The 54,402-nt window shown below is 62.1% G+C and carries 58 protein-coding genes (2 of these 58 running past the window's edge); 21 read left to right on the top strand and 37 right to left on the bottom strand.

Annotation, left to right across the window (positions count from 1 at the left end; all coding sequences use genetic code 11):
• Together HMPREF2785_RS05995 and HMPREF2785_RS06000 are read left to right on the top strand one after the other, a co-directional pair.
• Positions 1–539 carry the 3' end of a DUF349 domain-containing protein gene (locus HMPREF2785_RS05995; RefSeq protein ID WP_070614522.1) on the top strand. 826 nt of this gene lie to the left of the window's left edge, so the window shows 539 of its 1,365 coding nt (coding positions 827–1,365); its start codon lies beyond the left edge, outside the window; its stop codon occupies positions 537–539.
• Complete coding sequence (locus HMPREF2785_RS06000; protein WP_070614523.1) at positions 539–1,609, top strand: GNAT family N-acetyltransferase; 1,071 nt, start codon at positions 539–541, stop codon at positions 1,607–1,609. The genes HMPREF2785_RS05995 and HMPREF2785_RS06000 overlap by 1 nt, the downstream gene beginning before the upstream one ends.
• On the opposite strand, the gene HMPREF2785_RS06005 is transcribed toward HMPREF2785_RS06000, so the two are convergent.
• Complete coding sequence (locus tag HMPREF2785_RS06005) at positions 1,606–2,226, bottom strand: Rv2732c family membrane protein (RefSeq protein ID WP_070422327.1); 621 nt, start codon at positions 2,224–2,226, stop codon at positions 1,606–1,608. The genes HMPREF2785_RS06000 and HMPREF2785_RS06005 overlap by 4 nt on opposite strands.
• Positions 2,227–2,243: 17 nt before the next feature.
• Positions 2,244–3,773 (bottom strand): tRNA (N6-isopentenyl adenosine(37)-C2)-methylthiotransferase MiaB, encoded by a 1,530-nt coding sequence (gene miaB / locus HMPREF2785_RS06010; RefSeq protein WP_070614524.1) that lies wholly within the window; start codon positions 3,771–3,773, stop codon positions 2,244–2,246.
• Between the two features lie 129 nt (positions 3,774–3,902).
• On the opposite strand from miaB, the gene gluA reads away from it, so the two are divergent.
• The 4 genes from gluA (at position 3,903) to HMPREF2785_RS06030 (ending at position 7,260) form a co-directional block, all read left to right on the top strand.
• Positions 3,903–4,631 (top strand): glutamate ABC transporter ATP-binding protein GluA, encoded by a 729-nt coding sequence (gluA, locus tag HMPREF2785_RS06015; protein ID WP_167615586.1) that lies wholly within the window; start codon positions 3,903–3,905, stop codon positions 4,629–4,631.
• Between the two features lie 31 nt (positions 4,632–4,662).
• Entirely contained in the window at positions 4,663–5,535 is an 873-nt protein-coding gene (locus HMPREF2785_RS06020) for a glutamate ABC transporter substrate-binding protein (protein ID WP_070614526.1), read from the top strand.
• A gap of 85 nt (positions 5,536–5,620) precedes the next feature.
• A complete protein-coding gene (locus HMPREF2785_RS06025; protein ID WP_070614527.1) occupies positions 5,621–6,307 on the top strand; it encodes an amino acid ABC transporter permease in 687 nt (228 codons plus the stop codon).
• Complete coding sequence (locus HMPREF2785_RS06030) at positions 6,307–7,260, top strand: amino acid ABC transporter permease (protein WP_070569957.1); 954 nt, start codon at positions 6,307–6,309, stop codon at positions 7,258–7,260. Before HMPREF2785_RS06025 ends, HMPREF2785_RS06030 begins: the two co-directional genes overlap by 1 nt.
• Positions 7,261–7,287: 27 nt before the next feature.
• Here HMPREF2785_RS06030 and recX read toward each other — a convergent pair whose 3' ends face one another.
• The 3 genes from recX to HMPREF2785_RS06045 form a co-directional block, all read right to left on the bottom strand.
• Complete coding sequence (recX, locus tag HMPREF2785_RS06035) at positions 7,288–7,875, bottom strand: recombination regulator RecX (protein ID WP_070614528.1); 588 nt, start codon at positions 7,873–7,875, stop codon at positions 7,288–7,290.
• Positions 7,876–7,878: 3 nt separating this feature from the next.
• Positions 7,879–9,000 (bottom strand): recombinase RecA, encoded by a 1,122-nt coding sequence (recA, locus tag HMPREF2785_RS06040; RefSeq protein ID WP_070422320.1) that lies wholly within the window; start codon positions 8,998–9,000, stop codon positions 7,879–7,881.
• Positions 9,001–9,202: 202 nt separating this feature from the next.
• Entirely contained in the window at positions 9,203–9,418 is a 216-nt protein-coding gene (locus HMPREF2785_RS06045) for a DUF3046 domain-containing protein (protein ID WP_070422319.1), read from the bottom strand.
• A 58-nt stretch (positions 9,419–9,476) separates the two neighbouring features.
• Here HMPREF2785_RS06045 and HMPREF2785_RS06050 point away from each other — a divergent pair, with 58 nt between their 5' ends.
• Genes HMPREF2785_RS06050 through HMPREF2785_RS06060 form a run of 3 tightly spaced genes read left to right on the top strand, consistent with a single transcriptional unit; the run spans position 9,477 to position 11,340 of the window.
• Positions 9,477–10,043, top strand: coding sequence for a biotin transporter BioY (locus tag HMPREF2785_RS06050; protein ID WP_070422318.1), 567 nt, complete (start codon positions 9,477–9,479; stop codon positions 10,041–10,043).
• Between the two features lie 5 nt (positions 10,044–10,048).
• Complete coding sequence (locus HMPREF2785_RS06055) at positions 10,049–10,738, top strand: energy-coupling factor ABC transporter ATP-binding protein (protein WP_070483837.1); 690 nt, start codon at positions 10,049–10,051, stop codon at positions 10,736–10,738.
• Positions 10,735–11,340 (top strand): energy-coupling factor transporter transmembrane component T family protein, encoded by a 606-nt coding sequence (locus HMPREF2785_RS06060; protein ID WP_070451024.1) that lies wholly within the window; start codon positions 10,735–10,737, stop codon positions 11,338–11,340. Before HMPREF2785_RS06055 ends, HMPREF2785_RS06060 begins: the two co-directional genes overlap by 4 nt.
• A gap of 55 nt (positions 11,341–11,395) precedes the next feature.
• Here the strand turns inward: HMPREF2785_RS06060 and HMPREF2785_RS06065 are convergent, their stop codons facing one another.
• The 4 genes from HMPREF2785_RS06065 to pgsA all read right to left on the bottom strand — a co-directional run bounded on the left by HMPREF2785_RS06065 (position 11,396) and on the right by pgsA (position 13,741).
• The gene (locus HMPREF2785_RS06065) at positions 11,396–12,220 is read right to left on the bottom strand and encodes a PspA/IM30 family protein (RefSeq protein ID WP_070451023.1); all 825 of its coding nucleotides are present in this window, start codon (positions 12,218–12,220) and stop codon (positions 11,396–11,398) included.
• Positions 12,221–12,294: 74 nt separating this feature from the next.
• Positions 12,295–12,642, bottom strand: coding sequence for a helix-turn-helix domain-containing protein (locus HMPREF2785_RS06070; protein ID WP_070422314.1), 348 nt, complete (start codon positions 12,640–12,642; stop codon positions 12,295–12,297).
• Between the two features lie 23 nt (positions 12,643–12,665).
• Positions 12,666–13,205: a CinA family protein gene (locus tag HMPREF2785_RS06075; RefSeq protein ID WP_070614529.1), complete on the bottom strand. Its 540-nt coding sequence runs from the start codon at positions 13,203–13,205 to the stop codon at positions 12,666–12,668.
• Positions 13,202–13,741, bottom strand: coding sequence for a CDP-diacylglycerol--glycerol-3-phosphate 3-phosphatidyltransferase (gene pgsA, locus HMPREF2785_RS06080; protein WP_083279421.1), 540 nt, complete (start codon positions 13,739–13,741; stop codon positions 13,202–13,204). Before pgsA ends, HMPREF2785_RS06075 begins: the two co-directional genes overlap by 4 nt.
• Positions 13,742–13,790: 49 nt before the next feature.
• Here pgsA and HMPREF2785_RS06085 point away from each other — a divergent pair, with 49 nt between their 5' ends.
• On the top strand, positions 13,791–14,075 hold the full coding sequence (locus HMPREF2785_RS06085; protein ID WP_070422311.1) for a YciI family protein: 285 nt from the start codon (positions 13,791–13,793) through the stop codon (positions 14,073–14,075).
• Here HMPREF2785_RS06085 and HMPREF2785_RS06090 read toward each other — a convergent pair.
• Complete coding sequence (locus tag HMPREF2785_RS06090) at positions 14,072–15,247, bottom strand: TerC family protein (protein ID WP_070614530.1); 1,176 nt, start codon at positions 15,245–15,247, stop codon at positions 14,072–14,074. The two genes, HMPREF2785_RS06085 and HMPREF2785_RS06090, sit on opposite strands and share 4 nt — an antisense overlap.
• A 261-nt stretch (positions 15,248–15,508) precedes the next feature.
• Here HMPREF2785_RS06090 and HMPREF2785_RS06095 point away from each other — a divergent pair, with 261 nt between their 5' ends.
• Complete coding sequence (locus tag HMPREF2785_RS06095; RefSeq protein WP_070614531.1) at positions 15,509–16,558, top strand: HNH endonuclease signature motif containing protein; 1,050 nt, start codon at positions 15,509–15,511, stop codon at positions 16,556–16,558.
• A 59-nt stretch (positions 16,559–16,617) separates the two neighbouring features.
• On the opposite strand, the gene HMPREF2785_RS06100 is transcribed toward HMPREF2785_RS06095, so the two are convergent.
• The 7 genes from HMPREF2785_RS06100 to dapB all read right to left on the bottom strand — a co-directional run bounded on the left by HMPREF2785_RS06100 (position 16,618) and on the right by dapB (position 25,224).
• The gene (locus HMPREF2785_RS06100; RefSeq protein WP_070614532.1) at positions 16,618–19,614 is read right to left on the bottom strand and encodes an FtsK/SpoIIIE family DNA translocase; all 2,997 of its coding nucleotides are present in this window, start codon (positions 19,612–19,614) and stop codon (positions 16,618–16,620) included.
• A 67-nt stretch (positions 19,615–19,681) separates the two neighbouring features.
• Positions 19,682–20,308: a TIGR03085 family metal-binding protein gene (locus HMPREF2785_RS06105; RefSeq protein ID WP_083292016.1), complete on the bottom strand. Its 627-nt coding sequence runs from the start codon at positions 20,306–20,308 to the stop codon at positions 19,682–19,684.
• A 24-nt stretch (positions 20,309–20,332) separates the two neighbouring features.
• Complete coding sequence (locus HMPREF2785_RS06110; protein ID WP_070614533.1) at positions 20,333–20,758, bottom strand: hypothetical protein; 426 nt, start codon at positions 20,756–20,758, stop codon at positions 20,333–20,335.
• Positions 20,759–20,827: 69 nt separating this feature from the next.
• On the bottom strand, positions 20,828–22,906 hold the full coding sequence (locus HMPREF2785_RS06115; protein ID WP_070422305.1) for a ribonuclease J: 2,079 nt from the start codon (positions 22,904–22,906) through the stop codon (positions 20,828–20,830).
• Positions 22,907–22,908: 2 nt separating this feature from the next.
• Positions 22,909–23,817, bottom strand: coding sequence for a 4-hydroxy-tetrahydrodipicolinate synthase (gene dapA, locus HMPREF2785_RS06120; protein WP_070614534.1), 909 nt, complete (start codon positions 23,815–23,817; stop codon positions 22,909–22,911).
• A gap of 36 nt (positions 23,818–23,853) precedes the next feature.
• Positions 23,854–24,480, bottom strand: coding sequence for an FAD-dependent thymidylate synthase (locus tag HMPREF2785_RS06125; RefSeq protein WP_070614535.1), 627 nt, complete (start codon positions 24,478–24,480; stop codon positions 23,854–23,856).
• Positions 24,481–25,224, bottom strand: coding sequence for a 4-hydroxy-tetrahydrodipicolinate reductase (gene dapB, locus HMPREF2785_RS06130; protein ID WP_070614536.1), 744 nt, complete (start codon positions 25,222–25,224; stop codon positions 24,481–24,483).
• 55 nt (positions 25,225–25,279) lie between these two features.
• On the opposite strand from dapB, the gene HMPREF2785_RS06135 reads away from it, so the two are divergent.
• The 4 genes from HMPREF2785_RS06135 to HMPREF2785_RS06150 are packed head-to-tail and all read left to right on the top strand — an operon-like array spanning position 25,280 to position 28,748.
• Positions 25,280–25,930, top strand: a complete 651-nt coding sequence (locus HMPREF2785_RS06135; protein ID WP_070614537.1) for an AMIN-like domain-containing (lipo)protein — start codon at positions 25,280–25,282, stop codon at positions 25,928–25,930.
• The gene (locus HMPREF2785_RS06140) at positions 25,930–26,181 is read left to right on the top strand and encodes a hypothetical protein (protein WP_070422300.1); all 252 of its coding nucleotides are present in this window, start codon (positions 25,930–25,932) and stop codon (positions 26,179–26,181) included. The genes HMPREF2785_RS06135 and HMPREF2785_RS06140 overlap by 1 nt, the downstream gene beginning before the upstream one ends.
• Before the next feature lie 19 nt (positions 26,182–26,200).
• Positions 26,201–27,172 carry an oxygenase MpaB family protein gene (locus HMPREF2785_RS06145; protein WP_070614538.1) on the top strand — a complete coding sequence of 324 codons (972 nt, stop codon included), beginning with the start codon at positions 26,201–26,203 and terminating at the stop codon, positions 27,170–27,172.
• A gap of 10 nt (positions 27,173–27,182) precedes the next feature.
• Complete coding sequence (locus HMPREF2785_RS06150; RefSeq protein WP_141750650.1) at positions 27,183–28,748, top strand: succinic semialdehyde dehydrogenase; 1,566 nt, start codon at positions 27,183–27,185, stop codon at positions 28,746–28,748.
• Positions 28,749–28,803: 55 nt separating this feature from the next.
• Here the strand turns inward: HMPREF2785_RS06150 and HMPREF2785_RS06155 are convergent, their stop codons facing one another.
• The 4 genes from HMPREF2785_RS06155 to HMPREF2785_RS06170 form a co-directional block, all read right to left on the bottom strand.
• The gene (locus HMPREF2785_RS06155; RefSeq protein WP_070614663.1) at positions 28,804–31,128 is read right to left on the bottom strand and encodes a polyribonucleotide nucleotidyltransferase; all 2,325 of its coding nucleotides are present in this window, start codon (positions 31,126–31,128) and stop codon (positions 28,804–28,806) included.
• A 96-nt stretch (positions 31,129–31,224) separates the two neighbouring features.
• On the bottom strand, positions 31,225–31,494 hold the full coding sequence (gene rpsO / locus HMPREF2785_RS06160) for a 30S ribosomal protein S15 (protein ID WP_070422298.1): 270 nt from the start codon (positions 31,492–31,494) through the stop codon (positions 31,225–31,227).
• A gap of 102 nt (positions 31,495–31,596) precedes the next feature.
• Complete coding sequence (locus HMPREF2785_RS06165) at positions 31,597–32,559, bottom strand: nucleoside hydrolase (protein WP_070483862.1); 963 nt, start codon at positions 32,557–32,559, stop codon at positions 31,597–31,599.
• Positions 32,556–33,527: a bifunctional riboflavin kinase/FAD synthetase gene (locus tag HMPREF2785_RS06170; protein WP_070451068.1), complete on the bottom strand. Its 972-nt coding sequence runs from the start codon at positions 33,525–33,527 to the stop codon at positions 32,556–32,558. The genes HMPREF2785_RS06165 and HMPREF2785_RS06170 overlap by 4 nt, the downstream gene beginning before the upstream one ends.
• Positions 33,528–33,557: 30 nt before the next feature.
• On the opposite strand from HMPREF2785_RS06170, the gene truB reads away from it, so the two are divergent.
• Positions 33,558–34,451, top strand: a complete 894-nt coding sequence (gene truB / locus HMPREF2785_RS06175; protein WP_070483866.1) for a tRNA pseudouridine(55) synthase TruB — start codon at positions 33,558–33,560, stop codon at positions 34,449–34,451.
• A gap of 3 nt (positions 34,452–34,454) precedes the next feature.
• Here truB and HMPREF2785_RS06180 read toward each other — a convergent pair whose 3' ends face one another.
• The 9 genes from HMPREF2785_RS06180 to rimP all read right to left on the bottom strand — a co-directional run bounded on the left by HMPREF2785_RS06180 (position 34,455) and on the right by rimP (position 43,769).
• Positions 34,455–35,108 (bottom strand): 4'-phosphopantetheinyl transferase family protein, encoded by a 654-nt coding sequence (locus HMPREF2785_RS06180; RefSeq protein ID WP_070614539.1) that lies wholly within the window; start codon positions 35,106–35,108, stop codon positions 34,455–34,457.
• A gap of 2 nt (positions 35,109–35,110) precedes the next feature.
• Positions 35,111–35,908 carry a metallophosphoesterase family protein gene (locus HMPREF2785_RS06185; protein ID WP_070422294.1) on the bottom strand — a complete coding sequence of 266 codons (798 nt, stop codon included), beginning with the start codon at positions 35,906–35,908 and terminating at the stop codon, positions 35,111–35,113.
• On the bottom strand, positions 35,905–37,239 hold the full coding sequence (locus HMPREF2785_RS06190) for an MATE family efflux transporter (RefSeq protein WP_070614540.1): 1,335 nt from the start codon (positions 37,237–37,239) through the stop codon (positions 35,905–35,907). Before HMPREF2785_RS06190 ends, HMPREF2785_RS06185 begins: the two co-directional genes overlap by 4 nt.
• The gene (locus HMPREF2785_RS06195) at positions 37,236–38,240 is read right to left on the bottom strand and encodes a DHH family phosphoesterase (protein WP_246818857.1); all 1,005 of its coding nucleotides are present in this window, start codon (positions 38,238–38,240) and stop codon (positions 37,236–37,238) included. The genes HMPREF2785_RS06190 and HMPREF2785_RS06195 overlap by 4 nt, the downstream gene beginning before the upstream one ends.
• Positions 38,227–38,667: a 30S ribosome-binding factor RbfA gene (gene rbfA / locus HMPREF2785_RS06200; protein ID WP_070422292.1), complete on the bottom strand. Its 441-nt coding sequence runs from the start codon at positions 38,665–38,667 to the stop codon at positions 38,227–38,229. The genes HMPREF2785_RS06195 and rbfA overlap by 14 nt, the downstream gene beginning before the upstream one ends.
• A gap of 95 nt (positions 38,668–38,762) precedes the next feature.
• Positions 38,763–41,588: a translation initiation factor IF-2 gene (gene infB, locus HMPREF2785_RS06205; protein ID WP_070614541.1), complete on the bottom strand. Its 2,826-nt coding sequence runs from the start codon at positions 41,586–41,588 to the stop codon at positions 38,763–38,765.
• A 124-nt stretch (positions 41,589–41,712) separates the two neighbouring features.
• A complete protein-coding gene (locus HMPREF2785_RS06210; protein WP_141750651.1) occupies positions 41,713–42,027 on the bottom strand; it encodes a YlxR family protein in 315 nt (104 codons plus the stop codon).
• Between the two features lie 180 nt (positions 42,028–42,207).
• The gene (gene nusA, locus HMPREF2785_RS06215; RefSeq protein WP_070422289.1) at positions 42,208–43,221 is read right to left on the bottom strand and encodes a transcription termination factor NusA; all 1,014 of its coding nucleotides are present in this window, start codon (positions 43,219–43,221) and stop codon (positions 42,208–42,210) included.
• Positions 43,218–43,769, bottom strand: coding sequence for a ribosome maturation factor RimP (gene rimP / locus HMPREF2785_RS06220; RefSeq protein ID WP_070614542.1), 552 nt, complete (start codon positions 43,767–43,769; stop codon positions 43,218–43,220). Before rimP ends, nusA begins: the two co-directional genes overlap by 4 nt.
• 30 nt (positions 43,770–43,799) lie before the next feature.
• On the opposite strand from rimP, the gene HMPREF2785_RS06225 reads away from it, so the two are divergent.
• Positions 43,800–44,594, top strand: a complete 795-nt coding sequence (locus tag HMPREF2785_RS06225) for a DUF4439 domain-containing protein (RefSeq protein ID WP_246821176.1) — start codon at positions 43,800–43,802, stop codon at positions 44,592–44,594.
• 22 nt (positions 44,595–44,616) lie between these two features.
• Here HMPREF2785_RS06225 and HMPREF2785_RS06230 read toward each other — a convergent pair whose 3' ends face one another.
• Positions 44,617–46,404: a proline--tRNA ligase gene (locus HMPREF2785_RS06230; protein ID WP_070614669.1), complete on the bottom strand. Its 1,788-nt coding sequence runs from the start codon at positions 46,402–46,404 to the stop codon at positions 44,617–44,619.
• A gap of 31 nt (positions 46,405–46,435) precedes the next feature.
• On the opposite strand from HMPREF2785_RS06230, the gene HMPREF2785_RS06235 reads away from it, so the two are divergent.
• Positions 46,436–47,101, top strand: a complete 666-nt coding sequence (locus HMPREF2785_RS06235) for a YaaA family protein (protein ID WP_070614543.1) — start codon at positions 46,436–46,438, stop codon at positions 47,099–47,101.
• A gap of 3 nt (positions 47,102–47,104) precedes the next feature.
• Here the strand turns inward: HMPREF2785_RS06235 and HMPREF2785_RS06240 are convergent, their stop codons facing one another.
• Positions 47,105–48,022 carry a hypothetical protein gene (locus HMPREF2785_RS06240; protein WP_141750652.1) on the bottom strand — a complete coding sequence of 306 codons (918 nt, stop codon included), beginning with the start codon at positions 48,020–48,022 and terminating at the stop codon, positions 47,105–47,107.
• Positions 48,023–48,217: 195 nt separating this feature from the next.
• Here HMPREF2785_RS06240 and HMPREF2785_RS06245 point away from each other — a divergent pair, with 195 nt between their 5' ends.
• Positions 48,218–48,940: a DUF1648 domain-containing protein gene (locus HMPREF2785_RS06245; RefSeq protein WP_070614671.1), complete on the top strand. Its 723-nt coding sequence runs from the start codon at positions 48,218–48,220 to the stop codon at positions 48,938–48,940.
• 3 nt (positions 48,941–48,943) lie between these two features.
• On the opposite strand, the gene gltS is transcribed toward HMPREF2785_RS06245, so the two are convergent.
• The gene (gene gltS, locus HMPREF2785_RS06250) at positions 48,944–50,164 is read right to left on the bottom strand and encodes a sodium/glutamate symporter (protein WP_070422284.1); all 1,221 of its coding nucleotides are present in this window, start codon (positions 50,162–50,164) and stop codon (positions 48,944–48,946) included.
• A 109-nt stretch (positions 50,165–50,273) separates the two neighbouring features.
• On the opposite strand from gltS, the gene HMPREF2785_RS06255 reads away from it, so the two are divergent.
• Positions 50,274–51,002 carry an NAD-dependent deacylase gene (locus HMPREF2785_RS06255; protein WP_070422283.1) on the top strand — a complete coding sequence of 243 codons (729 nt, stop codon included), beginning with the start codon at positions 50,274–50,276 and terminating at the stop codon, positions 51,000–51,002.
• On the opposite strand, the gene HMPREF2785_RS06260 is transcribed toward HMPREF2785_RS06255, so the two are convergent.
• From HMPREF2785_RS06260 to cobA, 4 genes are read right to left on the bottom strand one after another with little or no spacing between them, the layout of a single operon-like run.
• Positions 50,999–51,253, bottom strand: a complete 255-nt coding sequence (locus HMPREF2785_RS06260; RefSeq protein ID WP_070422282.1) for a Txe/YoeB family addiction module toxin — start codon at positions 51,251–51,253, stop codon at positions 50,999–51,001. The genes HMPREF2785_RS06255 and HMPREF2785_RS06260 overlap by 4 nt on opposite strands.
• On the bottom strand, positions 51,253–51,504 hold the full coding sequence (locus HMPREF2785_RS06265; RefSeq protein ID WP_070614545.1) for a type II toxin-antitoxin system Phd/YefM family antitoxin: 252 nt from the start codon (positions 51,502–51,504) through the stop codon (positions 51,253–51,255). Before HMPREF2785_RS06265 ends, HMPREF2785_RS06260 begins: the two co-directional genes overlap by 1 nt.
• 41 nt (positions 51,505–51,545) lie before the next feature.
• The gene (locus tag HMPREF2785_RS06270) at positions 51,546–52,496 is read right to left on the bottom strand and encodes a class I SAM-dependent methyltransferase (RefSeq protein WP_070614546.1); all 951 of its coding nucleotides are present in this window, start codon (positions 52,494–52,496) and stop codon (positions 51,546–51,548) included.
• Positions 52,480–53,220, bottom strand: coding sequence for a uroporphyrinogen-III C-methyltransferase (cobA, locus tag HMPREF2785_RS06275; RefSeq protein ID WP_070614547.1), 741 nt, complete (start codon positions 53,218–53,220; stop codon positions 52,480–52,482). The genes HMPREF2785_RS06270 and cobA overlap by 17 nt, the downstream gene beginning before the upstream one ends.
• A gap of 24 nt (positions 53,221–53,244) precedes the next feature.
• On the opposite strand from cobA, the gene HMPREF2785_RS06280 reads away from it, so the two are divergent.
• Positions 53,245–54,402, top strand: the 5' portion of a protein-coding gene (locus tag HMPREF2785_RS06280; RefSeq protein WP_070614548.1) for a protein adenylyltransferase SelO family protein. 48 nt of this gene lie beyond the right edge of the window; the window shows 1,158 of its 1,206 coding nt (coding positions 1–1,158); it begins with the start codon at positions 53,245–53,247; its stop codon lies beyond the right edge, outside the window.

Here is a 54,402-nt window from a genome sequence, read left to right on the forward strand (position 1 = left end):
GCGACCTGATGACGGAATGGAAAGCCGCCGGCCGCGCCCCACGCGAGGTAGACGACAAGCTCTGGGAGCGCTTCCGCGCCGCCCAGGACCACTTCTTCGAAGCCCGCAACGCCGTCAACGCCGAGCGCGACCGCGAATTCGAGGCCAACGCGGAGGCCAAGGACGCGCTGATTGCCGAATACGACGCGCAGATCGACCCCGCAAAGGGCCTCGGCGCCGCAAAGGCGAAACTGCGCGAACTGCAGGACAAGTGGGACGAGATCGGCTTCGTACCACGCGGTCGCGTCCGCGAATACGAGGACAAGATCGCCCGCATCGAACAGCGTGTTTCCGACGCCGAAGACTCCCGCTGGCGCAAGACCAACCCCGCCCAGCAGGAGAAGGTCAACCAGTTCCAGGTTAAGGCCGACGACTTCGAGCGCCAAGCCCAGGAGGCCGAGGCCAAGGGCAACGCCGCCAAGGCAGCAACGCTGCGTGAGCAGGCGAAGCAGTGGCAGGAGTTCGCCGACGTTGCCGCGAAGGCTGTGAACGAGGGCTAGTGCTCACACCACAGCAGTACGTCCCCCGGCCCAACTCATCGGAGGCAGTGGTCGGGGGTTACGCATTTTCCGCAACGCTCGCCATCCAAGACATCACCGGTCTTGCCACCTCTGGCGTGTCCGCATCGCACATTGCGAAGCGCCTCGAGCCGTCCGCCGAATCCGAAGCAATCCTCTTCGCGCTCACCTCCCAACAGGCTCCCCGCCCGGTGACCGATCTGGGCTACCGCGAACTCTTCGACGACGACCTCGGCCACACCGACGCCTGGCTCTTCATCTCCCTGCCTTTGCTCGAAGACCGTCGCGTGATCGAAGCGAACTTCACCTTCGACGCCGAGATCGCGCCCATGCCCGGCGAAGATGAACCGCCCGAACCGTGGGCCGCAGCGCTGTTGCTTCTCGACGACCTCTCCGCCCGCCTCGAACGCCCCATCCGCCAACTCTGGGTCACCCACCTGCCCGACGCTCCGGCATCCCCCGCGTTGACCGAAGCCGGCTACACGGCGGCCTTCCGGGAAGACCAGGCCACCTTCAAGATCACCGCACTAGAAGCGCTGCCCGATTCTGGGGCCGCCGAGTTTGCAGTCATCGAAGGCCCGGGGTTCTTTTCCAAGCGCAAGGCCGGCGCGAACGAAGTGGAACAGTTCTCCAGCCTGCTCACCGCGGCATCGCGCGACTACCCTCGCGGCGAGCTCGTGATGGACACGATCAATTGGGACCTTGAGCGCATCCGCGACGCCGGCGCGAGGCTGCAAGACCGAGGCGGCTCGCAACTGACCGGGCTGGCCTACGTCGACGGCGTCATCGTCGGGCTCTGCGAAGTCGTGCGCTTCCACGCCGACGACCCGAAGGTCTGCGAACTCGGTCTTGTCTACGTCCTGCCAGAGCACCGCGGCCGTGGCATCGGCAAATCCCTGCTGCGCGCTTCACTCGAGCGAGCACACGCAACCTGGGAAGACTTGGAGACGGTGTACTGCTCCTACCCCGCCGACTCCGCGCCAGCAGCCGCCATAATGAAAGGGGTCGGCGCGGAAGTGGTTTCCGCGACGACAGGGTGGCAAAAGGTCTAAATCTTGCGGTGGCGTTCGGCGGCACGGGCGCGGCGGTCGTCCACAAGCAACGGGTTCTCCTCGTGCGCGTTCGCCTGATGCGTCGCCGACTGCTGCAGCAACGCCACGTCGTCGCGCTGCTGCACCTTCGCGCGCTCGTCGGCCACCTTCACCTGTGCCTCAGAGCGAGACAGGATCAGCGGGAACAGCGTGAACACCGCAACGAACACAGCCAACATGGCCAGGTAGTAGCCGATGTCGCGTGAGGTTTCCGGAGCACTTTGGTTGCGCAACCAAATGCCGAGGATGGAAAACACGGCAGAGACCGTTGTGACCATCCAGGCAGGCAGGGTGACGGCGAATCGTCGCAAAGCAACTGCGAGCGATGTCAAAACCCCAACACCGATGAAGGAAAACCACACAAACAAGTACTCCGCCACCGAAGTGCGCGCATCGCGCGACGCCTGGGTCAGCCCCAAAACCTGCCAACCGGCCACCCCACCTGCAAACGGCAACACCAACGCCACGAGGTACACCACCGCACACGCGGCGAGCACCCACCGTTTCGCCCCCATCGTGATCTGCGAAGCGGCGGACTTCTCCGCGCGAGCCAACGTCTGCGAATCCTGCTGCGTCATAGCAGCCACTGTAGCCCCTAGCAGCCGCAGGACGAATCGCCGGTGGGCTGCTTGGGCGGTTGACCGATCGTCGGTAAGCCAAGCCCCACGCCGACAGGTGCAGTCGTCGGCACCTGGCCCGCCGCCGAATTGTCGCCGGCCTTCGTACGACGGTGATCACGCACCCCAGAATCTGCGATAAGGAAGTGCGGCTTGGACTCAGTGATGGTGACAGTGACGTAATCGCCCGGGCGGATCTCGCCATCAATGTCACCCTCAACCGCGAAGTGCACCAGGCGGCCATCGCGAGCGCGACCCGACATGCGGTGCGTGCGATCATTCTTGCGTCCACCACCCGCTTGCACGAGCAACTCCTGCTCCGTGCCAATCAGCTTCTCGTTCTCCTCAGCACTAATACGATCCTGCAAGGCAAGCAGGCGCTCGAAACGATCCTGCACCACAGCCTTCGGGATCTGCTGCTCCATCTCCGCAGCCGGCGTGCCCGGACGCGGCGAATACTGGAACGTAAACGCAGAGGTAAAACGAGCCTTCTCCACCACATCGAGCGTCGCCTGGAAATCCTCCTCAGTCTCACCCGGGAACCCGACAATGATGTCAGTGGTGATGGAAGCGTGCGGAAGCTTCTCACGCACCTCCTCCAAAATCCCAAGGAACTTCTTCGACCGGTAGGAACGGCGCATGTCCTTGAGCACCTTGTCGGAGCCCGACTGCAACGGCATATGCAGCTGCGGGCACACGTTCGGAGTCTCCACCATCGCGTCAATCACATCCGAGGTGAACTCCGCCGGGTGCGGCGACGTAAAACGCACACGCTCCAAGCCCTCGATGTCGCCACAGGCACGCAAGAGCTTGGAGAACGCAGAACGGTCGCGCTCCATGTCCTCGTCGACAAAGTTCACGCCATACGCATTCACATTCTGACCAAGCAGCGTCACCTCGGACACACCCTGATCGACGAGCGCCTGCACCTCCGCCAAAATATCGCCCGGGCGGCGATCCTGCTCCTTACCACGCAACGACGGCACGATGCAGAACGTACACGTGTTATTGCAGCCCACCGACACAGACACCCAACCGGCGTAGGCAGACTCGCGCTTCGCCGGCAGGACAGACGGAAACACCTCGAGCGACTCAACAATCTCTACCTGGGCTTCGTCCTCCACCCGTGCGCGATCGAGCAACGCCGGCAATGCGGAGATGTTGTGCGTGCCAAAGACGGCGTCGACCCACGGTGCCTTCTCAATCACCGTGTCGCGATCCTTCTGCGCCAAACACCCGCCGACCGCAATCTGCATGCCCGGATGATTCGCCTTCGTGTTCTTCAACTGTCCGAGCGAGCCATACAGGCGCTGATCCGCGTTTTCACGCACCGCACAGGTATTGAAGACCACCAGGTCGGGCTCAGTCCCCTCGTCCGCCGCCACATATCCGGCATCCTCGAGCAAGCCCGAAAGACGCTCAGAATCGTGCACGTTCATCTGACAGCCGAACGTACGCACCTCATAGGTGCGGGAAGTGGTGTTTTCAGAGGTATTTGCCGTAGTCACGGCGAGACAGTCTAACCAGGCGCAGCGCCGAGACCTAACTGGTAATTACAAATACTTTCCCAATTCCTATCACGCGCGTCACGTTTATGGCCTACTGTGCGCTGTATGACACAGGAGATTGCCGAACCCATGATTCGCATGGTGGGTGTGGAAAAGTACTTCGACGACTTCCACGCACTACAAAACATCAACCTTGAAGTCCCCCGCGGACAAGTAGTCGTAGTGCTGGGACCGTCCGGATCGGGAAAATCCACCCTGTGTCGGACGATCAACCGCCTCGAAACCATCGAGGAAGGCACGATCGAAATTGACGGCCGCAGCCTCCCGGCTGAAGGGAAGCAACTGGCCCAACTCCGTTCAGACGTCGGCATGGTGTTTCAGCAGTTCAATCTGTTTCCCCACCTGACCATTCTGGATAACGTCACTTTGGGCCCCATGAAGGTCCGCAAGGTGAAAAAGGCTGAAGCCACCGCACGGGCTCGCGAATTGCTCGACCGTGTCGGCATCGGCAACCAGGCAGAGAAATACCCGGCACAGCTCTCCGGCGGCCAACAGCAGCGCGTCGCTATCGCACGCGCCCTTGCCATGGAGCCGAAAGTCATGCTTTTCGACGAGCCCACCTCCGCCCTCGACCCCGAAATGGTCGGCGAGGTCCTCGACGTCATGGCTGAACTCGCCGAAAGCGGCATGACCATGGTCGTGGTCACCCACGAAATGGGCTTCGCCCGCAAAGTTGCCGACCGCATCTTGTTCATGGCCGACGGCGAGATCGTCGAAGACACCGACCCAGAGTCATTCTTCACCAACCCGCAGTCCAGCCGTGCACAAGACTTCCTCGGCAAGATCCTGCCCCATTAACCCACCCACGTTTCTTACAAGGAGAACCACCATGAAGCGCACCGCACGTTTCGCATCAACCACCGCCGCAGTCCTACTCGCAGCCACCACACTCGTCGCCTGCGGTGGCGACTCCGCTGGCGACGCCGAAGGCCTCCTCGCACAGATCGAGGCCGGCAACGTCACCCTCGGCACCAAATACGACCAGCCCGGTCTTGGCCTGCGCGAAGCAGACGGCTCTATGACCGGCCTCGACGTCGATGTCGCCACCTATGTGGTCAACCACATCGCCGACGAAAATGGCTGGGAGCACCCAGAAATTACGTGGCGCGAAACTCCATCCGCACAGCGCGAAACCGTGCTGCAAAACGGTGAAGTCGCAGCAATCGCCGCGACCTACTCCATCAATAAGTCACGCTCCGAAGCAGTCGACTTCGGAGGCCCCTACCTGCTGACCCACCAGGCCCTGCTCGTCCGTTCCGACGACGCCGAGATCACCGGCCTCGAAGCCCTCGACGGCCGCATCCTCTGCTCCGTCACCGGCTCCACCCCGGCACAGAAGGTCAAGGACACCCTGCCGGGCGTCCAGCTCCAGGAATACGACACCTACTCCTCCTGCGTCGAAGCCCTGCGCAACGGCAACGTCGACGCCCTCACCACCGACGCAACCATCCTCGGCGGCTACTCCGCACAGTCCCCGGGCGACTTCAAGGTCGTCGAGCTGAAGAAGGACGGCGAGCAGTTCACCAACGAGCACTACGGCGTCGGCCTGAAGAAGGAAGACCCGGGCGCACTCGAGGCCGTCAACAAGGCACTCAACGCCCTTTACGAGGACGGATCCTTTGACAAGTTCGTCAACGACAACCTCGACGGCGGCCAAGGTGTTGAAAAGGACAAGGTCGGCGACCTGTCCTTCGTCGAGTAGCACCTGCCGTGTGGCTGGGTGAACCCCACCCGGCCACCGAGCCCCAACCCTTCTTCATCTCCTTCACGTATTGGAAGTTCCCACCATGGATGCAATGTGGGCTGATCTCGCGCCCAAACTGTGGCCAGCATTCTGGACCACAATCAAGCTGACCGTCTACTCCGCCATCGGATCAATGATCCTGGGCACCCTACTCACTGCTATGCGGGTCTCCCCCGTTGCCATCCTGCGGAACCTGTCAGCGTTTTACATCAACACCGTGCGCAACACCCCGCTGACACTTGTGATCCTGTTCTGCTCGTTCGGCCTCTACCAAAACCTTGGCCTTGAGCTCGCGAGCCGCGAATCCAGCACCTACCTTGCAGACCAAAACTTCCGCCTCGCGATCCTCGGCTTCATCCTGTACACCTCGTGCTTCGTCGCCGAATCGCTCCGAAGCGGCATCAACACCGTTCACTTCGGACAAGCCGAAGCCGCACGCTCCCTCGGACTGAGCTTCGGGCAGATCTTCTCGTTGATTATCTTCCCCCAAGCTCTGCGTGCAGCAATCGTTCCGCTGGGCAACACGCTGATCGCTTTGACGAAGAACACCACGATCGCATCGGTCATCGGCGTCGCGGAAGCATCGCTGCTGATGAAATCCACCATCGAATTCCACGCAAACCAGCTCTTCGCCATCTTCGGCATCTTCGCCCTCGGCTTCATCGTGCTCACACTGCCAACAGGGCTCGTCATCGGCTGGCTGTCTAACCGTCTGGCGGTGAAACGATAATGGCATCCTCTGTCCGCGCAACTGTTCTCTACGACGCCCCCGGCCCCAAAGCCGTACGCCGCAACTACATTTACACCGCAATCACCATCGCTGTGCTTTTGCTCGTCGGCTGGTGGGTACTGAGCAAACTAGCCACACACGGCCAACTCGACGCCGAACGCTGGACCCCCTTCATCCAGGGAAACACCTGGACCACATACATCATCCCTGGCCTCGTCGGCACCATTAAGGCCGCCGTCGTATCGGTGCTGCTCGCAATTGTCTTCGGCGTGATTTTCGGGCTTGGCCGCCTTGCCCCAAACAAGATCGTGCGTGGCTTCTGCGCTGTGGTTGTCGAGTTCTTCCGCGCCATTCCAGTGCTGCTACTCATGATCTTCCTGTACCAGGTCTTCGCGGTATACAAGATCGTTCCACCAGCGTCGCTCGCGTTTTGGGCCGTCGTTGTGGCACTGACGCTCTACAACGGCTCCGTTATCGCCGAGATCCTCCGCGCCGGCATCAAATCGCTACCCCGCGGGCAAACGGAAGCAGCCCAGGCGCTTGGGCTTAGCCACTGGCAAACCATGGGCAAGATCTTGCTGCCCCAGTCCGTCGCAGCCATGCTGCCGGCACTGATTTCCCAGATGGTCATTGCGCTGAAGGATTCCGCCCTGGGCTACCAAATTGGCTACGTCGAGGTTGTCCGCTCCGGCACGCAGGTCGCCTCTGCAAACCGGAACTACTTGGCGTCGCTCATCGTGGTGGCCATCATCATGATCCTGATCAACTACGCGCTGACAATGCTCGCAACCCGCGTCGAGCGCCAACTACGCGCCGGCCGAGCGCGCCGCAACCCCTTTGCCAAGGTGCCCACCGCTGGCAAGGAAGTGGGCCTGGACACCAAGGACACCGTCAACCTCGACTGGCAAGCCCCTGGGTACCAGCAGATCGACAACCCCGTGGAGAAACACTAACCCCGCGTGCGGAGTCACCACCCCGCGTCACGCGTGGGCTTCGCACTCGGCGATGCGTTCGTCGAGCGCTTCCCGGCCCAGGCGCATTGCCAGCCCCTGGTGAAACCCACGGCGGGCAAGTGCCCCGACGATCCGGCGCAAATACTTGTCGTACTCGCCCCGGCCCTCGGGTGCGTGTTTCACCTTGCGCGCCGCCTTCTCCGCGACTCCGCGGGCGATGCGCTCCTCATCGTCGTCCGTGATCTGCTCGAGCGCAGCCGCACGATCGGCACTGCCCACCCCTTTGTCGCGCAGCTCCATATCGAGCGCGCGGGCAGATTTGCCGCGACGCGCAGCGCGCTGACGCACCCACTCAGAAGCAAATGCTGCGTCATTGATCAGGCCTGAGCTGGCGAGGTCGTCGAGAACTTCGTCGACAAGCATGGGCTCAAACTCAGCCTTGATCAGCCGACCACGCAGCTCCTCACGCGAGCGCGCCCGCTGATCCAGCAGCCCTAATGCGCGTTTGCGTACCGGCGCCTTCGCCTCCTCATGTGCGTGGTCGATGAAACCCGACCCCGGCTCGTACGCCTCGAGAGCAGCTTTGAGGCGCGCAATCTTTTCGGGGTCCGCCATCGGCTACTTCTCGTCGGCCTTGGCGTCGTCTTCGTCGTCAAAATCGATGTTGGGCACCATGTCTACGGGATCATCCGACAAGGCATCGTCGTCAACATTGGCATACTTGCCCACACCAAGCGCGCGGAAGATTTTGTCTTCGATTTCGTCGGCCAGGTCCGGGTTGTCTTTGAGGAACAGGCGCGCCTTCTCCTTGCCCTGCCCCAACTGGTCGCCCTCATAGGTGAACCAGGAGCCAGACTTCTTCACAATGCCATTTTCCACACCCATGTCGATGATGGAGGACTCACGCGAGATGCCTTCGCCATACATGATGTCGAATTCGGCGATCTTGAACGGCGGGGAAACCTTGTTCTTCACAACCTTCATCCTGGTGCGGTTACCGATGGAATCCTGGCCGTCCTTCAGGGTTTGAATACGGCGGACATCGCAACGCACCGACGCGTAGAACTTCAAGGCCTTACCGCCAGTGGTCGTCTCCGGGGAGCCAAACATCACGCCAATCTTTTCACGCAGCTGGTTAATGAAGATCGCGGTAGTCCCGGAGTTGTACAGCGCACCGGTCATCTTGCGCAGTGCCTGCGACATCAAGCGTGCCTGGAGGCCAACGTGGGAGTCACCCATCTCGCCCTCAATCTCAGCCTTCGGAGTCAGCGCCGCGACAGAGTCGATCACGATCATGTCGATCGCTCCGGAGCGCACCAGCATGTCCGCGATCTCAAGCGCCTGCTCACCCGTATCTGGCTGGGAGACCAGCAGATTGTCGGTATCCACGCCAAGCTTGCGGGCGTAGTCAGGGTCGAGGGCGTGCTCGGCATCGATGAACGCCGCGATGCCGCCTGCGCGCTGCGCCTCCGCAATCGCATGCAGGGCAACGGTCGTCTTACCGGACGACTCCGGGCCGTAGATCTCCACGACCCTGCCGCGTGGCCAGCCGCCGATACCAAGGGCAACGTCGATAGCCGTGTTGCCGGAAGAGATGGACTGAATCGGAGGACGATTCTCATCGCCCAAGCGCATCACAGCACCCTTACCGAAATCCTTCTCGATCATCGCCAGCGCAGCATCAAGAGCATTCTGGCGCGAGTTTGCGGCTGAAGCCGCAGTCTTCTTCTTCGTTGCCATGTGGTGTTCATCCTCCAAATTGTTGGTGGCGCGATGGTTGTCGCATCCACACTGTGTGTTAGTCCGTGCCTATTAGACGCACGCGCCTACCCTTCGGTTCCCTCCAAAACAAGGAAAGTTCCTCGGGGGCGAATACAGGAGCCACTTTAGAATGCGGCTACGACATCGAACACTGTACACGCAAGCGTGTTCGAACGGGAATTCAAAACCCGGGCCTGTCAATGCCAAGTCGGCGCTCTTCCGGAATGTCAAACGCTTCACAGAGTCCGCGCCACGCCTCGCGGGGATCGACACCACTTTCGATCATGTCCGCCGCGGTGCGCTCGTAGCCCGGTATCACCTGCGTATCGATAATCCACTTGGCTCGACCCGCGCCAAATTCGTCCTCGACCAGTTGATGAAACTCCGTCAAACGCATGACTCAACACGCTACCCGAACACGCGTTATTGAACGGCGTTCAGGTACACTGCCGCGCATGAGTAAATCTTCCACCGCGCAGGACATTGCGCTCATCGCCGTCTTCGCGGCCATCATCATCGCTCTCGGCTTCGTCTCCATCCCCGTCGGCGCCGCAGGCGTGCCTATCGTGCTGCAAAACGCAGCCATCATCCTCGCCGGCCTCGTCCTCGGCTGGCGCCGCGGCCTGTTCACCGCAGGTATCTTCCTCCTGGTCGGCCTCGCACTACCCGTGCTTGCAGGCGGCCGCACCGTCATCTCCGCACTCGGCGGCACGACCGTGGGCTACCTTGTGGGCTACCTCGTCTCCGCTACCGTCGCGGGCCTGATCGCCTACCGTGCGCCATTCCGCCGCAACACCGCGGCTACGATCGGCGTCCTCATCGTCGCCGGCTACGTTGCCCTGTTCTTCCAGTACCTCTGCGGCGTATTCGGCCTCATGGCCCGCGCTGAGATGTCCTTCGGCGCAGCATGGGCCGCACAGGTGCCATTCCTGCTGCCTGACGCCGGCAAGGTCGCTCTCATGATCGCCATCGCAATCGCGGTGCACCAGGCGTTCCCTGACCTGCGCGGTAGTCGTCGATAAGCACGATGCCCGTCATCGAATTCAAAGGCGCAGCCGTCACCTACGACGGCAACACCGTCCTTCAGCCACTCACCACGCGCCTGAGTGAGCAACGCATCGGCATCATCGGCTCCAACGGTTCCGGCAAATCCACCACCGTGCGCCTCATCAACGGACTCATCGAACCCACTTCAGGGCAAGTGCTTTACGACGACCTCTCCCCCACCACCCAAGGCCGCGACGTCCGCAAACGCGTCGGATTCGTCTTCTCCGACGCCGAATCCCAAATCGTCATGCCACGCGTCTCCGACGACGTCGCCTTCTCTCTTCGCCGCTTCAAACTCCCCCGCGACGAAGTGCGATCGCGTGTCGACGACGCTCTCGCCCGCTTCGAACTCACCGACCTCGCCGAAAACTCACCGCACACCCTGTCGGGCGGCGAAAAACAGATGCTCGCACTTGCATCCGTGATGGTGATCGAACCAGATACCATCATCGCCGACGAGCCGACCACACTGCTTGACCTGCGCAACCGCAAACGAATCGTGCGCGAACTTAACGCACTCGAGCAGCAACTCATCGTGGTCACACACGACCTGGACATGCTGCGCGACTTCGAACGCGTCCTCGTCATCGACGACGGCGCACTCGTCTACGACAGCAACCCCGCCGACGCCATCGCGTTCTACACCGACCTCATGGATAACAAACCATGATCCGCGAACTCCCCCTCGGTGTCTACATCCCCGGCGACACACTGCTCCACCGCATCCAGCCAGCGCTGAAGTTCGTGCTGCTGGTGGTCTTCATCATCGGGGTCACTGTCCTGCCCACCCGGCCCTGGCACGCAGCCGCCGCACTCGGGTTTGTGCTGGTGCTCTACTTGTGGGCACGCATCCCAATGAAGATTGCGTGGCGCCAACTCGTGCCACTCCTGCCCTTCCTGATCTTTTTAGGCGCGTTCATGGTGTGGCAAAACGGCGTCGAATCGGCGGCGACGCTACTCATCGGGCTGCTTGCCACCATCGCGGCGGCGAACCTGCTCACACTGACCACCCCGGTCCAGGAACTCCTTGACGCCCTCGACCGAGCACTCGCACCGTTGGGACGCACAGGCGAACTCATCTCGCTCACCATTGCACTCACCATTCGCCTGATTCCGCTGACACTCGCGACCGCGAACGAAGTCCTCGACGCCCGCAAAGCCCGCGGGGCTGGCTTCTCCCTCCTAGCGTTCGGCACTCCCCTGGTCATCCGCTCCGTGCGGCGGGCGAAGATGATCGGTGAAGCGCTCATGGCGCGCGGCGCCGTCGACTAACCCCACGCAGCGAAAAGGCCCGAAGCGATGTGCTTCGGGCCTTCGACGTTGTGATTTACTCGCCGCGCAGTTCGCGCATGCGCTGCGCAACCGCATCATCGCTGACGTTAGCGTCGGTAGCGGACTGCCCCGGCTCAATCGCCTGTTTCTTGCCAGCGGTGAGCTCGCCTGCCATCTCCGCACGCAGCTGCTCCAAGCGGCCGTGACCAGCCATCTGGATACCGGCCTGCTCAACCTCAGCCATACGACCCTGAATGGAGTTCTGCGCCAACTCGGCGGCACCAAGCGCGTTAGCGTAACGACGCTCAATCTTCTCACGAACCTGATCCAAGTTCGGACCGGACGCAGTAATCGAGTTCATCGACTGCATCGTCTCCGAAACCTTCTCCTGCATCTTCGCCTGCTCCAGCTGCGACAGGAGCTTCGAGCGCTCAGCAACCTGCTGCTGCAGGTGCGCCGCGTTGCGCTCCACAGCCTGCTTCGCCTGAGCTGCCTGCTGCAGCGCCTGGTCGTGGAGCTGCTTAGTATCCTCCACACCCTGCTCAGCGGTGACCAGCTGTGCCGCAAACGCCTCCGCGGCGTTTTCGTACTCCTGCGCCTTCTGCGCGTTGCCCTCGCCGCGAGCCTTATCAGCAAGCTTGAGCGCCTGGCGGGCATTCGCCTGCAGCTTCTCAACATCCTCGAGGCGACGGTTGAGCTGCATCTCCAACTGACGCTGGTTACCAATCACCGCGGCAGCCTGCTGCGACAGTGCCTGGTGCTGGCGCTGCGCCTCGTTGATGGCCTGCTCAATCTGGATCTTCGGGTCAGCGTTCTCTTCGATCTTGTTGTCGAAGAGAGCCATCAGGTAGTTCCAGAACTTGGAAAAGGGGTTCGCCATGGCTAATCACCGCGACCTTTCATCTTCATTAGTTAGTGCGTCAAACTCCACCCACAATAGTCGGGTGAGCTCCGTTACGCTTCCGCAGCCGCCGGAGAGGTGACCGCGAGTTCCTCGTTGAAGGAATGCAGCGACATATTCGCCACCGCTTCCAACAACACCTCAGACACCGTGGTGTCCAGTGCCTCGCACAGCGCTGCAAGCAGTTCAGAGGACACTTCCTTGCGACCGCGCTCCAACTCCGAGATGTAGCCGGAAGACACGCGAGCCTCCTTCGCCAACGTGCGAAGAGTTACGCCCTTATCAGCGCGAAAAGCGCGCAGCGACATACCGAGGGCTTCGCGGAACAGCGGCTCACGCGCTGGGGCGGATGCAATCGGCAGTTCTACCGGGGCTTCGTAAAGCAGAGTCGTAGTTGTCATCAGCTGCTCCAACGATCGGTGGTCTAGTTTTGTTCCCGAACGCCAGTCAGCGCACCAACCAGGGCCGCTTCGACCGCGCGTCGGCGAATCTCGTTGCGCGACCCTGCGAGGACTCGGACAGGGGTCGCATGTCCATCGACAAGCGCATACCGGCCCGCTTCCGAATCGAGCAGTTCCGCAGCTTGCGACGACGCCGTCCACTGCGGCCCAGCCAGCCCAATCCACACCGTGCCAGCCGGCATACCGTCTTGCGCACCGGGCCCTGCGACGCCAGTAAGCGCAACCGCCCAATCCGTCCCGCACACCTTACGAGCACCGCGCGCCATCTCGCGGGCCACCGCCGCGGAGACCACGCCTTCTTCCTCAATCAGGTCGGCCGGAACGTGGGCCAACTCGGTTTTGAGCTCCGCCGAGTACGTCACCAAACCGCCGACGAGTACGTCGGAAGCACCCGGCACGTCCGCAAGGGTCGCAGCAGCAAGCCCGGCAGTCAGCGACTCGCAAAAAGCGATGGTTTGGTTCCGGGAACGTAGTTCGTCGATAAGCAATTGCGCCGTCGTCATTTGTTCGCCTTTCCTGCATCAACCAAATACTGCACACCCGTAACCACGGTGACCGCCACCGCGAGCAACATCACCACAAACACCGGCGTATCCGCCCATGCGGGCAACGGACACAAGTACAGGCCAACCGCCAGCGACTGCAGGACAGTCTTCACCTTGCCACCCTTCGACGCAGGCACCACCAGACCGCGACGCAACATCCACATACGCCACACCGTGATCCCCAGCTCACGAGCCACGATCACCACAGTGACCCACACCGGCAACGGCCCCGCAATATTCAACGTAACCAGCGCAGTAATCATCAACGCCTTGTCCGCGATCGGATCAGCAATCTTGCCGAAATCCGTAATCAGCCCCCGCGCACGAGCAATATCCCCGTCAAGCTTATCTGTGATCATCAACGCCACAAACAGGCCAAACGCCCACCACCAGCGCTCCGAAAGCACCAGCCACGCGAACACAGGAATGAACAGAATCCGCAGAGACGTCAACACATTCGGCAGATTCCAATTCGACGGCTTATCCGTTTGCATCACGCGATCCACCATACCCATCTCACGCGTTCCACCTAGACTGCCCTCCATGAAGTATTTCGCAGCAACCTACACCTACGGCGAGCAAACGCTTGTCGACGACACCCGCCCCGCCCACCGCGAATTCATCTCCTCGCAACTCGCACTCGGACGCATCGTGGGATCCGGCCCGTTTATCGGCGTCAATCAAGCCCTGATCATCCTGCAACTGCCCGACACTGCCACTGAAGCTGATGCGGCGGCCGTGCTGGATCAAGACCCATACACGACCGCCGGCGCACTCGCAGCGCGCGAGATCCGGGAGTGGAACCCGGTGATGAATATCTTCGGCTAAGCCTTCCTACCCCCACGCGCGACATCGAGGTGGGCGGTCTCGCGCGATCCCGTCGCGGTGTGATCGCCCTTGCCAGATGTCGCCGGGTCGTCGATCCACTCAACATGATGGCCGTGACGGTCGACCTTGCGGCGGTTGCCGTGGTCGTCGAAATCAATGTGGTACTGGTTTTCGTTCGGATCACGAACACCAGCCTTCACGTCGGCACGATCCTTGATCACGGACGCAACGGCGGTAATGACGAGCACGCCGACGATGATCAGCAGCGAGGCGACAGTGCCGACCTCCGGCACGTCGAGACCCTCGCCGCCATTGATGAACGACAGGTTGTTCTCGTGCAGCGCGTGCAACAGCAGCTTCACGCCGATGAAGCCGAGCACCACCGCGAGGCCGTACGGCAGGTATACCAGGCGGTCGAGCAGGCCGTTGAGCAGAAAGTAGAGCTGGCGCAGGCCCAGCAGCGCGAACGCGTTGGCGGTGAACACGAGGAAGGATTCCTGGGTGATGCCGTAGATCGCCGGGATGGAGTCGAAGGCGAACATCACGTCGATGAAACCGATGGACAGCAGGGCGACGAACAGCGGCGTGACAGCCTTCTTTCCGGCCTGAGTCCTCGAAACGAGACGGTCTCCGTGGTACGAGCTGGTCACCGGAATAACCTTGCGTAGCGTCTTGACCACCATCATGTCGTTCGGATCCGGATCCTCTTGGTCCGTCACCTCGTCGTACACCATCTTGATCGCGGTGTAGATCAGGAAGGCGGCGAAGATGTAGAACACGTCCGACCAGGCCTCGATGATCACGGCACCCAGCAGAATGAATACGAGACGGCAGATCAGCGCGATCACGATGCCGATCAGCAACACCTTTTGCTGATATGCACGCGGGATCTTGAACGCACCCATGATCAGCGCGAACACGAACAAGTTATCTACCGACAGCGACAGCTCAGTGATGTAGCCAGTGAAGAACTGCATGCCGTGTTCGCCGTCCCACAGCCACCACACGATCCCGCCGAAAATGCAGGCCATGGTCATGTAGAACAGGGCCCAGCCGCCCGATTCCTTCATCGTCGGCTCGTGCGGGGTACGCACGTGCGAGACGAAGTCAAAGATGAAAAATCCCAGGATCACCGCAGAGGTGATCAGCCAAATACTTAACGGCACATGCATGCGTTTAATCCTCCGGTAGCAGAAACGACCGGAGGTCTCCCCCACCCAAGTGGGCTGTTCGGACCGGGGCCATCACTTTTCGACGACACCGTGTTGACGATCCAGAACACTTCCGGGGTACTCCCCTCCAAGTGGGTAACACAATACACACACTTTTTTGGTGTCGCGAATGTGGATAACCACCCCAGTTTGTTGATGTGTCAACGCGGTTATCCACAAGGGCCCTGCCGGGCATTGCGGAACTGGTTTAACGTGCGAGGCATGAGCCCATTTGAAACCTTCCTCGCAGACCTGCCCACGGTGGATAGCCTGCAAGGCTTCAACCGTGCAGCCGCACTTGCCAGCCGCTGCCGGCCAGCAACCGTGACCGCCTGGGGCCGCATCCACGACGTCTACTTCGGCGCCACAAAGTGGACCAAGCAGCAGCGCCGAGCCCTTGAGGCGGCCCGCGCTGGCGCGTTCGACTTGGACCGGCTGTCGTACATCGAGAACCGGCTGACTGCAATCGACGATGAGGGCGAACGTTGGCGCGTGCGCCACAAGCTCCTCGCCGTCCACGGCAGCTTCGCCGCACTGCGCCAGGCTGCAAAAGACCTCATCCCACCAACGGCGCCGAGGATGCCGAAGGCACAGGTCACGTTCTTCTGCTCCACCCTTGGGATGCGGACGATGAGGGTCACCGCCTCCGAGCGAGACATCGCGGATCTCGAGCACGCCCTGCGCCAGCACGTGGACAGCTCACGGCCCGCGGCACCGCAGATGCTTGACGCCTTTCTCTCACTGCTTCGCGATGGCACCTCCATCCCACACGCCGCTCCCCGCCCTATAGTGCTCGCACCGCTACCTGAGCACATCCAGATCCTCTCCGGCGACGGCGAGGATGTGACCCTCGTACTTACCGACGGCACCACCATGACCGGAGCCGAGTACCTCAATCTCACCTTCGGCGAAATCGCCCTGTTCCACCCGCAAGCCGGGGCGGTGAACCTCTACCGGACACAGCGCTTCGCCAACCAAAAGCAGCGCGACCTCGCACGCCTGCTCATGCCTCGTTGTCCCTTCCCCTCTTGCCGTCATGGAGCTGACTCGTGCGAGATTCACCACATCACGGCCTGGAAGCACGGCGGAGAAACCAACATAGATAACCTCGCACCCCTGTGCAGCTACCACAACCGGGTCAACGACGACGACCCTTGGCACACCAGTCGAGGGCGCATCGAAATCATCAACGGCACCCCGACGTGGGTCTCGCCAAGTGGTGTGCCGGTTCCCGTGACCGAAGCGGGGGCAATGCAGCAACTCTTCGGCTAGCGGCTACTTAACGACGAAAACCCGCACACGGCGGGTTATTCGACATGCCCTCAGACAGGCTAGAAGGCTCCCCCAGTGGGGTTGTACGTGGCGGTGACGGTGCGGGTGTCGCCGTCGGTGCCGCCAGTGTCACTGCCAGAGTCAGGGCCGTCGGTGGTGGTGTCGTCGTCAAGCATGACGTCCTTGGGTGCCTCAGCCGGATCGGCGCCCTTGATCATCCAGATGATCGTCTCCAACTCCTCCGGCTTGACCAACACCTCGCGAGCCTTCGACCCCTCAGACGGGCCGACCACACCGCGAGATTCCATCAGGTCCATCAGGCGGCCAGCCTTGGCGAAACCGATACGCAACTTGCGCTGCAGCATCGACGTCGAACCCAGCTGGGAGGTCACCACCAGCTCGACGGCCTCGAGGAGGTCGTCCATGTCCTTACCGATGTCGTCGTCAATGACCTTGGCTTCCGCCTGCTTATCCTCCGTGACGCCCTCAACGTAGTCGGGTTCGTCCTGTTGGGACTTCGCAGCGTCGACAACCGCCTGGATCTCCTCGTCCGAAACGAACGCGCCCTGCATACGCTGCGGCTTGCCGGCACCCTGCGGGATGAACAAACCATCACCCATACCGATGAGCCTCTCGGCACCGCCCTGGTCGAGGATCACGCGAGAGTCCGTCAACGACGAGGTCGCAAACGCAAGACGCGACGGCACGTTCGTCTTAATCAGACCAGTCACCACATCCACGGACGGACGCTGGGTCGCAAGCACCAAGTGGATACCGGCCGCACGCGCCTTCTGCGTGATACGAACGATCGAGTCCTCGATTTCCTTCGGCGCCGTCATCATCAGGTCTGCCAACTCGTCGACAACACACACGATGAACGGGTACGGACGCATCTCACGCTCCGACCCCGGAGGGGCCGTCAGCTCACCAGAGCGCACCTTGCGGTTGAAGTCCTTGATATGGCGCACGCGCGCGGACTTCATGTCCATATAGCGCTGCTCCATCTCCTCCACCAACCACTGCAAGGCTGCGGCCGCCTTCTTCGGCTGAGTGATAATCGGCGTGATCAGGTGCGGGATGCCCTCGTACGGGGTCAGTTCCACCATCTTCGGGTCCACCAGGATGAGGCGGACCTCCTCAGGGGTGGCGCGCGTGAGCAACGAGATGAGCATGGAGTTCACGAACGCTGACTTACCGGAACCCGTCGAACCCGCAACCAGCAGGTGCGGCATCTTCTGTACCGACGACGCGATGAAGTCGCCTTCGATGTCCTTGCCCAGACCGATGAGCATCGGATCGTCCTGCGACGCCACGTTCGGTGCGTCGAGCACGTCGCGCAGGCGTACCATTTCGCGGTCAGCGTTGGGTACCTCGATGCCGACGGCGGATTTGCCGGGGATCGGGGTGAGCAGGCGGACGTTGTCGGTGGCCACCGCATAGGCGAGGTTGGACTGCAGGTTGGTGATCTTGGAGACCTTCACACCTGGGCCAAGTTCGACCTCGTAACGGGTCACTGTCGGGCCGCGGGAGAAGCCGGTGACTTGTGCGTTGACGTTGAATTCTTCGAAGACATCGGTGATGGCTTCGATCATGCGGTCGTTGGCTTCGGTGCGCGTCTTCGGCGGGTTGCCGGGGATGAGCAGGTCGGTTGAGGGCAGGGTGTAGTCGCCCTGCGGGATCTTGCGTACCTGCTTCGGTGCCGGTGGTTGGGTTTCGGACTTTGGGGTGGTTGCAGGGATCTTGGAGGCGTCGATGCCGGAGCGTGCGGCGATGGCTTTCGCCATCTGCTCGCGCGAGGTCTCGACGGCATCGGGGGCCACTGCTTGTCGACGATCCGACGTCTCTTCCGGGCGCTCCAACACCTTCGTCTCGTTGGGGTTGTTGTCGGCGCGGGTCGTCTGCGCTGGTGCCGGCGCTGACCTCGGTGCGGGGCGACGCTTCGGACGAGGAACGACCGTGGTCGCCTCCGGTTCTGGTTCTGGTTCGGAGGTGTCGTCGGTGTCGTCGGTGTCGTTAAGGTCGTCGGCGAAGTCGAACAGGTCGTCGTCTTCGTCCTCGTTGGTGGGGTAACTCTCCATCGGCGTGCGCGGGCGGCGCGGACGAGGCATCAGACGTGGCGCTGGACGCGACGCGCGTGGGCGTGGGCGTTCGCGGCCTTCAGCAATGTCATCGAGGTCTGCGTCGACGTGCGAGTACGGGTCGTCGTCCTCATCGTCTTCTGCGTTGAGCATGCCGGCAACGAGGCCCTTGACGTAGTCGTAGGCCTCGCGCACCGTAATACCTGTCGCTTTGAGCGCGCCGTACAGCACGATCAAGCCCAGCAGCGGCACGGCAACGAACGAGGAAAACCCGGCAGCGAGCAAACCACCGGTGAAGGCACCGATCGCGCCGCCAGCGATTCGGCGGTCTTCCCATGCCGAAGGGTTGCCGGCAAACACGTGGATGAGGCCAAGCATCGCCACTGCGATGATGCTGAAGCCCAGAGCGGCGCGTGCGCGAACTTCATCGCTCGCGCGCACGTTAAGCATGAGCGCAATAGCGACGCCGACGAGCACGACCGGCAGGATCAGCGCACCTGCACCGATCAACCAGTGCGTGCCGGTGGAGATCAAATCCCCGACCGGGCCCGCAACATCGAACCACACTGAGCCGCCGATGACGGCCGCGAGGCCGATAAGTACAAGACCCCATGCGTCGGCGTGGTGCTCGAAGGTGCTGGAACGCGGCGTGGGGTCGTCGTCACGCTGCTCGAGCTCGTCGTGGTCGTCATACTGGTCGCGTCGCGGGCGACGGCGTGAGGTACTCAGATTCTCTTCTTCCTGCTCATGGTGGCGCGGCTCGCGCCGGAGAAACGAACCGACGCCGCGGGCTGCGGCGCCGAGGGAACTACCGACCACTTTGTACGCAGAGCCGACGCGCTCATCGGCAGTGTCGGCGGCCACGGTGGAAGAGGTCGGCGGGTGTGTCATCGACACCGGCCCGCCGTAGCGGGTGCCGTCCGCCGAGCGGCGTGAAGAAGACCGCGAGTTACGCGGTGCGGTGTTTTTGACAGACATGGGTGTAACTCTAACGCCTTAAGTCACATTTTCCCCATACGCCACACCAGAGGCGCGGTGTCAAGCGTTAAATCTTGACATCCAGACCATCGAGCGCTTCCAATGCGCCGGTCAGTTCAATCTCCGCAGCGTTGCGACCCGATACCCACAACAGCAATTCGCCGGGTGCCCCGCTGACGCGCACGACGTCGTCGCCACGCTGTGCCACCCCTGCCTTATCCCCGAGAGTCACCGGCGGCAGGTCCGGCGGTGTCAGAATCACGGGCGCTTGAGCCTTGCGCAACGTCATCGCGCCGAAGCGCTTCGCCAGCGCCAAAAGCTGCGCGTTCACCGTGCGAGAAAAGTCGCGCGGGCGCACCTCTCCCCCACCCCGGCGCACATCCTCGTGGTGAATAAAGTGCTCGGCAGTGTTCATTGCAGCATCGAACGGCTTGATCCACACCGGCGGGCCGGCCGCCCACTCGTTCACCACCTCGGTGTATGGGCGGGCCTTCACCTTTGAGGTTTCCTTCTCCGTCATACCCGACAGTGCGTCCACGAACATGCCCGGCAACGCCAAGGGCTTCGACTCGCGGATCAGCAGGTGTACGGCCAAGTCGAAGGTGTTCCACCCTTCGTTCAAGGTGGGCGCATCAGGGCCTACCTCAAGGAACAACTCGGCTAGACGTGAGCGTTCTCGTTGTGCAAAAGACATGCCAACGAGCATAGCCACGAGCCTTTAGAGCAGCTGCGCGCTCCGGAACACGCTAAAGAGATTCTGCTCGATATTGATGAAAACTCGGAGTACAGGTGCGAACATCGCCCACGTCTTGTCAGTGGTCACGACCCGACCCGACGCGCCGTAACCCAAATCGGTGACCGAATGACCTTCGACGTAGCACCCCTGCATGCCACCTTTGTAGTGTGCGCACAGGATCTGGTCGCCGTCGAAACGACCCAGCACACGAATCGCATCGTTATTAGCCGAGTAGTAGTCCTTATCACCAGGGCGCACAACGTCGTGGCTCATCCAGTATCCGGTGTAGCCCGGATCGTACGGAACCGGTGTCCCCTCCGGCAGCGGATGTGCTCGCTCGTCGGCAAGTGCAGGCGTGGCTGTGAGAAGGGTCGCGGTGGCGGTGAGTGCTACGAGTGACTTTTTCATACCTCTGAAATAGCAAAATCGGGGCCCGGCGTTACGGCCAGACCCCGATTTGGGGGTTAACGCAGCGAACTAGCGGGACTCGCGAGTAGCGGCGATTTCCTCCTCAGTCGCGATGTGGTTGTCGGACGACATCGGCACAACGGTCGGCAGGATCACAGGCTGACGCTTGTAGTTCTGCTCGATCGCGCGCGAGACCTTGCGGCGGATCTGCTGCACCATGCGGAACGGATCGTTCTCGCCTTCCGCAGCGAGGTCACCCATGACGGCTTCAACACCTTCGACGACCTTCTTGTTGAAGTCGCGGTCATCGTCGGAGTAGCCGGTCGTCGATACGCGAGGTGCTTCAAGGAGACGACCCGTGGCGTCGTCGATAACACAGGTAATCGACACGACACCGCCGGATGCCAGCGACGTACGATCGGCGAGCACGTCCGGATCGACGTCACCCATGGTCACGCCGTCAACGTAGAGCTGGCCCACCTGGTACTGGCCGGCAACCTTGATGTTGCCCTTGTGCATATCGACGACAACACCATTCTGGGCAAGCGCCGTGTTATTCGGCTTCACACCAGTAGAGATCGCGAGCTCCTTGTTCGCGCGCATGTGACGCCATTCGCCGTGCACCGGCATGGCGTTGCGCGGGCGTGCAGCGTTGTACAGCGCAAGCAGCTCGCCAGCGTAGCCGTGGCCGGACGCGTGAACGTGCGCTTCAGCGTTGGTGATCACGTTCGCACCGATCTGGGCGAGGTTGTTAATCACCGCAAACACGGCCTCCTCGTTGCCCGGAATGAGCGAGGACGACAGGATGATCGTGTCGCCGTCGTGGATGGTGATCTGACGGTGCTCGCGGCGAGACATGCGCGACAGTGCCGCCATCGGCTCACCCTGGGTACCCGTAGTGATCAGTACCGTCTTATGCGGGGCCATCTTCGCGGCTTCTTCGATCGGAATGATCGTGCCCTTCGGAGCCTTGAGCAGGTTCATCTTCTCCGCAATCTCCATGTTGCGGAGCATGGATCGGCCGTTGAAGGCAACCTTGCGGTTGTTGGCCACAGCGGCGTTGACCGCCATCTGCACACGTGCAACGTTGGAGGCGAACGAGGCAATGACAACGCGCTGGCGAGCATTACCGACGAGGCGGATCAGCGTCTCCTCAATACCCGCCTCAGAGGCGGAGATGCCCGGGATGGTGGCGTTGGTGGAGTCACACATGAACAGGTCGATGCCCTCGTCGCCAAGACGCGACAGGGCCGGCAGGTCGGTCGGCTTGCCGTCGTACGGGGTCTGGTCAACCTTGACGTCGCCGGTCATCACGACGTGGCCGGCACCGGTCTTGATGGACACGCCGAGGCACTCCGGAATGGAGTGGTTGACGTGCCAGAAGCGCAGGCGGAACGGGCCGACGGTGACCTCGGAGTCCTTGTTCACGTCGTTGAGCTTCGGACGCTGGCGGTGCTCCTGCGTCTTTGCCTTGATCAGGGCGTTGGTGAACTTGGACGAGTAGATCGGGATGTCGTGGCGCAGCTTCAGCAGCCACGGGATCGCACCGATGTGGTCTTCGTGGCCGTGGGTGACGATGAGCGCGTCGATCTTGTCCAGCTTGTTCTCAATCGGGCCGAAGTCCGGCAGGACCAGGTCCACGCCCGGCTCGTCGGAGTTCGGGAACAGCACGCCACAGTCCACGATGAGCAGACGGCCGTTGTATTCGAAGACCGTCATGTTGCGGCCGATTTCGGAAATGCCACCAAGTGCGTAGATACGCAGGGTGTCCTTGGCCAGTTTCGGCGGGGCTGGCAAGCGCTTGGTCAGATCGGCGCCTTGCATTCCCTTCACCGGGTTGCGACGACCGCCGCCCTGGTTGCCACCGCGACCACGGCCACGGCGACGGTTTCGGCTGCTGCCACCACCGTTGCCGCCACCACCGTTGTTGCCGCCGTTACCACCACGGTTGCCGCGCGGCCTTTCGCCGCCATTGCGACCACCGTCGCGACCGCCATCACGGCCCGCGTCGCCGCCATTATCGGCGGTGTTCTTCTGTGCGTTTGTGTCCGGGGTCTCCGGAGCTTGGAAGACCGGCTGTTGATCAGCCGGTTCCGGGGGTCCTGCCTTGCGCGTCACCTTGCGGGCGCGGTTGCGGGGTTCGTTCATATTTATAGGACTCCAGCCTGTTTCATATCTTCTTGGAGCCGCTTGACCTGATCGGCTGTCGCTGGTGCGACAGGCAGGCGCGGGTCTCCCACTTCGATGCCCTGCAGTCGCAGAGCTGCTTTTGCAAATGTCACGCCACCCAGCTCGGCCTGCTGCCGTGCGAGGACGTTGAGTACGTTGGCGTTGATTTCCCGTGCGCGGGTGAGGTCGCCAGCCTCGAATGCGTCCACGAGTCCCCGCAGCGCTTGTGGTGCTGCGTGTCCGACGACGGAGATAACTCCGGTTGCGCCGAGTGTGAGCCAGGGCAGGTTGAGCGGGTCGTCGCCTGAGTACCACGCCAGGCCTGTCTCTTGGATGAGCCCTGCGGCTTCGAAGAGGTCGCCGCGGGCGTCTTTCATTGCCTGAATGTTGTCGACCTCGGCGAGTTCGCGGATCGATTCGGCAGTGATGGGGATCCCGGAGCGTCCCGGGATGTCGTAGAGGCAGACGGGTAGGTCGGTTGCGGCTGCGATTGCTTTGAAGTGCGCGACTACTCCGGCCTGTGAGGGCTTGGAGTAGTAGGGGGTGACTGCGAGCAGGGCGTCTGCGCCCGCGTCTGCAGCTTGTTGCGCCAGCGTGACTGCATGGCGGGTGTTGTTGGAGCCGGCTCCAGCGACGATTCTTGCGTTGGTGCCAACTTCTTCGCGCACTGCTTTGAGCAGCTCAACCTTTTCTTCTGCGCTGGTTGTTGGGGATTCGCCGGTGGTTCCGGCGAGGACGAGTGTGTCGATTCCGTTTTCTACAAGGTGGGCAGCAAGCCGACGTCCTGCGGCGAGGTCGAGGTTGCCGTCGGAATCAAACGGCGTAACCATGGCGACGCAGACGGTGCCGAATGTGTTGGCACCTGTATCAACTTTGCATGATGAGCCCATGAGCAAGAAGAATACCTCCTATTGACACGTATGTGCTTATCGACGTTCCCCTGCCGCCAAATCTTCAAACACCAAGGGTGCTTCCGGCTGGAGCACATCGAGGCACGCGCGTGCGATCATTCTGATTTCTTTGTCTTCATATTTTCCGCTGTGCTTTTCGACGAAACCACGCCACGCCCCGTACGACCCTGTGATTACCAGTTGCGTTGCGGTGGCTAAGGGCTGAAGCAAGCGTGCTGCTTCGGCGGCTCGTTTGCGCCGAGAGAGCAGGTTGGGGTCGTCGACAAGCACGTGCTCGAGGCCGTCGAGGAGTTCTTGGCGGATGAATGCAATGTGTTCGATGGCGGTGTCAAACAGGTTGACGAGGTCCTCGTCTTCCGCGATGAGGTGTGGGACGACCGCGCCGTCGTCGTCACGCAGGCTCACCGCGAAACCGGGGTGTGCACGGATGATTTCTGCCGCGGCGCGCGATACCCCGTACACGTGGAGGGTGGCGCTGGCGTGGGCGAGAAGGTCGGTGCGGTCGTCGTCGATAAGCCTGCGCAGCACTGTTTCGGCGTCGTGGGACGACATTGCGGCGTGCGCGATAACCGCCTCTGCGTCGGTGCCGCCTGCGGGGCGGGTGTTGCGCAGGGCGGTGGTTGCGACGAGCTCGGCGCGCATTTAAAGCCCGAGGTACTCGTCGAGGCCAATCGTCAGGCCCGGGCGGCTGGCAACCTCACGCACGCCGGTAAGTACGCCGGGGACGAAGGATTCGCGGCCGTAGGAGTCCTGACGGATGGTCAGCGACTGATCGGTGGTGCCGAAAATGACCTCTTCGTGGGCGACCATGCCCTGCATGCGCACCGCGTGGACGGGCACACCATCGACATCGGCGCCGCGGGAACCGTCGAGTGCCTGCTCGGTCGCGTCCGGCATCGCACCCATGCCGGCTTCCTTGCGGGCCTGTGCAATCCCCTGCGCTGTCTTGACCGCGGTGCCGCTCGGTGCGTCGAGTTTGTTCGGGTGGTGGAACTCGACGACCTCCGCCGACTCGAAGAATGGCGCCGCCTGGCGGGCAAACGCCATGGTGAGTACCGCAGAGATGGCGAAGTTCGGGGCGATGAGCACGCCGACGCCCTCGTTGGCGGCGCACCAGTCGCGGACCTGCTGGTAGCGGGCATCGTCGAAGCCAGTCGTGCCAACAACGCAGTGGATGCCGTTGTTAATGCAGAACTCCAGGTTGTCCATCACCGCGTTCGGGGTGGTGAAATCGACGATGACGTCGACGCCTTCGTCGACAAGCGTTTGCAGCGAGTCCCCCTTGTTGATCTCCGCCGCCATCTCGAGATCTTCCGCCTTCTTCACCCCGGCGACGACTGCCGAGCCGACCTTGCCCTGTGCGCCAAGCACTCCAACCTTGATCATGTGCATCCTTTCTTTCGCTCGCCCGCAATGGTAGCGCCACCTAAGCTGGGCGACTATGAAACGCCACACGACACTACTTATCCCGGGTGCCATTGCGGCGCTGCTGCTCGGCGCGTGTTCTGCGGACAACGACGCCGGCACCGACGCCAGTACCGACGCCACCGTTACAGCACCAACGTCGCAGAGCACGACCGCTACCTCGAGCGAAGCGGCGACGACCACTGACGTCTCCCCTGCCGCAGCAGCTGCCCCCGTAGAGCCACCCACTAAAGATGGGTTCTCGCTCGAAGACACGCACATCCAGTCCGAGCAACTCGCCGAGATGATGATCGAAGACGTGCGTGCTGGTTCGCACGAGGGATACGACCGCCTCGTAGTGGAACTGTCTGGCACCGGTTCGCCGAGCGTGATCGCCGGGTACGACACCGACCCGCGCCAGCAGGCTTCCGGCTTCCCACTGAAACCCGCCGGTAATGCGTACTTCACGCTGATCATCCAGGGTGTGCCGCTAAGTATGTCTGCAGATGAGGCAGTCTTGGCTAAGTCCAGCCCCGCCGGCGTGGCGGCCGGCAGCATCACGGAGATCGCGGACGGCGGCGTGTTCGAAGCGGACGCCCAGTACGTTGTCGGTTTGGACAAGCAGCGCCCGTACAAGCTCAGCGTGCTTGAAAACCCGACCCGCATCGTCGTGGACTTTCAGAAGTAATGAACGCCACATCGTGGCTCGGGCTCGCCTTCGTCATCGGGGTGAGTGTCCTTGGGTTGTTCGTCTTGTGGCGCAAGTTGCGCGAGATTCAGCGCAGCGATCTTGACGACGACGCCAAGCGCCGCTGGGGCCTGCTTTTCGGTATCTCGCCGCTTGCCGGATTGTTTACGTGGAATCGTCGCGAAGAATTGCTCGGCCATCGTGACGATTCGGAAGAAACTTCCAGTGAGACAGGTCAAGGGAGAGCGTGATTGTGTTACGCTTCACACCATGCCAAAGCCACAGCCATCCGATAGCTTCGACGACCTGCTCGACGGCAGTGTTAAAACCGGTAAGCGCGACGTAAAACGCGCACCGCTCGGCCCTGACTCGCTGCTGTGGAAATGGGGCGCCGACAACCGCATTCAACTCCTGCGCGGCTACACCGGCGTGCTGCAGAATATGCACCCAGCCATCGGCCAGTCACTGCTGGACCACTCGAAGTTTTTCGAGGAGCCCTTCGCACGCCTCGAGCGCTCCACCCCGCAAATCATCGCGTCGATTTACGACGACCAGGACGTGATCGGTAAACAAATCCGCGATTACCACGTAGATATCAAGGGCAAGCTCCGCGACGGCAAGCGCTACCACTCGCTCAACCCAGAAACCTACTGGTGGGCACACGCAACATTCGTCTACCGTGTCATCCTCGCTCAGGAACTGTTCGGGACCCCGTTTACCCACGCGGAGAAAGACCAGATCGTGCGCGAAGGCGTGACCTGGTGGGACTTGTACGGCCTGTCCGAGCGCCCTGTCATTGACAACTACGACGACCTGATCGCCTACATCGAAGAGATGGAAGACACCGTGCTTGAGCGCAACGATACCGTCGATTTCGCGCTGCGTACCGCCCGCGTCGAACCGGTGAAGGCACCGGATGGTGTCCCCGAGGCTGTGTGGAAGGTCATCTGGAAGCCGATCATGCGCAGCGTGATTTGGCTGACTGTTGGCACGCTCAACGACAAGGAGCGCCAGATCCTCGACCTTGAGTGGACGCACCGCGACCAGCGCCGCTTCAACCGAATCGCAAGGTTTATCCGCAGTGTGTTCAAAATCCTGCCCGAGGACAAGCGCTACATGGAGCCAGGGCGCTCGCTGATGATCAAAAACGGCATGATCTCCGGCAAGTACAAGGAACCGAAACTGATCACCCCGTACTCTCCGAAGAGCCAAGACGCAACGTCCGGCGGTTGCCCCGTCTAGCATCGGCGTTATGCTGCCAAAACGCCTCCGCGAACAACCACTGCCCGCACACCTTCAGAGCGAGCTCGTCGCCCTGACGACGAACCACGGCGGCGAGGTGATCTGCGTCGCATCTCCGCTTATCGACGAGCCCCTCGGCACCGTCCCCGCAGGCACCACAGACGACGTGGATGAAGCGTTTCGCCGCGCCCGTGTGGCGCAGCGTGCGTGGGCGGAGCGCAGCCTGGCGGATCGCACCGCGGTGTTCGACGCGTTCCATTCGCTGGTCTACCGGCACCGCGACGTGCTGGCGGACATCGTGCAGCTCGAGACCGGCAAGGACCGAACGGCAGCGTTCGACGAAGTGCTCGACGTGCTCAATAATGCCCGGTACTACGCCCGCAACGCAGCAACGTTTCTGGCAGAGAAACGACGCCCGGGTGCTCTACCTCTGCTGACCCGTGCGCGGGAGCAACGCATCCCCGTCGGTATTGTCGGCCAGATCAGTCCGTGGAACTACCCGCTTTCCCTGGCTATTTCTGATGCCATCCCGGCTCTTATCGCTGGCAACGCTGTAGTGGCGAAGCCGGATTCGAAGACGCCGTTTTCGTGTCTCGTCGTCAAGCAACTGCTCGTGGAGGCTGGCCTTCCAGCGGACGTGTTCCAAGTCGTGACAGGCTCCGGCCAAAAAGTCGGCGGTGCGATAGCCGAGCGGTGCGACTACCTGATGTTCACCGGCTCCACCGCCACCGGCAAGAAACTGGGCCGCACTGTCGGCGAACGGCTCATCGGCTATTCCGCGGAACTCGGCGGCAAAAACACGATGATCGTCGCGCCGGACGCCGACGTACAAAAGCACGCGCGCACAATGGCTATCGCGTGCTTCTCCAACGCGGGTCAGTTGTGTGTGTCCATCGAACGCATCTACGTCCACACAGACATTTACGACGACTTCCTGCACGCGTTCACCCACTCCACCGAATCACTCACCTTGGGCAAGGGACTGAACTGGGACTATGACATGGGCTCGCTTATCGACGATACCCAGCTCAAACGGGTGCAGACCTACGTCGACGACGCCGTAGCGAAGGGTGCACGGGTGGTCACCGGTGGCACACCTCGCCCAGATGTTGGCCCTCTCCACTTCGCGCCGACCGTTCTCGCAGACCTACCCGCTGACGCGAACCTGCGTGAGGAAGAGGTATTCGGCCCCGTCGTGTATGTCCAGCGTGTGGGCAGCGTCGATGAGGCGATCGATCTGGCAAACGCCCTCCCCTACGGACTTAACGCCTCCGTGTTTGCATCCCCGCACACCGCCTGGGAGATCGCGCGCCGCGTTGAAGCCGGCAGCGCGACGATCAACGACGGCTACGCCGCTACATGGGGCTCGATGGCAACCCCGCTGGGCGGGGTAAAGGAATCCGGGATGGGCCGGCGCCACGGACGCGACGGAATGACCAAATACACCGAGGTGAAAAACATCGCACAGCAACGCATCGTGTCTATGCGCGGCCCACACGCGATGCCGAAGCGGCTCTACGGCCCGCTCATGACCTCGGCACTGGCGCTTGGCAAAAGGTTGCGTCTTCTGCCCTAGCAAGACAAAACGGGCGCTTCCCCAACTGGGAAGCGCCCATGATGTTTGCGAAAAACTACGCGTTATCCTCCACCGGGACAAGCGAGATCTTGCCACGGTTGTCGATGTCGCGGATCTCAACCTCGACCTTGTCGCCGACGTTGATGACGTCCTCGACCTTCTCCACACGGGTGTTACCACCCAGGTTGGAGATGTGGATCAGGCCATCGGTGCCCGGGGTGATGGACACGAACGCGCCGAACGCCACGGTCTTGACCACGGTGCCAAGGTAGCGCTCGCCCACCTTCGGCATCTGCGGGTTCGCGATCGCATTGACCTTCTCAATCGCGGCGTCGGCAGCCTCACCGGAGGTGGCGGAGACGAACACGGTGCCATCGTCCTCGATGGAGATGTCTGCGCCGGTGTCCTCGGTGATCTGGTTGATGGTCTTGCCCTTCGGGCCGATCAGCTCGCCGATCTTGGATACCGGGATCTTCACGGTGGTGATCTTCGGTGCGAGCGGGTTCATCTCGTCCGGGCCGTCGATGACCTCAGCCATGGTGTCCAGGATGGCCTCGCGGGCGTCGCGGGCCTGGTTCAGCGCATCTGCAAGAACGCTGGACGGAATGCCGTCGAGCTTGGTGTCTAGCTGCAGGGCGGTGATGAACTCGCGGGTACCGGCGACCTTAAAGTCCATGTCGCCGAACGCGTCTTCGGCACCGAGGATGTCGGTCAACGCAACGTATTCGGTTTCACCGTTGACCTCGCCGGAGACCAGACCCATCGCGATACCCGCAACCGGTGCTGCCAGCGGCACACCAGCGTTGTACAGCGACAGCGTGGAAGCACACACGGAGCCCATCGAGGTCGAGCCGTTAGAACCGAGCGCCTCGGAAACCTGACGGATCGTGTACGGGAACGCCTCACGCGACGGGATCACCGGCTCAAGGGCACGCTCGGCGAGCGCACCGTGGCCGATTTCGCGGCGCTTCGGAGAGCCGACGCGTCCGGTTTCACCAGTGGAGTACGGCGGGAAGTTGTAGTGGTGGATGTAGCGCTTGGACTCCTCCGGGTGCAGCGAGTCGAGGTGCTGCTCCATCTTCAGCATGTCCAGGGTGGTCACGCCGAGAATCTGGGTCTCGCCACGCTCGAACAACGCAGAGCCGTGGGCACGCGGGATGAGCTCCACCTCGACACCCAGGTCGCGGATATCGGTCACGCCGCGGCCGTCGATACGGAAGCCCTCGGTGAGGATCTTCTCGCGCACGATCTGCTTCTGCAGTGCGTTGTACGCAGCGCGGATTTCCTTCGATGCTGCGTCGCGCTCCTCGCGCTCGTCATCGTCGATGTCGAAGGAGTCGAACAGATCTTCCTCGATGTCTTCCATGTACTCGTTGGTGGCGTTCTCACGCTCAGCCTTCGATGCAATGGTCATCAGCTTGGCCAGCTTCTTCGCTGCCTTCTTCTCAACGGCCTTGAACACCTTCTCGGAGTACGCCGGGAAGAGTGGGAATTCCTTCTGCTCGGTGGAAACCTCGCTGGTAAGCGCACGCTGCGCACGGCACAGGGTCTCGATGTACGGCTTGGCAGCCTCGAGACCTTCTGCAACGGTCTTCTCAGTCGGGGCTGGGTAGCCCTTCTTGATCTGCTCGACCACGTTCACGCCGGCGCCTGCCTCCACCATCATGATGGCGACATCTTCCTCGTTCTTGCGGCCACGCTTGCGCTCAACCATGCGGCCAGCAACGACCATTTCGAACAGGCAACGCTCGTGCTGCTCGTAGTTCGGGAATGCCACCCACTGGCCCTCGGGGTGCTTGTCGTCGGCAAGCAGCGCCATGCGCACGCCACCAACCGGGCCGGACACCGGCAGGCCGGAAAGCTGCGTCGCGGCGGACGCGCCGTTGATCGCGACGACGTCGTAGTACTCCTCCGGGTGCTGCGACAGCACCGTGATGACAACCTGAACCTCGTTGCGCAGGCCCTTAACAAAGGTCGGGCGCAGCGGGCGGTCGATCAGACGGCATGCCAGGATCGCCTGGGTAGACGGGCGGCCCTCACGGCGGAAGAACGAGCCCGGGATCTTACCCGCGGCGTACATGCGCTCTTCAACGTCAACGGTCAGCGGGAAGAAGTCGAATCCTTCACGCGGTTGGTTGGAGGCGGTGGTGGTGGCCAGCATCATGGTCTCTTCGTCAAGGTATGTGGTGACGGAACCATCGGCCTGGCGTGCGAGCTGGCCGGTCTCGAAACGAATGGTGCGGGTGCCGAAGTCGCCGTTATCCAGCGTGGCAACCGCTTCGGTGACGCCGAAATCTTCATCGACGTGGACATCAAACGAGTTGTTTGGCTTAAAGTTGCGCAAAAGATCCCTCTCCTTCGAAGGCGTGTTGGCGATCATCGGTGCCGCCATGTCATAGGTGTTCTTGCAACGGCCAGCAATAATAGCAAAAAACGCCCCACCGCGCAGGTGAGGCGTTATTTTTTGCGCTATTGCTTAGCGACGAAGACCCAGACGGGCAATGAGATCACGGTAGCGATCAACATTGTTCTCGCGCAGGTACTTCAGCAGACCACGACGACGACCGACGAGCAGCAGCAGGCCACGACGGGAGTGGTGATCGTGCTGGTGGTCCTTCAGGTGCTCGGTCAGGTTGTTGATACGCGCGGTGAGCAGCGCAACCTGTGCCTCGGTGGAACCGGTGTCGGTCTCGTGGATGCCGTACTCCTTGAGGATTTCGGCCTTCTTCTCAGTGGACAGTGCCATGAGGTGCTCCTTGGTTGTTTCAGTTCGCGTTCTACGGAAAAAGTCTGTGCTGCACCGCAACTGCCGCGAACCACAGTCGTCTGGCGCAAGACCTCAAAGAGGTTACACGACCGGTGTGGACTGCGCCAAACTCGTCAGACGCCGCATGAACTCCTCGAGAAAACCTGCGGTGTCTACCGTGACGGCCACTGCGGCGGACTTGTCCGGGTCGTTCAGGCGGGTTTCGTCGCCAATCGTGCGCCCACGCGTCTCGCCCTCGGTGTCCACCTTCATGTTGATGCCAAGCGTGTCCACCAAACCCGGCTGGATAGCCACGGCAACCGCCAACGGGTCGTGCAGTCCGCAGCCACCAAGGTGTGGCGAGGTGGTCTTGTAGGCGTCGATGTAGTAGTTCGTGATGTCGGCAAGGAACTTCCCGCCGGTGGTGCCCAGTTCGGCCCACTTCGCGGTCTCTTTAGTGGTCAAAAGCGTTTGCAGCGTGACGTCAAGACCGATCATGGTGACGTTGCGCAGCTGGCGGAATAACAGGTCGGTTGCTTCGGGGTCCTGGTTGATGTTCGCTTCGGACCAGGCGGTGACGTTGCCTGGGACGGTGAGCGCGCCGCCCATCATCACAATATTGGCGTTTTCGCGGAACACGTTGGACGCTTCAACTGCTGCTGCGATTGTGGTGGACGGGCCTGTGGGCACGATGATGAGGTCATCGCCGTACGCCGTAACCGATTCGACGAGGAAGTCCACCGCAGACGTCGATTCCACCTGACGCGTCGGATCAGGGATCTCCACCTCGCCAATGCCATTTTTGCCGTGGATGAACGCGGAGATCTCCTGGACCTCGAAGGAGTCCTTCGCGCGTGCGTGGTCTGGGCCTGCGAACACCGGAATGTCTGTGCGGCCAAACAGCTCCAAGATGGCAAGGGTGTTGCGCACTGAATCCTCGACAACCACGTTGCCGTAGGTGCAGGTCACGCCGATGAGTTCTACTTCGGGCGACGCGAGTGCGTACGCCAGTGCCAGGGCATCGTCGATGCCGGTGTCTAGGTCCAGGATCAGCTTCGTGGTCATGCACCGAGAATATCGCGGGTGGTGTCCACATCGCGCGCCATGTGCTCAAGTAATTCCTCAACGGAGTCAAACTTGACCATGTCGCGAACCTTGCCCACGAACTCCACTCGGGCCATCCGCCCGTACAGGTCAGCGTCGCGGTCGAGCACAAACGACTCAACGCTGCGCCGGTTGTCGCCAAACGTGGGGTTCGTCCCCACGGAGATCGCCGCTGGGTAGCGCACGCCGGGTTCCATGTCGCCGTCGATGGGGGCGTCGTCGATGATGGTGAGCCAGCCCGCGTAGACACCGTCAGCCGGGATCGCGGCCGCATCGGATGCGTACTGGTTGGCCGTCGGGTATCCCAGTTCCTTGCCGCCACGGCCGGCACCACGTTCAATCGGTGCGATCACAGAGAACGGCCGTCCCATGTAGTCGGTCGCCGTTTGTACGTTTCCGCCGGAGAGTTCGTCGCGGATGGCGGTGGAGCAGACCTTGACGCCGCCGTCGGAAAGCAATCGCACAATCGTCACGTCGATGCCTGCACGCTCCCCTAGCTGCGCCATGGTCGTCGCGGTGCCTGCGGCATCTTTGCCAAAGGTGAAATTCTCCCCCACCAGCACGTGGCGGGCGCGCAGTTGGCCCACGAGTACATCCTCCACGTACCCCTCGGGCGAAACCCCGCCGAGCTCGTGCCGGAAATCAATGACAAGCAAGTAGTCCACGCCCAACTCAGCGATGTGGCGGGCGCGCTCCTCAAGCGACATCAGCGCCGCAGGCGTGTGACCTGGTGCGAATACCGTCACGGGGTGCGGGTCAAAGGTCATGACCACGCTCGGCACACCGAGTTCACGTGCGGTATCCACGGCCTTCGAGATCAGCAGTTGGTGGCCTCTGTGCACACCGTCAAAGACGCCGATAGTGACGACGGTGCCACCAGGCTCGCCAAACGTTTCCGGCACTGCGTCGAGGCCACGCAAAATATCCACGGGGGACACAGTACGGCATACTTCAAAAGCATGAACGATCCCCTCGAAAAGTCCGGCATTGTTGTCGTCGATAAGCCTCAGGGCTTGACGAGTCATGACGTGGTCGCGCGACTGCGCCGCTTCTTTGGCACGCGCAAGGTTGGCCACGCTGGCACGCTCGACCCGATGGCCACGGGCGTGCTTGTCGCAGGCATTGAGCGCGGCACGAAGCTGCTGGCGCACCTGGTCGCAGAGGACAAGGTCTACGAAACGACGATCCGCCTCGGTGCGTCCACGACCACAGATGATGCGGAGGGCGAGATCACCGAAACGCACGACGCGTCTGAGGTAACCGACGACGCGATCCACGAGCAGATCGCACTGCTGACCGGCGATATCATGCAGGTTCCGTCGAAGGTGTCCGCGATCAAGATCGATGGGCGCCGCGCCCACGAACTGGTGCGCGCCGGTGAGGAGGTCACCATTCCTCCCCGCCCCGTGACCGTCCACGCTTTCGATGTCAGCGAGATCCGCCACCACGATGGCGTCGTCGACATCGACGCCCGCGTGCATTGTTCCTCCGGCACCTATATCCGCTCGCTGGGCCGCGACCTCGGCGCAGCACTGGGGGTTGGCGGGCATTTGATTGCTTTGCGACGAACCTCCGTCGGCCCATTCTCCATCGACGACGCGCACACCCTCGAAGGGTTGGAAGACAATGCTGTGTTGTCGCTGACCATGGATGAGACACTGACCCGCTCGTGGCCGGTGCTTGATGTCAATACTGATGAATACGCGGCGCTCTCCATGGGCAAGTGGCTCGAGCCGCGCGGTTTGAAGGGCGTGCACGCCGCCGTCGGACCAGACGGCAAAGCAGTCGCCCTAGTGAAAGAGCAGGGCAAGCGCCTAGCCACGGTGTTTGTGGCGCGGCCATCCACGCTTTAGCGCTTAGCGCACGTACGTGGAAGCCACCACGTAGCCACCACGGACCACCCAGCGGCCCTCAAACACCGGCACCGGCGCGGGACGGGCGAGGAGCTGCGAGACAAACGTGCCGTCGGCGCGCAACTCAATTTCGGCTTCGTCGAAATCTAGCCAACGCCGTGTCATCGGAAACCAGCACTTGTAGGTCGCTTCCTTGGCGCAAAACAGCAGCCGGTCGGCCCATTGCTGCCCCTGCTGACGCATACCGTTGACCATCGCAATCTCAGTATCACTGGCGATCGACTCCAGCACCCCGTCTGGCAGCGATTCTGCCGGCTCCGCATCGAGCCCCATCGACAGTACGTACCGGGTTGGTGCTGCGACAGCGGCGCGCAGGCCATCGGTATGGGTCAGCGAGCCGGTAAACCCCTCTGGCCACAACGGCATACCGCGTTCCCCGCGCAGGATTGCGCCTGCAGATTCCACGCCCAGTTCGCGCAGTGCCTGGTGTGCGCACCAGCGGGCATCGCCGAACTCTCCCTTGCGCAAATCGACTGCGGTTTTGACCTCTTGGCGCTCCGCCGGGTGCAGGTCGTCGTAGCGGGTGAGGTCGCCGGCGTCGTCGGTAAGTAAAAAGACGCAGCGTGCTTCTGGAGGAAACAGCGAAATATCTTGCATCACTATTCAACCTCCATGACCGGGTACGGGAATTGCCGCGTGGACGGGTGGTGGCGCCACTCGCGCGGATAGCCCAGGGAAACCTCAATGTGGTCGACGCCATCGACCTTGGTCACCCCCGGCATGTGCAGGTGACCGTACACCACTGCCTGCGCGTTGTAGCGCTTGGGCCATGTCCTGGTGTGCCGGGTCCCGCACCACAGGGCGATTTCAGACCACATCATGCGCTGCACCGGCTCCTGCACCAGCGGCCAGTGGTTGACCAGAATCGTCGGCCCGCTAATGCGGGATAAGCGTTTGGTGGTGTAGGCCAAACGGTCCCAGCACCAGCCACGGATATCCACAAATGGTGCGATGGCAAACTCGTCTGTCATCACCACGTTGTTGTCGTGGGCGGCCTGCAGGGCTTCGTCGACAGTCATTTCCCTGCTGCGGAACGAATAGTCGTACAGCGTAAATAGCGGCGCGATGGTCACTCCGCCGAACACCGGATAGCGATCTTCCGGGGTAATCACACCGATAGCGCGCATCGCTTGAACCAGCATGGCGTACTTTTCTCGGCCGCGGTACCTGTCCGCAGAACGGCAAAATAGCTCGTGGTTGCCGGGCACCCAGATGACGGTGTCGAACCGACTGGCCAGTTCTGTCATCACTTCAACGATGAGTTCGAACCGTTCGGCCACGTCGCCAGCGACGATGAGCCAGTCAGACGGGTCAGTAGGCTGGATGTCGTCGATTTTTGGGCCGTTGAGCTTCACTGCGGCGTGCAGGTCGCTGACTGCCCAGAGTGTCGTGGTCATGCGTCATTCCTACCATCACCGCTTGTCACTGCCCATCGCATGGAACGGAACCTGTGCACTACACCTACGAGGCGCACAAGGACTTGGCCGAGTTGTCCGACCCAAATACCGGTCAGGCCCCAGCCAAAGAAACCGGAAGCGATGATGATCGGCAGCGCAACCCCGAGCAGCGAAAACAGTGTCAGGTTGCGCAGGTACGCCGCATCCGCCGCACCAAGCAGCACACCGTCGAGCGCAAACACCGCTCCCCCGGCGATGATCATGGCGATAAACAACAGCCACGGCAGCTGCAGCGTATCGACGACCGCCTGATCCTGCGTAAACAAACCCAGAATCGGCTCACGGAACAACGCGAACACCACGGCCAGCACGACCGCGAAGACCATCGAGTACTTCAGTGCGTGCTCACCAACGGCGCGTGCGTCCTGCGCCCCTGCCCGCCCCAAAGCCGAGCCGGTCAGGGTCTGCGCCGCAATAGCCAGCGAATCAAGCACGAGTGTGAGGAAGTTCCACAGCTGCAGCATCAACTGGTGAGCAGCAAGCGCAACCACGCCGAAGCGACCAGCAACTGCAGCAGCGGTCAGCAACGAGACTTGAAACGATAACGACCGCAAAATCAGGTCGCGGCCTAACACGAGCTGCTTGGAAATCACCGACCACTGCGGCGCCCAGCCCCGGCCCGACGTCCGGTGCTCCCTGATAAGAAACACCACGAACAACGTTGATGTGATCCCCATGCCAATCACGTTGGATATCGCGGAGCCCACAAGCCCGTACTGGTTCACCAATAACGGCAACGAGATCGCGCCGGGAATGAGGCCACACAGCGTTAAGTAGAACGGCAATCGCGTATTTTGCACGCCGCGCATCCAGCCATTTCCGGCCATGATGATCAGCGTCATCGGGATGGCGAATGCGGACACACGCATCCAGGACGCAGCGCGCACACTCGTGTCAACGTCACCTGCAAGCGCCATCGCCAACGGTTGGGCGAACACCCACACAATCAGCGCCAAGATCGCGCCGACCCCGAGCGCTACCCAGGTAGCTTGTACACCTTCCTCGACTGCCTGATCGCGTTTTCCGGCACCATAAAACCGCGAGCTTCGCGCCGTCGTGCCATAGGACAAAAACGTTAATTGGGTTGTCACGGTCGACTGGATGGCAGCGCCTGCAGCGAGTGCAGCCAGCTGCGCGGTGCCGAGCCTGCCAACGACAGCGGTATCCAGCAACAGGTACAGCGGGTTGGCTGCCAGCACGCCGAGCGCGGGCAGCGCGAGCATCAAGATATCCCGCGCGGTTGGTGTGCGGGCAGCGTCCGCGCCCCTCATCGGTCGGCGGGTTCTGGCAACGCGTCGAGCAGGTCGCGGACGACCTCAGAGCGCGAACCGGTGGCCGAGTACCCCGCTGCTGCCTTGTGTCCGCCACCGCCAAGAGAGCGCGCGACGGTTGAAACGTTCAGCACCGTAGAACGCAGCGACATCGCCCAATGCTTGCTGCTGTACTGCTTCAACACCACGCCGACGTCGGTGCCTTCAAGGGCACGGGCGTAGTCGATGATCGCCTCGACCGTTGGCTGGCTCATGCGCGCTAACAACCCCGTGGGAATGGTGAGCACTGCAACGGAGAGCCCCTTGACCGGAATGATCTGGGTTTCCGCCAACACCGCGCCCATGAGCTGGAGGTCAGTCGCACTCATCGTGTCCATCAGGTCCAGCGCAATCTGGCGAGTATTCAGGCCGTAGCCCATCAGCTCCGCGGCCAAACGGTGCATCCTCGGTGTGCCCCACCGGAAGCTGCCGGTGTCGGTGACCAAGCCCGCGTACAGGCAGTACGCGATGTCCTCGTCAAGCTCCACCCCAAGATGATCAAGCAACTCGCGGATCATCGTTGTGGTCGATTCGGACTCGACGATCAAATTCATGTCGCCGAAACCGGGGTTGGTGTTGTGGTGATCGATGACAACAACGCGCGACGGGTTATCCGTAACATCAATCAGGAATGCTCCTGTGCGATCTGCGGAGGCACAATCCACGGTGACAACAAGGCCATCCTCCGGCAAAGTTTCGCCGTAGATGATCTCATCGACTCCCGGGATAGTGCGCATATTCGCCGGGTGCGGCAACGGCTGGCCAATGTAAACGTCGTTGTCGATACCAAGCGCCGTGAGCCCCTTTGCGAGCGCACACGCCGACCCGATCGCATCCGCATCGGGGTTGATGTGTGCGACCACGTTGACGCGGTCCGCGGCGCGGATACGCTCGGCAACCTCGGCAAATAGCGGAGCATGCTCCGCAAACAGCTGGCTGTTCAGGGCACTACTCCCCTTCACCGGAGCGCTTGTACGGGTCAGCATCGCCAGCCGGCTTCGCATTTGCGCGCAGCTTTGCTAGCTCCTCATCACGCGCACGGGCACGGTTGAGCAACTCCTCCATGTGCGCGGAAGCTTCCGGCACGGTATCGCGCTCAAACGAGATGGTCGGCGTGAACCGAACCGAAAGCTGATCTCCCACGATCTTGCGGATCTGCCCGCGAGCACGGTTGAGCGCCTCGGCGGCCTGCTCGTAGTCAGGTTCGTCGTCGATCTCTTGGCCACGCACTGTGTAGTAAATGGTGGCGTCATGAAGGTCCCCGGTGACTCGGGTGTCGGTCACAGTGACCAACTCCAGCCGGCGGTCCTTAATCTCCCGCTCAATCGCGGAAGCAACAATCGTCTGAATCTGCTTCGCCAACCGCTGGGCGCGGGTGTTATCAGCCATGTCACTCCTCCTCAAAACTTCTGCATAGTGTAACCCCCGCCGAGCACGTGCGTGCGGGGCGGGGGTTTCGTCGATAAGCAATTGCTTTGCGACGACTAGTCGCGCGGGACCTCGACCATCTCGTAGGTCTGAATGATGTCGCCCACCTGGATATCCGGGTAGGACAGCACCATGCCGCACTCGTAGCCCTTGGCTACCTCGTTGACGTCGTCCTTCTCGCGGCGCAGCGAATCGATCGACGCATCCGGAGTAATGACGTTGCCGTCGCGGACCAGGCGCAGCTTCGCACCGCGCTTGACCTTGCCCTCGGTAACCATGCAACCTGCGATGAGGCCGACTGCGGAAGCCTTGAAGATCTGACGGATCTCGGCTTCGCCCAGGTCGCGCTCTTCGTAGATCGGCTTGAGCATGCCCTTGAGCGCCTGCTCCACATCCTCGATCGCCTGGTAGATGACCGAGTAGTAGCGGATCTCCACGCCTTCGGCATTCGCCTCTTCCGTGGCCTTGCCGTCCGCGCGGACGTTGAAGCCAATGATGATGGCGTCGGATGCCGCCGCGAGGGTGACGTTGGTCTGGGTCACAGCACCGACGCCACGGTCGATGATGTTGACCTGCACCTCGTCGTCGACCTCGATCTTGAGCAGCGCCTCCTCGAGGGCTTCCACCGAACCGGCGTTGTCGCCCTTGAGGATGAGGTTGAGCTGGCTGCGCTCCTTGAGAGCCTGATCCAGGTTCTCCAAAGAGACACGCTTCTTACGACGTGCCTGCATCGCCGCACGCTGACGAGCGTCACGCTGCGCAGCAATCTGGCGAGCCACACGGTCATCCTCAACCACGAGCAAGTTGTCGCCCGGGCCAGGAACACCGTTGAGGCCCTGGACCTGAACCGGACGGGACGGGCCTGCCTCTTCCACGTCCTCGCCCCACTCGTCGACCATGCGACGCACGCGACCGAAGTTGCCGCCGACGACAATCGAGTCACCGACACGCAGGGTGCCGCGCTGCACGATGACGGTGGACACCGGGCCACGGCCACGGTCCAGGTGGGACTCGATGGCAATACCTTGTGCGTCCATGTCTGGGTTCGCCGTGAGCTCAAGCGCCGCATCTGCGGTCAGGAGCACAGCCTCCAGCAGGTTGTCGATACCGGTGCCCTGCTTCGCGGAGATGTCAATGAACATGGTGTCGCCGCCGTACTCTTCCGGCACGAGGCCGTACTCGGTGAGCTGACCACGGATCTTCTCCGGGGAAGCCTCCGGCTTATCCACCTTGTTCACTGCAACCACGATCGGCAGTTCCGCAGCCTTGGCGTGGTTAATCGCCTCAACGGTCTGCGGCATGACGCCGTCGTCCGCTGCCACCACGAGGATGGCCAAGTCGGTCGACTTCGCACCACGGGCACGCATGGCGGTAAACGCCTCGTGGCCCGGGGTATCCAGGAACGTGATCTTACGCGGGTGGCCGTCGAGGGTGACCTCGGTCTGGTATGCACCAATGCCCTGGGTAATACCGCCGGCCTCGCCACGACCCACGTTTGCCTTGCGGATGGAGTCCAACAGGCGGGTCTTACCGTGGTCGACGTGACCCATGACGGAGACCACTGGAGGACGCTGCTCGAGCTCCTCTTCGCCGCCTTCGTCCTCACCGAACTGCAGGTCGAAGGATTCGAGCAGTTCACGGTCCTCGTCCTCCGGCGAGACAATCTGGACCTCGTAGTTGATCTCAGCGCCGAGCAGCTGCAGGGTGTCCTCAGACACGGACTGCGTTGCCGTCACCATCTCACCGAGGTTGAACAGCGCCTGCACCAGCGACGATGCATCGGTGTTGATCTTCTCAGCGAGGTCAGACAGGGTCGCGCCTTGGCGCAGGCGAACGGTCTTGCCACCGCCGTCGGGGAGACGAACGCCACCGATGACGTTCGGCTTGTGCATCTCCTCGTACTCAGCCCTCTTCTGGCCCTTGGACTTGCGGCGCTTGCCGGGTGCACCACCCGGACGGCCGAATGCACCTGCGGTACCGCCGCGACGTCCGCCGCGACCGCGGAAACCGCCACCCGGTCCGCCGAAACCGCCACGCTGTGGCCCGTTCTGGCCACCACGGCCACGACCACGGCCACCGCCGCGGCCACCAGCCGGTGCAGCCTTCGCAGGCATTTGTGTCGGCGACGGACCTGCCGGCATATCCGCCGGGGACGGACGGTTGCCGCCACCCTGACGGGCACCACCCGGGCGTGGGCCGCCCTGGCCACCGCGACCCTGCCCCGGACGTCCACCCGGACGCGGCGGGCGCTGCCCACCGCCGGTATTGGACGAGAACGGGTTGTTAGCAACGCGCGGGCGTCCACCAGGCTTCGGCATCGGGCGAGGCATACCGCCCGGAGTCGGGCCGTCCTTCTTCGCAGCAGCCGGCTTCGGCGCTGCAGGCTTTGGAGCTGCGGGCTTTGGAGCTGCGGGCTTTGGAGCTGCGGGTTTAGGTGCGCCTGGCTTCGGGGCGGAACCCGCAGGCTTCGGCGCTGCAGGCTTCGGTGCGCCCGGCTTCGGGGCGCCTGGCTTCTGGGCCGGCTCACCCGCAGCCTTCGCAGCCGGTGCCTTCGGAGCAGCCGGAGCCGGCTTCGGCTTCGCAGCCTCGCCCGGCTTTGGTGCGGAACCGGCGGGCTTCGGCGCTGCAGGCTTGGCACGGTTCTGGCCAGGCTTCTTCAGCGGCGGTTTCGCCGGAGTCGGTGCTTCCTTCTTTTCGTTGTCGTCTGCGCCACCGCCATTGAGCTTGGCGTAGTGCGCCTTCATCTTCTTGATGACAGGCGGCTCAATGGTCGACGACGCCGTCTTCACAAACTCACCCTGTTCTTTCAGGGTTGCGAGTAATTCCTTACTTGTTACGCCGAGCTGCTTAGCCAACTCGTGTACGCGTAGCTTTCCGGACACATGTCTCCTTGTTGTTCATGCTAGGAGCCCAGTGCCCTTCGGCTACCGGCCCCTAGACGTGGTCAGTGACTTTCATCGCTGATGCTGCTTCATGGTTGCGTACTCATCAGTGTTCGGTCTTTCCTTAATTCTCTGGGTCGACCGCCTCGGCGCTTCTGCTTTGCGACGAGGCGAGGTACGTACGTACATGACCTAGGTCTACTTTCGCAGACAGACGGAGCGCTCGCCCAAAGGCTCGGCGTTGTTCCGCCAGCTCGACTGCGTCCAACGACGGGGTAATCCATGCTCCCCGACCAGGCAGTTTCCGGTCCGGGTCGGCGAGGATCTTCCCCGGCACGTCCGGATCGGCGACCACGCGCAACAGTTCGACGTCGGGGTGAGTTTTTCGGGTGGCAATACAGGTACGTGTGCGGATGGGGTGCTTACGCATTCCGCTCATTCACATCCTTCCCGCAACCTATCTGCCGTCTAACACTGTGCCGTTATGTCTCACACCGGCGCACTCGTGTGCGTGGTGGGCCGCCGCACCCAACGTGCGGACGCAAAGCCGTTAAACACTGTACGCGAAAACCCGCAGAATCTGTACTTCCTGCGGGTTTCATAAACGTTGGCAAAGACCTTATTCGTCGTCGGCGATATCAGCGTCGGAGCGGATGTCGATCTTCCAGCCGGTCAGGCGGGCGGCCAGGCGGGCGTTTTGGCCTTCCTTGCCGATGGCCAAGGAGAGCTGATAGTCCGGCACCGTCACGCGAGCCGCTTGCATATCCGCATCGAGCACCGTGACATCCACCACTTTCGAGGGGGCCAGGGAGTTACCGACGTACTTCGCCGGGTCCGCATCCCAATCGATGATGTCGATCTTCTCGCCGCCGAGCTGCTGCATGATGTTGGTCACGCGCGCTCCTCGAGGCCCGATGCACGCGCCCTTGGCGTTGACACCCTTGACGGTTGCACGCACCGCAACCTTGGAGCGGTGGCCTGCCTCGCGCGCGATGCTGACAATCTCTACCGAACCGTCGGCTACCTCCGGCACCTCGAGTGCGAACAGGCCTCGAACCAACTCGGGGTGCGTGCGCGACAGGTTGACCTGCACGCGCTTGTCGCCCTTGTTCACACCCACCACGTAAGCCTTGATGCGATCGCCGTGGCGCAACACTTCGCCCGGGATCTTCTCTGCCGGCAGCAGGATGCCGTCCTGCGGGTCTGCCTCCGTACCGAGCTGGACGATGCTGATGCCGCGCGCCTCTGCGTGGGCATCGCGCTGGACCAGCCCAGAGACAATCTGGCCCTCGAGTTCGGCGTACTCGCCGTAAACGCGGCCAGCCTCCGCTTGGCGCAGACGGCCCTTGATCGCGTCACGCACGGCGACGGAACCAATTCGGGAGAAGTTCACCGGCGTGTCGTCGTATTCAGAGATGACTTCGCCTTCGGCGTCGAGCTCGCTGACGATAACGGCAACGTCGCCCGTTTCGGTGTCAATGTCCACACGCGCCTTGGAACGCTCCGTACCGCTTTCCTCCTTGAACTCGCGGTATGAAAACAGCAACGCGTTTGCGATGGTGGTCAGCAGATCCTCCATCGAAATGCCCTGCTGCTCTTCGATGGTTTTCAGCGCGTTCAAGTCGATATTCACTTGTTTCCTTCCTGTGCCGCCGCTGCGGCTTCGAGCTCTGCAAACGTCTGATCCGCCAGCTCAACTTCTGCTGCTGGCGGCGCGTTGAACTCAATTTCTACCACTGCACCAGCAATTTCTGAAACCGGTGCAATTCGCACCTCATCGCCCTTTTTCGACGAACGCACCAGCGCAACATGCTCCTGCGCCTCATCCAGTACGGCGATGCGCCACTTCTGCTCACCCGCCTTAATCAGACGGCCCTGGTTGCGACGGAAGTGTCGCGGCTGCGTCAGCGGCATATCCACACCAGGGGTGGTCAGTTCAAGCGTGTATCCGGCGCCGAAGTTGACTTCCCCGCGCTGCTCGAGGTCGTCGAAAAGCGTTGATAGCTCATTGGACACTTCCTCCAACTCATCCAGCGTCGGGTGCATATCCGAGTCGAGCGCAATAACGACCTGCGATTTCTTCCCCGCCTTGACGGTGCGAATGTTCTCAATGTCCATCGCGTACGCCTTCACGACAGGGGCGACCAATTGTTCAAGTTCGTTATTTGTGGGAAATGCCATGCGTCAAACCTAGCGTGTAACGTGCAGCGGGTGAAGAAACTGCGTGTTTTGCCAGCTGTACTGCTCCTGACCAGTTGCACAGTGATGGATGTTGTCGGCCCTCGCGCCAACGGCGAGATCATGTCGCTGGCCAAGCAAGCCTCCGCTGATTGGGTGTTCGGGGAGCACCCCGAGTGGGCGGAACTGCGCAAGTTCCAGAGCGAGCAGCTTCAAGACGAAGCACTGCGCCTGTGCGGCACGGACGAAACTGGACAGACCCCGCAGTCCTGCAACGTCGGGTATGGCGACACCGACCTTCCGGCAGCCGCGGACGGCGCAGCCCTTTTGGAGCACACCGTCACCGCCGCCGACAAGGTGCCTGACGATTCGGTTGACCTCGTAGTAGCCCAAGCCATCGATGCGCTTGCGCTCACTCCAGTCGAGATCACTCTCGAGGGCCCGCTTGACGACGACGCCGCGACCCAATCCGCCGCCGACCTCCTCGCCCGCGAAAACGCGATGTATTACGGCCTCGGCCTCGCGCTCGCCCATGCCGACGAGGCTTTGCGCACCCGCATTAGCGAGCTGCGCGAGGCGTCCCACGAACGCACCGAGGCGCTTACGGAACTGCTCGGCGACACAGACGGCCAATCGTTAGTTCCCGCCGCCGGATACACCTTCGCGGACGGCTACAACGACCCCCAGACAACGCAAGAGGCCACCGCGCTCGTCGAAACGATGCACGGTGACCTTGTCAAACAGTGGCGCTACGCCGCCGCTCACGCAGAGACCAAGCAGTGGCGCAAGGCGGCAATCCAACTCGCCGCCCACGCCCAGCGGGCCTAGCCTTCACACCCAGATTTATCGCCTAGTCGCGGCGCTCTGCGACCAGTTCCTGGACCTTCGCCACGATGTCGTCGGCCGGGACCTCAAGGGTCTCGCCCCCGCGGATGCGCAGTTCGACGTTGCCGTCAGCGAACGCGCGACCGAGGATCACGATGAACGGCATACCGAGCAGTTCCGCATCCTTGAACTTGACGCCTGGGGAGACCTTCGGGCGGTCGTCGAAAAGCACCTCGAGCCCGGCGTCGGAGAGTTCAGCCGCGATGCGGTCGCCTGCCTCGAGCGCAGCAGCGTCCTTGTTCGCCACAGCCACATGCACCTGGTACGGGGCGATCTCCACCGGCCAGACCAGGCCCTTGTCGTCGTGGCGCTGCTCCGCCACCACAGCGAGCATGCGAGAGATACCGATGCCGTAGGAACCCATGGTCGGCACGGCACGCTTGCCGTTTTCGTCCAGGATCTGCACGTCCATGGCTTCGGTGTACTTGCGGCCCAGCTGGAAGATGTGGCCAAGCTCGATGCCGCGGGCGAGTTTCACGGTGCCGTTGCCGGACGGCGACGGGTCGCCTTCCTTGATCTCGGCGGCCTCGATGTAGCCGTCGACGGTGAAGTCGCGACCAGCGACCAGTCCGACGACGTGCTTCTGCGGAGCGTCCGCACCGGTGATCCACGCGGAGCCGTCAACCACACGCGGGTCCGCGAGGACACGCACACCGTTGGCCTGGAGCGCACGCGGGCCAACGTAGCCCTTGACCAGGAAATCATTCTTGGCAAAGTCTTCGTCGCTTGCCAACTCGAAGGTCGCCGGCTCGAGCGATGATTCCAGGCGCTTCTCGTCCAGTTCGCGGTCACCCGGGATGAGCACGCCGACCAACTGTGGGCCGACCGGCTTGCCGTCCTCATCCACGGCGCGCGGATCGTTGACCTTGATCATCATGCACTTGAGGGTGTCGGAGGCTTCGGCAGGGCGGTCGTCGATAAGCACTCCTGCGCTCTGCGCCCACTCCACGAGTGCCGCGATGGTCTCGGACTTCGGGGTGTCGTGCTCGACAGCCTCAGGCAGCCCTTCGACCGCACGGGCTTCCGGAGCGACCGTGGTCACGGCCTCGACGTTGGCTGCATAATCGCCCGCGGTGGAAACGACAAAAGTGTCCTCGCCGTTGTCGGAGTACGCGAGGAACTCCTCGGATGCGGAGCCACCCATGGCACCGGAGGTGGCCTGGCAGATCTCGTACTTCAGTCCCACACGGTCGAAGATGCGCTGGTAGGTCGCACGGTGGTTTGCATACGACTCATCCAGGCCCTCGTCCGACATGTCGAAGGAGTAGGAATCCTTCATCACAAACTCACGCCCGCGAAGGATGCCCGCGCGCGGACGTGCCTCGTCGCGGTACTTCGTCTGAATCTGGTACAGCGTGACCGGGAAATCCTTGTACGACGAGTACAGGTCCTTCACCGCCGTAGTGAACATCTCCTCGTGCGTCGGGCCGAGCAGCATGTCCGCACCCTTGCGGTCCTTCAGGCGGAACAGGTCATCGCCGTATTCGGTCCAGCGGTTCGTCGCCTCGTAGGGCTCGCGCGGCAGCAGTGCCGGGAACAGCAGTTCCTGGCCACCCATTGCGTCCATCTCCTCGCGCACCACACCCTCGATCTTGCGCAGCGCACGCAGACCAAGCGGCAGCCAGGAGTACACGCCCGGCGCGGCACGGCGGACGTAACCAGCACGGACAAGGAGTTTGTGGCTCGGCACTTCAGCGTCGGCCGGGTCTTCGCGCAGAGTGCGCAGGAACAGCGTGGACAGGCGAGTAATCATGCGGGGCAGTTTACCCGGTAGCTTGTTCGTCATGCTGATCGTCCTCCCTCCTTCCGAAACCAAAGCGCCCGGCGGCACCGACGCGGCGATGGCGTTGTCGTTTCCGTCGTTGGATCCCATTCGCAATTCGCTTCTCGACGAACTCACCCACGCCCTCGTCGACGCCCCCGCCTCCAAGCAGGCAGAGGCGGAGGAGAACCTCACGTTGCGTGATAATCCGGTGATGCATGCCATCAAGCGCTACACGGGTGTGCTGTACGACTCGCTCGATGCCTCCACGTTGTCCGCCGATGCGCTATCGCGCCTTGCCGTTGGCTCCGCGCTGTTCGGCGTGGTTCGGGCAGGCGACCTCATCCCCCGCTACCGCCTGTCCGCCGGAATGAAACTGGACGGCAAAACGTTGCGCGCCTGGTGGGGCTCCGCCGTGACGGATGCACTTGCAGACTGCGGCTTTGTCATCGACATGCGCTCCGGCGCCTACCAGAACCTCGGCCCTGTGCCCGGCGCGCTGACCATCCGCGTGGAACAGGCCGACACCGGCAAGGTGGTCAGCCACTTCAACAAGAAGTACAAGGGCGAGCTGGCCCGGGTACTGGCGCCACACGACGCGTCGTCTGCTTCGGAGGTCGTGGACCTGTCCGTGGCTGCGGGCTTCGACGTGTCTGTCGACGGCACGCTGCTGACCATGCGCGTGTAGGTGTCACGCCGCCTGGGTGTGTGCTGCCCCGTTGTCTGCTTCTCGCGCCTGGGCGAGGGCGAGCAGGGCGCGGGCGTCGTCGACAAACTCGTCTTCCTTAAACAACAGATCATGCGGCGACGCCCTGAGCAGATACACACCACGTTTGAGCAGATGTTTCTCCCGCTTGCGCTCTTGTCGCAGCGTCTCGTCGGTTTTCTTGAAGGTCACTCCGTCGTATTTGTAGTCCCCGTCGATCTCCAGGATCAGCGCCCCGAGGCGAAGATCTACCTCGTAGCCAGCGAACATGCCGTTGACGATCCAACCGTCGGCCACCCGCTCAATCAACACCGCGCGTGCGTACGACTCGAACGGCGACCGCGAGTTACCCACCGCGTACCGCAGCACTTTCCGCAACACCCCGATCCCCTTGACCCGGCCGAGCTTGTCAACCTCCGCCTCCACGGTCGCACGATCGGTGTGGTGTTTGAGCACCCAGTCCATCGCCACCAGCCCCTCCCTGAACCCGTGGCGCAGAGCGATCTCGAACGCGGTGGTCAGCTCGTCGGTAACGCGCAATGTGTCAAAGTGCTTGATCACGGCCACGCGGTTACGCGCTTCGTGGTAGACGGTGTTTGCTGGCCATTGTTTCCTCGACGGCGCCTTGCCACTGGGCAGCACAAGCTCTACAGGTTCGTTGGGGTCGGTAGTTACCAGCCACATCCCCAGCACGCGTGCTGCAGACCTGCCGGCGAGCGCCGCCTTCCGCGCCGCTTGACCTGCTGCGACCGCCTGCACCCAGCGCTTTTCGTAAAACGCCAACGTCCGAAAGTCGGCCTGTAGCATCGCATGCCTTGTCGACAACGCCACTGCCCTGCCTGATTGTGTATCCCTGCGGTCGATCACCTTGCTCAGGATCTCCCGTTGCCTCCCCATATCCATGCCACAACGATTGCAGAGATCCCGTGTCGGCGGAAGACCCCGCCCGTTTTTGTGGATAACTTCGCGACTGTTATCCACAGCCTAAATTCCGATATCGGGTTTTGAAGGTGCCGCGTTTGCAAACCCGCAGGTCGCTATCCGCCCTGTGCGCCAAATCCCGATATCGTCGTTTGGGTTGTGTCTAAGCTCGCCTACATGCCTGCCCATTACCGTCGCTATGCCCTCGCTGCCCTGGCCTACGCAGCCGCGTTCGCGTACATCCTCCTGCGCTGGGATGCGATCCCCGACCCGGTGCCGGTCCATTTCAACGTCAACGGCGACGCGGACGGATTCGAACCGAAAACCCTGCTTCACGCGACGTTCTTGATCACAATCGGCATCGTCATCTCCATATCGATGCTCGCGTGCCTGCCGCCGAAAACCCTCGCACGCCAGACCGTGAACGTACCGGAGGACAAGGCGTTGCCGTATTCGGAGACGGCGGCGGCGCGCGTCGAGAAGCTGTGCGATGCAACAGCCGACTTCATGTCGAAGACCCTCCTCGCTATGGCGGTCTTGTTCGCGCTGACCAACGTCTCGATGATGCTGCCGGACATCTCGCTGCCATTCTGGCTGGAGATCGCACTGTGGATCGCATTCACCGTCTACATCGTCGTCGTAGCAATCCGCATGACCACGGCCAAGGACGGCATCGAACCCGACGAAGCGGAGCAACAACGCAACCACCTGCTGCGGATGCAGGGTGGCATGGGCACCTACAAGGAGCCGAACGACCCAATGCTCGCCGCGGTGCTGCCGCAGGCCCCGGGCAAGATCTCGGTCAACACGGCACACGCGCCGGGCAAGCGTTACCTGTGGCGTGTAATGACAAGCGTCGTCGCAGTCCTGGTGGTCTGTCTCCTGTTTGTGTTTATCTAACGGCTACAGCACGTTGAGGAACACCGTCACCACGAGGATGTTGACGAAGTCGATGAACATCCCGCCGACGATTGGTAAAACGAAAAACGCTAGGCGCGACGGCGAGTACTTCTGCACCACCGACTCCATGTTGGCCACACCGTTGGGGGTTGCGCCCATGCCAAAACCGCAGTGGCCGGCGGACAGGACGGCGGCGTCGTAGTCGCTGCCCATCGCTCGGAATGTGACAAAGCGGGCGAAGAGGAGCATCAGCACGGTCTGGGCGATGAGCAGAATGACAAGCGGGATGGCAAGGTCTGCCAGTTCCCACAGTTTGATCGTCATCAGTGCTTGCGCGAGGAAAAGTGCGAGCGCAACACTGCCGATGATCTCCACCTCTTGTGTGGGCACAAACTCGTGGTACTGGCGCTGGTTGCGCGTGTCTGAGATGTAGCGGAACAGAATGCCAACGAGCATGGCACCCAGGTAGTTCGGGAAGGCGGCTTTGTCGGTGAACTGGCTGATGATCCAGTTGATGCCGTCGGTGATGTAGGTGCCGATAAACATCGCGATGAGGATGACGATGAAGGCTTGCATGACCTGGTCGCTGCGCAGGTCTCGTCGATACGCAGTGAGCAAACTATCGTCCACGTCGACATTGCGGGTGCCGCTGGATTGGAGGCGGTTGCGTTTGATCAGACGGTCGCCGACAGGCCCGCCTATGAGCGAGCCCATCAGCAGGCCGAACGTTGCTGCGGTGTAGGCGACGGTTTCTGCGCGCTCCACACCCTGCGCCTCCACGAGCGGGGCCATACCACCGGAAACACCGTGGCCGCCGGTCATGGAAACGGATCCGGTCATCAGCGCGAGCGCGGACGGGATGTCCACAATCGGCGCGAGCAGCACCGCAAGAAGGTTCTGTAGCACCACCAGCACAGAGGCGACGAGAAGGAAGCGGGTGACCATTTTGCCGGCTTTGCCAAGAAGCGCGACACTGGCGCCGAAGCCGACGGTGGTGAAGAACATCGTCATGAAGAAGCCCTGCAGGGTGGTGTCGAAGGTGATGTCCACCCAACCGGTGAGTTTGAACACCAGGTTGAACAGGGCGAAAAGGAACCCGCCGATCACCGGCGCTGGGATGGCGAAGCGCTCAAAGAACGCCACGTTGTTGCGCAGCCAGCGTCCAACGACGAGCAGGAGCACGGCGAAGCCGATGGTTTGGATCATGTTGAATTCAATCGCCATCGGCGGCCACCTCTCTGTTAGATGTCTGTCGATCCCGAAGAGTCTAAAGCGCGCACACGGTTTGTGACAAAGAACACGCTCCTTTGCTTCTCCCGGTAGCGTTTAAACCATGACCACAATCGACAACGCCCGCGCACTACTCGCCGACGCCAGCCGTATCGAGGTCTTCACCGGCGCCGGCATGAGCGCCGACAGTGGCCTTGTGACCTATCGCGACGCACAAACCGGGTTGTGGGAGAACGTGGACCCGCAGGCCATGGCGTCTATCGACGCCTGGCACACCGACCCGGACACAATGCTCGCCTGGTACCTCTGGCGCGCCCAACTCGCCCAGCGCGCCGAGCCAAATGCAGGACATCTCGCCATCGCGCAATCGCCGAAGACGACGGTAACCACGCAAAACATCGACAACCTTCACGAGCGTGCTGGCAGCGACAATGTCGTCCACCTGCACGGCTCGCTCTTCGCGTTTCGCTGTTCGCTTTGCGACGAGCCCTACACCGACCCAATCCCACTGCCCGAGGAGCCTGTCCCGACGATCACTCCGCCCCAGTGCCCGTTATGTGGCGGGCCGGTGCGTCCCGGCGTGGTGTGGTTCGGCGAGATGTTGCCCCAAGCTGAGTGGAAGGAGGCGGAGCGTCGCATGCGCACCGCTGACGCGTTGATCATCGTCGGCACTTCTGGCGTGGTCTACCCCGCCGCCGGCCTGCCGCTAATGGCGCACGCGCGCGAAATCCCCATCATTGAGGTCACCCCGATGCGCACGGACCTGTCGCATATCGCCGACGTGGTCATCGAGGACACCGCCGCCAACGCCCTGCCGAAGCTGCTGGGTTAGTAGTGGTACCGGGCTTGGAGAATCACCAAATCTGTCCCAGCGACCGTATAGACCAAGCGGTGTTCTTGCGTGATCCTCCTCGACCACGCCCCTTCAGCTCCGTACTTCAGCGGTTCGGGTTTCCCTATGCCTTCAAACGGATCCCTTAAGGTGTCGCGCAGAAGCTGGTTGACTCGTCTCAGCGTTTTCTTGTCGTTGCCCTGCCAGTACAGGTAGTCCTCCCACGCGTTGGTGGTCCACACAAGCCGCATTACGCGTCCAGGTCGATGTCGTGTTCGGCCACCGCCCCGTTGAGTGCTTCCTCGTAGGCCTGAGTCAGGCGTCGAGCATTCTCTGGCGACTTAAACAGGTAGGCAGTCTCAACCCATGCCGCGTAGTCATCTGCTGCCATCAAGACTGCATTGCCGTTACGCGACACGATTTCAACGGGAGTGCGATCATTGTTCACGCGCTCGATGAGCGGATAGAGCGTGCGCCGAGCTTCAGATGCACTAATAGACATAACAACCTCCTGCAAGTGGTACCACAATACGGTACCACACCTTAGAAGGAAGCTCGCAGGACAGTGAAGTTTTTATCGCGCGTTACCTGCTGCACTGTGGCGAACCTGCGTTCCACCTCACCCCGGTAGCGCAGGTGCGAATTGTGCACGAGATACAGCGTGCCGCCTGGCGCGAGCAGTCGCTTGGAGGCGTCGAGGAGGTGCTGGACGAGGGTTGCGTCGACCGTGGTCCCGTCGTGGAACGGTGGGTTGAGCGCAATGGTGTCGAAGGAGCCGTCCGGGAACTGTGAGCCGGCGTCATCCCAGGTCGCTTCCAGCCCGATGGCGCGGGCGGAGAGCACCGCGTCTGCGTCAGCGTCTGTGGCCACTGCCTCCAAGCCACGCGTGACAGAGCCGTTGCCACACCCAAGGTCCAACAGTCGTCCGGGCTCTGCCGGCAGGCAGGAGCGCAGCAGTTCCCCACCACGGTCGGGCTTCGCCCCTGAGAACACGCCTCCGATGGCGACAAGTCCATCGCCGCGTACGGGCTCATAGGACACCTCGCGCGGCCCAGACGCCACAAGACAGCGAAACTTCCCGCGCCCACGGGAGGCCGCCACCTGGTCGAACGATTCTCCCAGCACCACATTCATGCCACGAGACAGGTGTTTATTGTTCGCGCCGAACACCACCCGCGCCGAAGCGAACCCAGCTCCCGCAATCGACCGTGCCAGGTAATCCAGCCGCGCCAGGGACTTCGACATCTCCCCAATCGCAACGGCTGTGCCTGAAGAGCCGGCAAGGTAGTCGTCGATACGCATATCGCCCGCAATCTCCGCACCGAGCGACGCTGCTTCCTGGCAGCGTGAGTAGTCGGAGTCCAAAAACACGACCTTCGCCCCAGCAGCGAGTGCGGTGCGGGTGAGATCGAGTGTCGGGTCGTTGCACACGAGGACTGTCTCAGCCTGAGCAACATCGGCCGTGTCCCAAATCAGACTATCCAACGTGCGCAAGGCCTGCGACCTCCCCAAACACGTACACGGCAGGTGAGGTCACATCGTTGTTCTCCATCACATCCGGCAGGGTGGCCGCGGTAGCGAAGAACACGCGCTGCGCGTCGGTTTCGCCTTCCTGGATCACCGCTGCAGGAGTGTCCCGCGCGAGTGATGCCTCCAGCAGCTTCTCGACGATCGCACGCACGTTTCGCACCCCCATCACCACCACGATGGTGCCGCCGACCTGTGCAAGCGCGGACCAATCCACGAGCGACTTGGGATGCTCCGGCGGCAAGTGTCCCGACACCACGGTGAACGCATGCGTCACCCCGCGTTGCGTCACGGGCACGTTTGCCGCCGCAGGAACGGACACCGCGGACGTCACGCCCGGGATTACCGAGCACTCAAGACCGGCAGCCGCGCATGCCTGCAGCTCCTCAAAGCCGCGACCGAACACGTACGGGTCGCCGCCTTTGAGCCGCACGACCTGCTTGCCCTCACGCGCATAGGACACCAGCATCTCGTTGATACGCTCCTGCGCGACCTGGCGCGCGTAGGGCAACTTGGCCACGTCCACGACTTCTTTGCCGGTCAGATCCAGAAAATCCTCAAGCTCCGCGGCCGGCCCAAGGTGGTCCGCGAGGATCACGTCCGCTGCCTCCAGCGCGCGCAAACCTCGGATGGTGAGCAGGTCCCATGCGCCTGGGCCGCCGCCGACAAGAGTGATGTGGCCAATCGTCATAGCGACACAGTCTAGGGTGGCACCATGACACGACCCCAGCTCGACCACACATTCGCCGAGAACCTGCCCGAGCTCGCCCACCCTGAACCAGGCAGAAGTTTTGAGAACCCGCAGATGGTTGCCCTCAACGAGCCTCTCGCAGTAGAACTTGGGCTCGATGTCGCTTGGTTGCGTAGCAGCGACGGCCTCGCCTGGCTCACCGGCGCCCAGGGCGGGCACGCGCTGGCATATGCGGGCCATCAGTTCGGTCAGTTCGTGCCATTGCTTGGCGACGGCCGCGCGTTGCTGCTCGGCAACATCGCCGGCCACGAAATCCAACTCAAAGGATCTGGTCTGACAGTGTTCTCGCGGCGCGGCTCTGACGGTGTGGGCGCAATCGGCCCAATGCTGCGCGAACATCTCGTCTCCACGTTCATGCACGCGGTCGGCGTACCGACGACACGCTCGCTGGCCGTGCTGACCACCGGAGAAAAGGTCATACGCCAAAACGGCGCGGTGCCGGGTGGGGTTGTGGTCCGCGTTGCGAAAAGCCACCTTCGTGTCGGCAGCGTCCAGTACGCGGCAACGCAGTCCGAGGACCTTGTACGCCAGATCGTCACCGCTGCCGGTTTCGACAATGCAGCCAGCCTGCTCGAAACCGTCACCCGCCGCCACTTCGACCTGGTTGCGCACTGGATGCGCATCGGTTTCGTCCACGGGGTGATGAACACCGACAACGTGACACTCTCAGGCGAAACGATCGACTACGGGCCATGCGCGTTCACTGAGCGCTTCGATGCCGCAGCGTCGTTTTCATCTATCGACAGGCAAGGCCGCTACGCCTTTGGCAACCAACCGAGCATCATCGCCTGGAACATGGCCCGCCTGGCAGAGGCCCTTTACCCCTTACTGGGCCAGGATTATGTTGACGCCTACATCAAAACAGTCCAGCCAACCTGGGACGAGGCGTGGCAGCGTTGGATCGGCGACGACCACGAAGGCCTCAACAACGCCACCGACATCACCACCTACAACCGCGAACACGGCATCAACGGCGATCCAGGACCGATCTTCGTCCCGCGCAACCACATGCTGCAGGATGCGATAGACGCCGCTGAGTTGCACGGTGATTACGCGACGTACAACGAACTGCTCGCGGCAGTATCCGACCCGTACAACGAGCAGGCCGGGCCCGAATGGATG

The sequence above is a fragment of the Corynebacterium sp. HMSC067D03 genome, assembly GCF_001811185.1.
GTDB classification, from domain to species: domain Bacteria; phylum Actinomycetota; class Actinomycetes; order Mycobacteriales; family Mycobacteriaceae; genus Corynebacterium; species Corynebacterium coyleae.

What these genes read in the sequence shown, in the direction of transcription:
- HMPREF2785_RS06005 (WP_070422327.1), bottom strand. Translation starts at nt 2,226, where the DNA reads ATGACGCAGCAGGATTCGCAGACGTTGGCTCGCGCGGAGAAGTCCGCC.
- gluA (WP_167615586.1), top strand. Translation starts at nt 3,903, where the DNA reads ATGATTCGCATGGTGGGTGTGGAAAAGTACTTCGACGACTTCCACGCA.
- HMPREF2785_RS06020 (WP_070614526.1), top strand. Translation starts at nt 4,663, where the DNA reads ATGAAGCGCACCGCACGTTTCGCATCAACCACCGCCGCAGTCCTACTC.
- HMPREF2785_RS06025 (WP_070614527.1), top strand. Translation starts at nt 5,621, where the DNA reads ATGGATGCAATGTGGGCTGATCTCGCGCCCAAACTGTGGCCAGCATTC.
- HMPREF2785_RS06030 (WP_070569957.1), top strand. Translation starts at nt 6,307, where the DNA reads ATGGCATCCTCTGTCCGCGCAACTGTTCTCTACGACGCCCCCGGCCCC.
- recX (WP_070614528.1), bottom strand. Translation starts at nt 7,875, where the DNA reads ATGGCGGACCCCGAAAAGATTGCGCGCCTCAAAGCTGCTCTCGAGGCG.
- recA (WP_070422320.1), bottom strand. Translation starts at nt 9,000, where the DNA reads ATGGCAACGAAGAAGAAGACTGCGGCTTCAGCCGCAAACTCGCGCCAG.
- HMPREF2785_RS06045 (WP_070422319.1), bottom strand. Translation starts at nt 9,418, where the DNA reads ATGCGTTTGACGGAGTTTCATCAACTGGTCGAGGACGAATTTGGCGCG.
- HMPREF2785_RS06050 (WP_070422318.1), top strand. Translation starts at nt 9,477, where the DNA reads ATGAGTAAATCTTCCACCGCGCAGGACATTGCGCTCATCGCCGTCTTC.
- HMPREF2785_RS06055 (WP_070483837.1), top strand. Translation starts at nt 10,049, where the DNA reads ATGCCCGTCATCGAATTCAAAGGCGCAGCCGTCACCTACGACGGCAAC.
- HMPREF2785_RS06060 (WP_070451024.1), top strand. Translation starts at nt 10,735, where the DNA reads ATGATCCGCGAACTCCCCCTCGGTGTCTACATCCCCGGCGACACACTG.
- HMPREF2785_RS06065 (WP_070451023.1), bottom strand. Translation starts at nt 12,220, where the DNA reads ATGGCGAACCCCTTTTCCAAGTTCTGGAACTACCTGATGGCTCTCTTC.
- HMPREF2785_RS06070 (WP_070422314.1), bottom strand. Translation starts at nt 12,642, where the DNA reads ATGACAACTACGACTCTGCTTTACGAAGCCCCGGTAGAACTGCCGATT.
- HMPREF2785_RS06075 (WP_070614529.1), bottom strand. Translation starts at nt 13,205, where the DNA reads ATGACGACGGCGCAATTGCTTATCGACGAACTACGTTCCCGGAACCAA.
- pgsA (WP_083279421.1), bottom strand. Translation starts at nt 13,741, where the DNA reads ATGCAAACGGATAAGCCGTCGAATTGGAATCTGCCGAATGTGTTGACG.
- HMPREF2785_RS06085 (WP_070422311.1), top strand. Translation starts at nt 13,791, where the DNA reads ATGAAGTATTTCGCAGCAACCTACACCTACGGCGAGCAAACGCTTGTC.
- HMPREF2785_RS06090 (WP_070614530.1), bottom strand. Translation starts at nt 15,247, where the DNA reads ATGCATGTGCCGTTAAGTATTTGGCTGATCACCTCTGCGGTGATCCTG.
- HMPREF2785_RS06095 (WP_070614531.1), top strand. Translation starts at nt 15,509, where the DNA reads ATGAGCCCATTTGAAACCTTCCTCGCAGACCTGCCCACGGTGGATAGC.
- HMPREF2785_RS06100 (WP_070614532.1), bottom strand. Translation starts at nt 19,614, where the DNA reads ATGTCTGTCAAAAACACCGCACCGCGTAACTCGCGGTCTTCTTCACGC.
- HMPREF2785_RS06105 (WP_083292016.1), bottom strand. Translation starts at nt 20,308, where the DNA reads ATGTCTTTTGCACAACGAGAACGCTCACGTCTAGCCGAGTTGTTCCTT.
- HMPREF2785_RS06110 (WP_070614533.1), bottom strand. Translation starts at nt 20,758, where the DNA reads ATGAAAAAGTCACTCGTAGCACTCACCGCCACCGCGACCCTTCTCACA.
- HMPREF2785_RS06115 (WP_070422305.1), bottom strand. Translation starts at nt 22,906, where the DNA reads ATGAACGAACCCCGCAACCGCGCCCGCAAGGTGACGCGCAAGGCAGGA.
- dapA (WP_070614534.1), bottom strand. Translation starts at nt 23,817, where the DNA reads ATGGGCTCATCATGCAAAGTTGATACAGGTGCCAACACATTCGGCACC.
- HMPREF2785_RS06125 (WP_070614535.1), bottom strand. Translation starts at nt 24,480, where the DNA reads ATGCGCGCCGAGCTCGTCGCAACCACCGCCCTGCGCAACACCCGCCCC.
- dapB (WP_070614536.1), bottom strand. Translation starts at nt 25,224, where the DNA reads ATGATCAAGGTTGGAGTGCTTGGCGCACAGGGCAAGGTCGGCTCGGCA.
- HMPREF2785_RS06135 (WP_070614537.1), top strand. Translation starts at nt 25,280, where the DNA reads ATGAAACGCCACACGACACTACTTATCCCGGGTGCCATTGCGGCGCTG.
- HMPREF2785_RS06140 (WP_070422300.1), top strand. Translation starts at nt 25,930, where the DNA reads ATGAACGCCACATCGTGGCTCGGGCTCGCCTTCGTCATCGGGGTGAGT.
- HMPREF2785_RS06145 (WP_070614538.1), top strand. Translation starts at nt 26,201, where the DNA reads ATGCCAAAGCCACAGCCATCCGATAGCTTCGACGACCTGCTCGACGGC.
- HMPREF2785_RS06150 (WP_141750650.1), top strand. Translation starts at nt 27,183, where the DNA reads ATGCTGCCAAAACGCCTCCGCGAACAACCACTGCCCGCACACCTTCAG.
- HMPREF2785_RS06155 (WP_070614663.1), bottom strand. Translation starts at nt 31,128, where the DNA reads ATGATCGCCAACACGCCTTCGAAGGAGAGGGATCTTTTGCGCAACTTT.
- rpsO (WP_070422298.1), bottom strand. Translation starts at nt 31,494, where the DNA reads ATGGCACTGTCCACTGAGAAGAAGGCCGAAATCCTCAAGGAGTACGGC.
- HMPREF2785_RS06165 (WP_070483862.1), bottom strand. Translation starts at nt 32,559, where the DNA reads ATGACCACGAAGCTGATCCTGGACCTAGACACCGGCATCGACGATGCC.
- truB (WP_070483866.1), top strand. Translation starts at nt 33,558, where the DNA reads ATGAACGATCCCCTCGAAAAGTCCGGCATTGTTGTCGTCGATAAGCCT.
- HMPREF2785_RS06180 (WP_070614539.1), bottom strand. Translation starts at nt 35,108, where the DNA reads ATGCAAGATATTTCGCTGTTTCCTCCAGAAGCACGCTGCGTCTTTTTA.
- HMPREF2785_RS06185 (WP_070422294.1), bottom strand. Translation starts at nt 35,908, where the DNA reads ATGACCACGACACTCTGGGCAGTCAGCGACCTGCACGCCGCAGTGAAG.
- HMPREF2785_RS06190 (WP_070614540.1), bottom strand. Translation starts at nt 37,239, where the DNA reads ATGAGGGGCGCGGACGCTGCCCGCACACCAACCGCGCGGGATATCTTG.
- rbfA (WP_070422292.1), bottom strand. Translation starts at nt 38,667, where the DNA reads ATGGCTGATAACACCCGCGCCCAGCGGTTGGCGAAGCAGATTCAGACG.
- HMPREF2785_RS06210 (WP_141750651.1), bottom strand. Translation starts at nt 42,027, where the DNA reads ATGAGCGGAATGCGTAAGCACCCCATCCGCACACGTACCTGTATTGCC.
- rimP (WP_070614542.1), bottom strand. Translation starts at nt 43,769, where the DNA reads ATGGCATTTCCCACAAATAACGAACTTGAACAATTGGTCGCCCCTGTC.
- HMPREF2785_RS06230 (WP_070614669.1), bottom strand. Translation starts at nt 46,404, where the DNA reads ATGATTACTCGCCTGTCCACGCTGTTCCTGCGCACTCTGCGCGAAGAC.
- HMPREF2785_RS06235 (WP_070614543.1), top strand. Translation starts at nt 46,436, where the DNA reads ATGCTGATCGTCCTCCCTCCTTCCGAAACCAAAGCGCCCGGCGGCACC.
- HMPREF2785_RS06240 (WP_141750652.1), bottom strand. Translation starts at nt 48,022, where the DNA reads ATGGATATGGGGAGGCAACGGGAGATCCTGAGCAAGGTGATCGACCGC.
- HMPREF2785_RS06245 (WP_070614671.1), top strand. Translation starts at nt 48,218, where the DNA reads ATGCCTGCCCATTACCGTCGCTATGCCCTCGCTGCCCTGGCCTACGCA.
- gltS (WP_070422284.1), bottom strand. Translation starts at nt 50,164, where the DNA reads ATGGCGATTGAATTCAACATGATCCAAACCATCGGCTTCGCCGTGCTC.
- HMPREF2785_RS06255 (WP_070422283.1), top strand. Translation starts at nt 50,274, where the DNA reads ATGACCACAATCGACAACGCCCGCGCACTACTCGCCGACGCCAGCCGT.
- HMPREF2785_RS06260 (WP_070422282.1), bottom strand. Translation starts at nt 51,253, where the DNA reads ATGCGGCTTGTGTGGACCACCAACGCGTGGGAGGACTACCTGTACTGG.
- HMPREF2785_RS06265 (WP_070614545.1), bottom strand. Translation starts at nt 51,504, where the DNA reads ATGTCTATTAGTGCATCTGAAGCTCGGCGCACGCTCTATCCGCTCATC.
- cobA (WP_070614547.1), bottom strand. Translation starts at nt 53,220, where the DNA reads ATGACGATTGGCCACATCACTCTTGTCGGCGGCGGCCCAGGCGCATGG.